Here is a 55406-nt window from a genome sequence, read left to right on the forward strand (position 1 = left end):
ACCGGAGAAATGTTCGAAGATGCACCGGAGGTAGCCGAATCCGAGCGGCTGACGCTCGATCTGGATGGCTGGGAAGGACCGCTCGACCTGTTGTTGAGCCTCGCCCGCACGCAGAAGGTCGATCTGCGGGAAATCTCGATCCTCGAACTGGTCGAGCAATATCTGGCCTTCATCACCGATGCCAAGGCGCTGAAGCTCGAAATCGCGGCCGATTATCTCGTGATGGCGGCCTGGCTCGCCTATCTCAAATCCTGTCTGCTGCTCCCCAAGGAAGAACAGGAGGATCCGAGTCCCGAGGAATTGGCGCTTCGCCTCCAGCTTCGCCTGCAGCGCCTTAACGCGATGCGCGAGGCCGGCGCGCGCGTGATGGCGCGGAACAGGATCGGTCGCGACGTGTTCCTGCGCGGCGCGCCCGAAGGTATCCGGGTCGTCCGCAAGAGCCTGTGGCAGGCCGAACTCTACGATATCATCTCGGCCTATGGCCAGATCCGCGCGCGGACCGAGCCTGCCGTCCATGTCGTCGCCCTTCGCCCGGTGATGACGCTGGAGGCGGCGCTGGAGCGGCTCGAAAGGATGCTCGGCCATTCGGTGGAATGGGCGGCGCTGCAGAGCTTCCTCCCCGAAAGCGATGATCGCGGCTATCGCAAATCGGCGCTGGCATCGAGCTTCGTCGCCGCGCTGGAGCTGGCCCGTCAGGGCAAGGCCCAGCTGAAACAGGCCGACCATTTTGCCGACCTTATGGTGAGAAAACCCGAATGACCGAGATCACCGACGATATCCGCTCCGTTGAGGCGACGCTGTTCGCGGCCGAAGAGCCGCTCACCCAGAACGATATCCAGCAGGCGGTCGGCGAGGATGTCGATGTGAAATCCGCGATCGATGCGCTGACGGATCACTATGCGGCGCGCGGCATCCATCTCGTCGAGCGCGGTCGGCGCTGGCATTTCGAAACCTCTCCGGACATGGCCCATGTGCTGCGGCGGGAGCGCGAGGAACCCCGTAAGCTGAGCCGCGCGGCGACCGAAACCCTGGCCATTATCGCCTATCACGAGCCCGTCAGCCGCGCGGAAATCGAGGCGATTCGCGGCGTCCAGATATCCAAGGGTACGCTCGATGTGCTCATGGAAGCCGGATGGGTGCGCCCGGCGGGCCGCCGCGAAGTTCCGGGCCGGCCGCTCATCTATGCGACAACCCCTGTATTTCTCTCGCATTTCGGTCTAGAAAGCCGTCGCGACCTACCCGGTCTTGACGATCTCAAAGCTGCCGGGCTGCTCGATCCTGTGGATGCCGCGCTGGAGGCCATGGAAATGGACACCTCCGACGAACTGGAATCCGCCGAACAGGATGACTAACTAGGCCGCGGATAAGGAGAAAATTCATGGCTTTAGGTCCGTGGCAAATTGTTATCGTTGTTCTGCTCATCGTCCTGTTTTTCGGGCGGGGGCGTATTTCCGACATGATGGGTGATCTCGCCAAGGGAATCACCAGCTTCAAGAAAGGCCTGCGCGACGACGAAGATGGAGCCGGTTCCGGTTCCACCGCCGAAGCGCCGCGTATCGCTTCGCAACCGGCTCCGGCGCCCGCAGAGCCTGTCGCCGAACCGGCGCGCGAAGACGGCAGCACCAGCTGATCTTGGATAGCGCGGCTCACCGGGCCGCTGGCATGCACGCGCTGCCGGAGCGACGGCTTCGGCTTCGCGGGCTTTAGGACGTCGGGACACCATGTTCGATATCGGGGCCACCGAATTGTTGCTTGTCGCGATGGTGGCGCTTGTCGTCATCGGGCCGAAGGATCTGCCGCTGGCGATGCGCACGGCTGGCCGGTGGATCGGGCAATTGCGCAAGATGACCGGCCATTTCCGGGTCGGCATCGACGCGATGATCCGCGAGGCCGAGGTCGACGAGCAGGAAAAGATCTGGGCGGAGAAAAACGCCAAGATCATGCGCGAGCATCCGTCGGTGGACGATGGCGAACGCGGCAATAGCGAACAGGGCGACGACCGGCACGTGGAAGGAATGGCCGTTTCCGAAACGCCGCGCACGGAAAATTCCGCGGAACCGCCCCCGGCTCCCGACGATGAACCGGAAAACAAGTCGTGAGCGATCGAGACAACGAGATCGACGAAAGCTCGGCGCCGCTGCTCGATCACCTGATCGAACTGAGGAACCGGCTCCTGTGGTGCATGATCGGCTTCGCCGCTGCCTTTGGCCTATGCTTCTATTTTGCGACCGAAATCTTCGAATTTCTCGTGCGTCCGCTGCAGGAAGCCTTTGCCGATGGCGAAGGGCGGCTGATCTACACGCAACTCTACGAGGCCTTTTTCGTTGAGATCAAAGTCGCGATGTTCGGAGCCTTTGTGATCGCCTTTCCGCTCATAGCTATGCAGATCTGGGCCTTTGTCGCGCCGGGGCTCTATAAGAACGAGAAGCGCGCCTTCCTGCCGTTCCTGATCGCGACCCCGATCCTGTTCACCGCCGGCGCGGCGCTTGCTTATTATGTGGTGATGCCGACCGCGTTTCGCTTCTTCCTCGCCTATCAGGGCGATGTCGCCGGGCTCGACCAGGAAGCGCTGCCGGCGATCGGCGACTATCTGTCGCTCGTCATGCGCTTCATCCTGATTTTCGGAATTGCGTTCCTGCTACCGGTGTTGCTCCTGCTGCTGAACCGCGCCGGGCTCGTCGATCGCCAGCAGCTGGTAAAGGCGCGCCGCTATATCATCGTGCTGGTATTCATTATCGCGGCGGTGTTCACGCCGCCCGATCCGATCACCCAGTTGATGCTCGCTGTTCCGCTATGCCTGTTGTTCGAGATAACGCTGCTCATCATCTGGTTCACCGACCGGAAGCGGCGGAAATCGCAATCGGCGTGAGCGGCGAAGAGCCGTTCCTGCAGGGGGCGACCGGCGGCGAGCCTCCTTTTCCGCCCCGGTCCGGCTGCTCCGTCACCCCGTTGATCGAAGCGGCCGAAATGTACCCACGGCTCGAAGAGGCGATGCTTGAGGCGAAGGAAAGCGTCTGGCTCGGCTTTCGGGTTTTCAATCCCGATACGCGTTTGCGCGCGGATGCGGCCCGCAGCCAGGGGCTCAAGCGCTGGTCGGACCTGATCGCGGCGACCGTCGAGCGCGGGGTCGAGGTCAGGCTTCTGCTTTCCGATTTCGAACCGGTGATGGCCGATCGTCTCCATGCCGGCTCGTGGAACAGCTTTCGCAAGATTCGCGAGGTTCGTGATGCCCTGCCGGAGGCGGCCCAGTCTCGGCTCCAGATCCTCGTCATCCAGCATGAAGGCGAAATCGGTTGGGGGTGGCGGCAGATGTTGCGCCTCGCCCTGCGTTGGCGCTTGCGGCGGCTGATCGAAAAACTGCTCGGGCGGCTGGGGGAGGAAGAGCATGTCTTCGACGTCCGCCCCGGCCTGTGGCGCTGGTTGAAATGGAAGGGCAAGCGCCCGCATGGCTGGCGGCCGGGGCCGCCGCCGCGGCTCTGGCCGGCGACTTATCATCAGAAATGTGCGGTCGTCGACGGGCGCACGGCCTTTGTCGGTGGACTGGATCTCGACGAACGGCGGTGGGACGATTCAGACCATGACCGCCAGGCCGACGACACATGGCACGATCTGTCGGCCCGGATCGAAGGGCGAGCGGCGCACGACGTCGCTCGCCATTTTGCCGACCTGTGGAATAGGGAGCTACCGCGCTTCGCCGCGATCGTCGCCGAATGGACGGGAGGCGCCGAGCGGACCCTCAATCCCGATCCGCTGACCGAGATTGCCTCTGCGGACTTCGGGGACACACGCGAAGGGCAGGGGGCGGCGACCGTCCAGCTTGTGCGCACGCGCTCGCGCAAATCGCGCGCGCTGTTCGCGACGGGCCCCGTGGCGCATATCCGCGAAATTCGCGAAGCGCACCGCGCGCTCATCGGTTCGGCCCGGCGATGCCTCTATATCGAGGCGCAGTTTTTTCGTTCCAAGGCGGCGGCGGACTGGGTGATAGAGGCGCTCGCGGCGCATCCCGATCTCGAAGTGATCGTGCTGATTGCCAATGTGCCCGAGGAGATCGCCTTTCTCGGGGAAGGCAGAAATCCCGCCCATCGCCACGGCGAATATCTTCAGGCGCGCGCATTAGGGCGCATCGCGCGCGCCGGCGGACCGGACCGGGTCGGGCTGTTCACCTTGGTGCGCGACCGCCGGGCGAATGGCGAGGAACGCGATTTCGAGGATAGCCGCGGCACCGCCTTCGGCTCCGGCATCATCTATATTCACGCCAAACTGGTGGTCGCGGACACCGACGCCTGCCTGCTCTCCTCGGCGAATATCAACGGCCGAAGTTTCGATTGGGATACCGAGCTTGGCTTTCTATGGACGGAACGGGCCGGATCGATCGGCCATTTTCGCGGCGATCTGTGGAATCGGGTCTCCGACGGCGCGCTGGGAGCGGATGCCCGGCTCGCCGACTGGCAACAGCTGGCCTTTGCCAACAGCAACGGGGCACCCGGCGAGCGCAAGGGGTTTGTAGTCCCCTATCAGCTCGGCCGAGCGCGGCGTTTCGGCAGTCCCTATTTCTGGATTCCCGACAGCCTCGTTTGAGAATCGGCGAAGCGGACTATTCGGCGACGTCTTCGACGGTCTCGCCGACGCTTTGCACATCGCGGCCGACACCGGCGACGGTATTGCACGCCGAAACCGCCAGGGCGGCGGTTACGATGGCGATGGAAATCAGATGACGCATGATACCACTCCTCTGCTGGCCGTGGGCGATCCGCAGCCAGTGTTTCAATGCCGTAGAACGTCTTCGGTTCCGAAGGTAGCCGGCCTGCCGTCTGAAAAGGATAAAATTAAACCCGGAGACGCTGTCCGGGGGGGATGGAAGCGTCTCCGGGTTAATCTGTTTGGATAGCGAGAGCGGGGGGGCAAAAAGGTCGCTATCCGAGTAAGAAAACGACGCTCGCGGGCTTTGGTTCCGAAAAAAAATGCGAAAATTCAAAAAATATCGAAAAGTCTTATTTATCAGATATTTAATTGGACAAAAATATGCAGGTTTTTCCGTTTTGCGCTACAGATAGGGAATTTCGATGCAGAATCTGGTGCCTTTTTCGGTTTCGTGCAGCGCGGATCGCAACTGCCGTGCCAGCCCTTCGGTAACCCGCTGATACCGGACGGATTCGGGCCGTATGGAAGCGGTTTCCAGCGCCGGAGCGATCAGGCAGAGCTGCGCACAATCCTCTGACAGCGTCGTAACCGCTATCGCGATGTCGACATTTTTTTCGCACAGCATCGCCAGTTCCACGAGCTCCGTGACAAGAAAGGCAACCGGCGCGGCAATGTCCTGGCCGACACGAATGGCCGCGACGTCCAGAGTGATGGCGATCCGGGTATCGGGCGGCGCGCTTTGCTGCAGGCCCGATGCCAGCTCGGCCAATACCGGACGGATCGGCAGGCCTTCGGCCTTGTCGAGTTCGGCGAACAGGTTGCGCTGGACGATCGCCAGCGCGTCGACCCGGCGCTGGATCGACGCATAGGCCGCGGCACTGTCTTCCGACTTGGCCGAGCGCGCGTGCAGGCTCAGCAAGCTCGCTACGATCTGGAGGTTGTTCTTGACCCGGTGGTGGACCTCGCGGGTCAGTCGCGTCTGTTCGGTCAGGCCGGCGGCGAGCTTCACCTCATTGTCTCGCAGCTGGACCACGGCCTCGTCGAAGGCCCGGCCGAGGTCGCGAATCTCGATGGCCGATATGGGATCGTCCGAAAGCTCGAAATCGCCGCCATATGCTCCATGTTCGATCACCGCCCGGCGCAGGTGGGAGAGCGGCGTGAGCAACAGCCGCCCAACGGCTATCCAGCCGAGCACCGCTGCGGCAAGCCACATCAGGATCGGCAGCGCGACCGAGAGCCTCTCTGCGGGCCGGAGTGGCACCGCATTATAGGCCATGACGAGGGTAAGCTGGCCGTCGGCGACAGCTTCGTGAAGCTGGTCGACATTGCGTTCATCCACCTCCGATCGCCAGGGATGCACGACATGCTCGGCATCGTCCTGGATCAGCGAGATACTGAACTGGTCGATCAGTTCAGCGGGTTCGCTCAAGGCCCTGACTGTTTCAGGAGGAAGCACGGCCATGCCTATCGGATGTTGCATGGGACCGGACACCACCAGCATTACCGAGCCATCCTCGGCGTTCAGCGACACCGCGGCCGCCTGTTCGGCCGGGAGGACCGGGATCGGCGGGGGCATAAAGCCTTCGCTGACGCAGTTGGCATCGTGGATATCGTCGATGATGGCGTACTGGACTTCATAATCCTCGATTGCGGCCAGCGCGTCGAGCGTCAGCATACAGCCTGCATCGCTGGCGGGATGGACGCTCGGAAACGCGGTTGTCGCCGCTCTCAGGCTGATTTCGGTACGGTCGATGGCGTCGGTCAGTTGCCGGGCGCTGGCTTCGGCGAGCAGCCGCGCCCCGGAATTACGGCTCTCGCGGGCCCCGTCGGCCGCCTGGATCGATGACACGATTGCGACAAGTCCGAGGGGCAGTAGCGCCAAGCTCAGCAGAATCAGCATCTTGAGACCGGTCGGCAGCGCGGCCAGCCGCGTTCTCAGATGAGTGTGGGAACCGTTCCCGGATGTCATGCCAGTACCGCCTGCCGGTTGGAAAGGCGGGGCTCAGTTGAGCTTGCCGAGCAGTTCCAGCATTTCCGAAGGGATGTCTTCCTTGACAGCGTCGTCATAGACGGAGCGGAGGGCGTCGCCGATATCGTCGGCGTCCCCCGGTTTCTCTTCGCCAGCGCGGCGCCCCTTGTCGGGGTGCCGGGGCGTCCCCGCTCTGTCGCCTTCCGAAGCCAAACCGGTCAATCTCCACTAGCCCTACTATTCCGAGCCTTTCCTAGCCATATCGCGTTTCGCAGCGCAACCGGGAATTTATACCGCACCAATCCTTTGCAAGACTCTAAATTCTGAAAATGGAAACAAATCAGGCTCTCATTGGTTCCGTACCAAGACCTTTGCTCTTGAGTTGTGTCGGCGCGAGCGCCTACGCAATGATCTTATTACCCGTGGGAGGGAGAGACTATCGATGGCGTCACTGGGTGAGCAACTGGCACCGCATCTGCCGCTTCTGAGGCGCTTTTCGCGCGCATTGACCGGAAATCAGCAACAAGGGGACGCGTTCGTCCGCCTGACGCTGGAAACGATCGTTGCCGCGCCGGACATGTTTCCCACCGACGTCGATCCGCGGCTGGGCCTGTATCGGCAATTTCTCGACGTCTGGGCCTCGACCCGCAATGCCGATGTCGCGACGGAAAATATTGCCGATGAGCGTGAACGCGAAGGAATCGCGAGCGCGCGCCTGGCAATGATCGACATGGTTTCGCGCCAGGCGCTTTTGCTGGCCGAGGTCGAAGGCTTCGGCATCGCCGACATCGGCTATCTGCTCGATCGGCCGGTGCTGGAGGTCGAAGCCCTGATCGCCGATGCGCGCGCCGAGATCGAGGGGCAGCTCAAGACCGATGTGCTGATCATCGAAGACGAACCGATCATCGCGATGGACCTGGAAAGCATCGTCCGCGATGTCGGCCATGAGGTGACGGGTATCGCCGTGACACGCGACGAAGCGGTCGCGGAGGCCCATGCCAAGGCCCCTGGCCTCGTCCTCGCCGATATTCAACTGGCCGACGACAGTTCGGGCATCGATGCGGTGCAGGACATTCTGACGGAGATCGACGTACCGGTGATCTTCATTACCGCCTTTCCGGAACGGCTGCTGACCGGCGAGCGCCCCGAACCGGCCTTTCTGATTACCAAGCCGTTCCTGCATTCGACGGTAAAGGCCGCGATCGCGCAGGCACTGTTCTTCAACCGCGCTACCCTGCCGCTGGCGGACGCGTAACGCGGGTCCGTCAACCTCGCCCGCACAGACGGGCGAAGACACGGGCCCGAGACCATGATATAAGGACGATATGACCGACGAAGAAACCCATCTTACCAAGAACGAAGCCCGGGCGGGCGCCACGCCGCACATGACTCGCGTGGTCCTTGTTGTTTCGCTTTTGTTGATTGTCGCAATTTTTGGCCTGCTATTCATGTTTTGGTCTGGTTGATCGGGAAACGATTGGGTCGCACTGGTTATTCCTTTAGCTCGAACGTAAGTTGTTGGCATTGTTACCCGAGTCGTGTCGGGTGGAGTGCTGGCGGGGGGCGTGTGCATGGCTGACCGACCGAAACAGTCGGATGAGGCCGATGAGCGGACGGACAAGCCGGAACCGCTCAGCGACGCCGATTTCAAGGATCAGCTGGCCGAGATCATTCCGCATCTGCGCGCCTTCGGGCGCTCGCTGTCGGGCAATCGCGACACCGCCGACGATCTCGTCCAGGAAACACTGCTCAAGGCATGGGCCGCGCGTGAACGCTTCCAGGCGGGCACGAACATGCGGGCCTGGACCTTCATCATCCTGCGCAACATCTTCCTCTCGCAGATGCGCCGCGCGCGCTTCAAGGGGGAGTGGGACGAGCTCACCGCCGACAAGCTGCTCGCGGCGCCGGCCAGTCAGGACCGGCATGTCGAGCTGGGCGATATGCAGCGCGCATTGATGGAATTGCCCGAGCCGCAGCGCGAGGCGCTGATCCTCGTTGGCGCGGGCGGTTTCGCCTATGAAGAGGCTGCCGAGATCTGCGGTTGCGCGGTCGGCACGATCAAGAGCCGCGTTGCCCGTGCGCGGGCCGCGCTCGAAACCGTGATGGAAGATGGCAGCATGAAATCGCGCCGCTCGGTAAAAGGCGGGGATGAACGCACCGTGCTTCAGGAAATCATGAATGAGGTCGATGAACTCAGCAATCGCTGAGGCCGCTACCTAGTGAAGCATTTCCAGCAGCGAGAAAAATTCCTCGGGCACGGGTTCGGATTCCGCGCGATCGTCGTCGAACGCCGAACGCAGGGGAGCGCCGACGGCACTAGCATTGTTCCTGGCGCTATCGATCCGAAAGCGCGGCGGAAATTGCTCCGCGCTGCCACGGTCGCCAATGTCGAATTTCTGGGACATGCAGGTTAAACGGATATGTCGCGCATAAGTTGCATGCCGCCACCGAAAAAAGGCAAGAATCTCTGAACCCGCGATGACCCGACCCGACCCCCAAACCGCGCTCGCTGGCGCAATCGCCCGGATCAGGCAGCATTCGCCTTTCCTCCGGCGGATTGCGGAAGGCCAGGCGGAAACGCTGGACAGCATGGTGAAAGGCGAATTTTCGCCCTCTTTGAGCGCTTTCCGCTCCCGTTTTGGAGAGGAGGAAGGCGCGATACCCGTGCGGTTGCGCCACGAACGGCAGAAGCTTGCCCTCTACGCCGGCCTCGGCGATCTAGCGGGCCTGTTCTCGTTCGAGGATGTCGTGGCGCTGCTGTCGGATTTCGCCGATCATGCGCTCGAACGCGCGATAGAAGATGCCTTCGCGGAATGCCTGCCCGGAGAGGCCGTGGCAGGGTTTACCGCCATTGCGCTGGGCAAACATGGCAGCCGCGAACTCAACTATTCCTCCGATATCGATATCATTTTCCTGTTCGATCCCGATACGCTTCCCCGGCGCGGGGGAACCGAACCGCAGAAAACTGCCGTCCGCATCGGCAGGCATGTCGTCGATACGCTGCAGGAACGCACCGGCGAGGGCTATGTGCTACGGGTCGATCTTCGCCTGCGGCCCTCGCCCGAAGCGACGCCGATCGCGCTGCCGGTCAACGCGGCGATATCGCATTATGAAGCGAACGCCGAAGCGTGGGAGCGAGCCGTGTTCATCCGCGGACGCCCGGTCGGCGGCGACACGGCGCTAGGCGCGATGTTCCTCGAAGCGATCCGGCCCTTTGTCTGGCGGCGCTCGCTCGATTTCGGTGCGGTGCGCGATATCCGGGCGATCTCCCGGCGCATCCGGGGCCATTATGCGCAAGGGCAGGCGTTCGGACCGGGCTATGATTTGAAGCGGGGCCGCGGCGGCATTCGCGAAATCGAATTCTACGCGCAGATACCCCAGTTGATCCATGGTGGCCGGGAGCCGCAATTGCGCGCACCGGCCACGCTCGATGCGCTCCGCGCGCTGGGCGAGGCCGGCTGGATAGCTGCGCGCGACGTCGAGACGCTGGGCAAGCATTACCGGCTGTTCCGGACGATCGAGCATCGGCTCCAGATGGTCGAAGACCAGCAGACCCACAGCCTGCCGTCCGCCGAACCGGCGCTCCACAATGTCGCGCAGTTGCACGGGCTGGGCGATGGCGAGGCGCTGCTGGGCCTGCTTGCCGGCCCGGTAGAATTTGTCGGCGCGCTGTATGACGAGCTGGACGAGGATGACGAGGAGCGGCTTCCCGCCGATGCCGAGAGGCTCGAAAAGGCGTTGGACGATGCCGGGTTTACAGCGGCGGGCGAGGCGCGCCGCCGGATCGAGGGCTGGCGCGAAGGCAAGGTGCGGACGACGCGGACAGCGGTGGCGCGTGAAGCATTGGAGACGGTGCTGCCCGCGCTGGTTGCCGAATTCGGCCGAGCGCCCGATCCGGCCGGCGCGCTCAACCGGTTCGATGTGCTGCTCGATCGATTGCCCAGCGCCGTCAATCTCTTCCGCATGCTTGAGGCACGGCCCGGCCTGGCCCGATTGCTCGTCGATGTGCTGAGCCACTCGCCGGCGCTTGCCGACGAACTCGCGCGCCGGGCCGAACTGTTCGACGGATTGATCGACGCGACCGCGCTCGATCCGCCCGAACCGCTGGGCGAGCTGATCGCGATATTCGAAAGCCGCAGCGCCTCGCCAGACTATCAGCTGCGGCTTGATCGGATGCGCGCGATCGTTGGCGAGGAACGGTTCGCGCTCGGCGTCCAGCTGATCGAGGGGATTGCCGATCCGCTCGATGTGGCTGCAGGCTATGCGCGCGTCGCCGAGGCGGCGCTCACCGTGCTTGCCGACGCAGCGATTGCGGAGTTCGAGGAAACGCATGGCACGATGCCCGGCGGGGAACTGGTTATTCTTGCCCTGGGGCGGTTGGGCGGCGAGGCACTGACCCATGCCTCGGATCTCGATCTCGTCTATCTGTTTACCGGCGAGCATGGCGCGGAATCGGTTGGCAAGCGGTCGTTGGGCGCCACCGTCTATTTCCAGCGGCTCGCGCAGCGGGTAACGGCGGCGCTCAGCGCACCGACCGCCGCCGGGCCGCTTTATGAGGTCGATACGCGGCTGCGACCGTCCGGCGCGCAGGGGCTGCTCGCGGTCTCGTTCGATAGTTTCGAAACCTATCATCGCGACAGCGCCTGGACATGGGAGCATATGGCGCTGGCCCGCGCCCGGCCGGTTTATGGTTCCCCGCAAGCGCGGGAAAAGCTGGTAGCGATGATCGCAACGATCCTGCGCCGCGAGCGCGATCCCGAAAAGCTGGCTGCCGATGTGCGCGCGATGCGGGCCGAGATCACCGAGCATAAGGTTCCGGCCGGTTCGCTTGACGTCAAACTCGTGCCGGGGGGGCTCGTCGATCTCGAATTCTGCGTGCATTTGCTCCAGCTGCGCGAACGGATCGGGCTCGATCCGCACTTGCCCAGGGCCGTCGCAGACCTTGTCGCCGGGAGCGTGCTCGCCCCCGGGGTCGCCGCGGCAAACGAACTGCTGACGCGGATGCTCGTGACGCTGCGCCTCGTCGCGCCGGCGTCGAAGGAGGTTGCGGCGGCCAGCCGGCCGCTGGTCGCGCAGTGCTGCCGGGCCGACAATTGGGAAACGCTGCTTGCGGATTATGAGGCAGCGCGGCAATGCGTGGCCGGCGAATGGCGGCGGCTTGCCCTGACGGACGAGGAATGACCGACAAGCGCCGCGCACCGACAGACCGAAGACTGGGAGACACTCCGTGATCGAAGAAGGCCAGAAGGCGCCCGATATAAGCTTGCAGCTGCCCGACGAAAGCACCGCCAAGCTTTCCAGTTACAAGGGCAAGCCGCTCGTCCTCTATTTCTATCCCAAGGACGATACGCCGGGCTGCACCAAGGAAGCGATCGGCTTTACCGAGCTTGCTGGCAAATTCGCCAAGGCCGGAGCGCGGATCGTGGGCGTATCGAAAGACCCGCCGGCCAAGCACCGGAAGTTCACCGACAAATATGATCTTCAGGTCGAGCTCGCGACCGATGCCGATGGAACGGTCACCGAGGCCTTCGGCGTCTGGGTCGAAAAGAATATGTACGGCCGCAAATATATGGGCATCCAGCGCGCGACCTTCCTGATCGATGCCGAGGGCAAGGTCGCCAAGGTCTGGCCTAAGGTGAAGGTCGCCGGCCATGCGGAAGATGTGCTCGAGGCCGTCAAGGCGCTCGGCTAGTATCGTGGCGCGGCCTGATATTGCCTCGGCCGTCCGCGCCGTGCTCCTTGCGGCCGAACCGCGCGACAAGGTCTTCGCTGCGCGTGCCGCCGCGCGCGACTGGCGGCTGGGGCGGCTCGATCATCGCTTCGATTGCGCGATGCCCGACCGCCCGGCCCGGCCCGCCGAACCGGAACTCCTGCCTGCGCGCCACATGCCGCGGCGCGGGAAGGGCGGATCGGAGCGGGCGCGGATCGCGATGCTCCATGCGCTTGCCCATATCGAATTCACGGCTATCGACCTGGCGTTCGATCTGATCGGCCGTTTTGGCGGCGAGTTCGTGCGGGATTTTGTCGACGATTGGATGCGCGTTGGGGCGGAGGAAGCCATGCACTTCGCGCTGCTGGACAGGCGGCTGCGGGCGCTCGGGTCCCGCTATGGTGCGCTTCCCGCCCATGACGGTTTGTGGGAGGCCGCGGAAAGCACGGCGCATGATGCGCTCGCCCGCCTTGCGGTGGTGCCCATGGTGCTCGAAGCGCGCGGCCTCGACGTCACGCCGATGACCATCGATCGCTTCGAAGCGGCGGGCGATGTGACATCCGCACGGATATTGGCGCGAATCATGGACGACGAGGTCCGCCATGTCGGATTTGGCGTCACATGGTTCGAATCAAGGTGCAAACAGGCTAATATTGCGCCGCAGCAACACTGGAAACAGTTGGTTTCCCGTCATTTCAACGGTCGAGTTAAGCCTCCGTTCAACGACTCGGCGCGTCGGCGAGCCGGTTTAACCCGGGATTTCTATTCTTTGCTTGCCTGATTTGCGTCTCGTTAACACTGTGCCCCCATCACCGGTTGCGGGGAGGCAATAACCGTCTCCGGTATTGTTGGATTTCCGCGGTTTTCGGGCAGGTTTTCGCTCGGCTCCGCGCTAAGGACGGGTCGCAACCGATATGATCGCAACGCTCAACACAGCTTTCGCCCGCAGCTTCAAGACGCTCGGACTGGCCGTTTTCGCCCTTTTCGCCGCCTTGACGATTGCAACGCCTGCAACCGCGCAGGTTCGCGATGCCGGCGCGGCCAATGCCGATGTCCGCGCGCTCTTCGCGAGCTGGCAGCAGGACGAACGGCAGCGTGCCGGCGTGATGGCGATCCCCTCGGGCCGCCCCGTCGAAGGCTATCGCCTGACCAGCAGCTTCGGCACGCGCAACGATCCGTTCGGCGCCGGCCGCCGCCGCCATAACGGCCTCGATATGGCCGGTCCCATCGGCACGCCGATATACGCGACCGCCGACGGAATTGTCGGTCGCGCGCAATGGGTTCGCGGCTACGGTAAATATGTCGAAATCAACCATGGCAGCGAAATCCAGACCCGATACGGCCATATGTCGGAAATTCTCGTGCAGCCCGGATCGCGCGTCGAGCGCGGCGAACTGATCGGTCGCATGGGCTCGACCGGGCGTTCGACGGGTAGCCACCTTCATTACGAGGTTCGCGTCGAAGGCGTTCCGGTAAACCCGACGCCGTTCCTGACTTCCGCCGAATATCTGGCATCTCTCCCCGTTGCGACGACGGCAGCGCTGGATACGTCGGCACCGGTGGGCGCCAGCCACTAGGCGCTCGGTGGGGCGTCCCGCCGGGTTTTCAAACGAAATTCACGCAAAAGGGGCTGCCCGCTTGTCGCGCGCGGCCCCGTTTCCTATTTTAAGGCCATGACGATGACATCCGAGATAGATCTGACATCCTCCGCGGCCAAGCGCGTGGCCGCTATCGCGGAGCGTCAAGGCAAGCCAGCGATCCTGCGGCTGGCAGTGGATGGTGGCGGTTGCGCAGGGTTTCAGTATCGCTTCGAGCTGGCCGAAGGTGCCGACAAGGACGATGTCACCGCCGAACGAGATGGCGTAACGCTCGTCGTCGATACGGTCAGTCTCGATCTCGTGCGCGGCAGTTCGGTCGATTTTGTCGAGAATCTCGGCGGCGCCGCCTTCCAGGTCAACAATCCCAACGCCCAGTCGGGCTGCGGTTGTGGCACCAGCTTTTCGGTCTAGCGGAAACGCAGGATCATCGCGCAGCGCGTGGCCGGATCGAAGCCGCCCTCTATTTCGTCGGCCAGAATGGCCTTCGCCGCCGCGCTCGGCTCGTCCCAGTCGGCAAAACCGAGCGTCGCGTAAAAGGGGCGGTTCCAGGCGAGCTCGCGATCGGTAATCAGGCAGGCGCCCGCGCAATTCGCTTTTGCATGCGCAATGGCAGCGTCCATCAGCGCGCGGCCTAGGCCGAGCCGCTGATAGGCCTGGCCCACCGACAGTTCGGCGATATAGAGCAGATCGTCGATCGCCTGGGCGCAGCAAAAACCTGCGCGGGCCCCGTCGACCTCGGCAATCCAGTGCGACCCTTCGGCGATTCCGGCTTCATGCGTTGCGGCTCCGAGTGGCGGATGGTCGATGGCGAATTCCATATGCGTTCCGCGAAACAGCGCGGCGGACGAGCGCTCGATGTCAGCGAGGGCCGGGATATCGCCGGGGCGGGTGTTGCGGATATGGATCATGATCTTGCGGCTGGCCGTTTGCGTATCGGCACGCCATAAGCTTTTCCCATGAAAATCGCGACCTACAACGTCAACGGGATCAATGCGCGGTTGCCGCGCCTTCTCGAATGGCTGGATGAGCAGAAGCCCGATATCGTCTGTCTGCAGGAGCTCAAGGCCGACGGGGAGCGCATCCCGGAAAAGGCGATGGCGGAGGCCGGTTACGGAGCCGTCTGGCATGGCCAGAAGGGCTTCAACGGCGTTGCGATCCTGGCGCGCGAGGCCGAGCCCAGGGAATTCGGTCGCGGTCTTCCCGGCGATCCCGAAGACGAACAGAGCCGCTATATCGAGGCCGAGATAGGCGATGTGATCGTCGCCTCAATCTATCTGCCCAACGGGAATCCGCAACCGGGGCCGAAATTCGATTACAAGCTGCAATGGATGGAAAGACTGCTGGCGCGCGCCGAAGAGCTGTTCGCGCTCGAAAGGCCGGTCGTGCTGGCGGGGGACTATAATGTCATCCCGACCGATGAGGACACCCACTCCGTCGACGCGATGAAAAACGACGCGCTGACCCAGCCGGAGAGCCGTGCCGCGTTCCGCCGGCTGGCTGCGATGGGCTGGACCGATGCGATCCGCGCGCGATTCCCTTCGGGCAAGATATGGACCTATTGGGACTATCAGGCTGGCGCCTGGCAGCGCGATGCCGGATTCCGCATCGATCACCTGATGCTGAGCCCGGTTGCGGCGGACCGGTTGTGTGCGGCGGGCGTCGACAAGGAGTATCGCGGTCGCGAAAAAGCGTCGGACCATACCCCGGTGTGGATCGAGCTGGCCGAGGCCTAGGGCGCGTTAAAGCGGCTTTTCGTAGATCGTATAGACGCGGTTGATTTCGGCGTTGATCGCATCGGCGATCGCGACCATTCCTTGATTGTCTTCCAGGATCCAGCCGACCTCTGCATCCACCGCGCCATAGTCCCTTACGCCGATCGCCCGGATCTTTTCTATCATCATGAAGGCAAGCTGGCTCGCGAGACGGCTGTTCTGGTGCTTCTTGGAAACGCCCATCAACGGAACGCGATGGCCTTTCCATTGCTTTTTCCAGAGCCGATAAAGAAGCCGCGCCCAGCCGAAAGGCAGCAGCGAACCGCCAAGTGATCTGAGCACCTCGTTGACATCGGGCAGCGCGAGCATGAACGCCGCCGGCTCACCCTCATATTCGGCGATCAGATTGACCTGCGGGATAATCGCTGGTTTCAGCTTTTTCCGGATATAGACGACTTCGTAATCGGGGATTGGGACGAAGCCCCAATTTCCGCTCCATGCCTCGTTGAGCATGCCAAGGATCAACTCGGCTTCCTCTTCGTACCGATTCATGTCGATCGGCCGGATGGTGATTCGTTCGTTGCGCTCGCCCGACTGGACGATCCGCTGGATAAGCGGCGGGAAGCCGTCGGATACGGGCACGCGATAGGTGTAGAGTTGCTTGGCTTCGCTATAGTGCTGGCCTTCGATCCAGCCCTGATATTCGGCTTTGTCATGGCCCATCATCACCATTGCCGGATGATCGTGTCCCTTGGTCAAGAGGCCGGGTTCTTCCCACACCGAAAGGCTCAGCGGGCCGAGCGATCGTGTCATGCCCTGGCCGCGCAGCCATTGCTCGGTCGCGGCGAGAAGGGCGGCCGCGACGGCCTCGTCCTCAGCTTCGAACAGGCCCCAATTGCCGGTGCCCGGCCCCATGCCCTGCGCCACCGGCTGTTCCAGCGCGAGATGGTCGATATGCGCCGAAATCCGGCCAACGGCTTTGCCGCCGCGCCAAGCCAGGAACAGTTGGACGGTAGCGTGCTTGTGGAACGGATTCTTGTCGGGATTCAACAGCTCGAAGACATCCGACCTCAAAGGCGGAACCCAGTTCGGGTCGTCCGCATTCAGCCGATAGGCGATGTCGACAAAAGTCTTGAGGTCCGCCTTGCCCGTGACAGGGCGGACGGCAATGTCCGAATTCATGGAGCTGGCCGACTATCCTTGGGCGCGCTGGCTGGGATGGCCGGTAGCCACACCCCCTGAAAGCTTGGCGACCCATGGATAATGTTTTGCCACCTCGGGCGTATAGCCGAGATTGAACACCGTCTCGCTCTTTTCCTGCCGGTCGGGGCGCTCGTAGAACGTGCCGAAGGCCTTGTCCCAGAAGAAGTTGGTGATGCCGAAATTTCCGCTTTCGTCGTGGAAATGATGGGCCATGTGCCGCGCCTTCATCAGCGCGAGCCATTTGGCGCGCGGCTTGTATTTCAGGTGCTGGATGCAGTGGCAAAATTCGTAGAAGCAAGTCGTCAGCAGGCCCATGGCGAGGGCCATCGCCATGCCGCCGATACCCCCGATGGCGTATCCGATCGGTGCCAGGAAAATGACGATCGTCGGCAAGGTCGTGTAGAGCGCCCCGAACAACACCTCGAGATGGTTCGGGTCCTGGTGATGATCGTAATGGATGCGCTTCCATACCGGCGCGAAGGCCTTGAACTTGTACATCCACTGGCCGTGCAGCACCCAGCGATGGAGCACGTACCAGGCAAGCGGATAGAAGGCGACGGCGACGACGGCGCTTATCAGCGACGGAACGAGAGGTGCCGGCTGCCATGCATAGACGCCAAACATCGCTGCAGAGAGCACCAGATAGGCAATGATCGCCGGATATTGGAAATAGGCGACGACTAGTTCCTTGAAGGTCATCCTGTCGAGATAGTGCGACCGGCTCCAGATTCCCGGGCGCGCTGTTGCTGCGGCTCTCACGTCTAACTTCCTTTATTCATTAATTTTTTCGGCATCTATCTCGCAAGGAGACTGTTTTAGCGAGGCGGATATGAACCTGTAATGAGGCAGATTTGCGACGAAAACCGTGGCGATGTTGCGGCGCAATGGGGCCTTTGCGGGGCTCAGACGAGGCGGGCGCGCCGCGCAATCGGGCCAAGCGCCCGCCGGTCCGCAAGGTCGAGGCCCAGCCGGAGCGTGGCCCAGCATAGCGGCACGAACAATAAGGCTAGGGCGATAGCGCGAACCGGCGCGCCGATGGGTTCCAGCAGTGTGCCGCACAGGGCGAGGAGCGCGAGCCCGAATGCGCCGGCCAGCAGCCCGCGCAGGAAGGGCAGGTCGAAGGGGTGGAGGCCGTCGCTGATCTGGAGTTCCGCAACCGCGGCGACCGCGATGGCGACCGCGCCCACAGCGACGGCCAGCGCCATGCCCTCGGCGCCGTCGGCTGTGAACCACCAGGCGAATGCCGCCCAGGCCGTAACGCCAATCACGCTGTTCACCAGCGGCAGGGTGCGATGGCCGATCATCTCCACAATCGGTGTGGCGGGGCCGAGTATCGCCTCGCCGACGCGTCCGGCAGTGAGGATGATCAGGGCCCCGAGCGCGGCATCGGCGCCGGGACCGAAGAGGCTCAATATGTCGCTGGCGAGCAGGATCAAAAGGCCGCCGAGCGGTAGGACGAGGGCTGCCGAAAGCCGCGAGGAGAAGGAATAGAGTGGTGCGATATGGGTTCGGTCATGCGCGGCCTGGGCCGAACTCAACGGTGCGAGCACGTAAAGAAAGGCCTGACGCACGATCAGCGGTACCGAGGCGACCTTGCGGGCGATACCGAACAGGCCCGCCGCGGTTGCGCCCTGGGCGCCGGGCAGCATTATGTTGAGGATGATCGGCGGCAGATCGTTGAGGATCCGCCGCGCGATATTGCTTGGCGACAGGGCAATACCCGAAACGAGAACATTGGCGCGGAGCGAGGCGGGCACCGGCACATGCCACATTCGCTTGAGATCGTAGTAGCGGCCGAGCAGACGCAGTGAGAGGATTGCGACGAGGGCCAGCGAGAGGAGATGTGCGATCAGCAATCCGGTGCTGGTCCAGCCCGCGAAAAACAGGCCGACCGCGAAGGCGAGCCGGGCGAGCTGCTCCCAGAAGATGCGCAACCGGATTTCCGGCCCGAAAGCGCGGCGTGCGCGCGAGGCTGATGTGGCTACCTCGATAAAGGTCCATAAAGGCAGCGCCCAGGCGAACAGGGCAATGGCGTCGGGCAGGCGCGCCGCGTCTTCCGGAGCGGCGGAGAGCAGGCCGGCAAGCGGTTCGGCGTATATCGTCGCGAGCAGCGCGATCAGCGTGGCGGGGATTGTCGTCACGATCAGCGCAAATTTCACCGCGCCATGCGCCGCATCCTCGCCCTCGACCGGCACGATGCGTTGCAATGCCTGGGTCAGTGAAAGATCGACGATCTTCTCGACCATATTCACCGCCGACCAGAGAACGATGTACAGCCCATAGGTCGCGATGCCGAACAACCAGGTGTAAACCGGCTGGGCAATCACCTCGATCAGGGCGCCAAGCCGCGCGGCAGCGGCCATCGCCGCGCCATGGGCGACATCGCCGCGTTCGACCGCGGTGCGCCCTGTTCCTTCCTCGGCTATGGTTTCATTCCTCGGTCCGGATCAGCACGGCCTCGCCGATCATCAGGAACAGGAAGAAGGGAGCCCAGGCGGCGAGCAGCGGCGGATAGGCACCGATATTGCCCATGGCGAGCGCGAAATTGTCAGCCACGAAATAGGTGAAGCCCAGCGCCATACCGATAATCGCGCGGACGAAGAGCTGGCCCGACCGGGCCAGTCCGAAGCCCGCGACAGCGCCAAGCAGCGGCATCAGGATGGTAGAGAGCGGACCCGATATCTTGTGCCAGAGCCCGGCTTCGAGAGCGGTCGTCGGTCGGCCTGCGGCTTCGAGATCGGCGATGGCGCGCCGCAATTCCAGAAAATTCATCGACCGGGCGGTGACGTCGGAAAGCGTAAACTGATCGGGGGTTACGCCCGGGGCGATGGAAAAGGAGCGGAGCCGCGTTTCGGCTACCGCTTGCACATCGAAGCGCACGGGATTCTCAAGCTCCCAGCCATCGCCGGTGTAGCGCGCGCTGTCGGCGGAGATCACATATTGGATGATGCCGTTCTCGCGGTCGTAAACGGTCACGTCGCGGAGTTCGGTGCTCATGCCCCGGCCGGTGACATGCGCGGCATTGATAAGGTCGTTGCCGTCGCGCACCCAGACGTTGGTGGCCGCGCGGCTGTCCTCGGGCATCGGTCCGTAATCGACCGATTCCCAGGCGGATAATTGGTCATAGGCTGGCGCGACGACGGTTTCGTTGAAGATGAAGAGCAGCAGGCCGACGATGAAGCTGGCAAGTATCAGGGGCGCAAGGATCTGATGCGCGGACGCGCCGGCCGCCTTCATCGAGATGATCTCGCTATTGGCGTTCATCGATCCGAGCGCGATCAGCGCGCCGAGCAGAGCGGAAAAGGGCAGGAAACGCTCGATCAGCTGAGGTACGCGCAGCATGACATAATACCAGAGTTCGCCCTCGCCGTTACCCGGCTGAGCGAGGATTTTGCCGGATTCGCCGAGCAGATCGAGTGTCATAAGGATAACCACGAGCCCGCCGAGCACCGCGAAGGTGCGGCTCAGGAACACGCGCGCCATGTAGAGCGAGATCGTCCGCGACGGGAAGAACTGAAATTGTGAAAGTTCCACGGGTCAGATCCGCAGCCGGCGGCGGCCGAACAGGCGGCGGATAAAGCCCCAGAGCTTGGCGACGCCCTTTTCGAGCGCTCCGATCGGCTGGCCGCCGGGCACATAGGCGAGATGGTAATACATCCAGGCGATCAGCCCCGAAAACAGTAGGAACGGTACCCACATGGCGATCAGCGGATCGACCCGGCCGAGCGCCGCCACGTCTTCGCCATATTGGCAAATCTTGTGAAAGGTCGTGATCATCACCACCGACAGAAAGACTCCGAGTGCCGATGTAGACCGCTTCGGCGGCACGGCGAGCGTTACCGCGAGCAGCGGCAACAGGAACATCATCGCGAGTTCGGCCAGCCGGTAGTGAAAATTCGCACGGCTGGCGAGCCGCAATTCGGTCGGCGTTGATGGATCGTTGCCGACCCGGAGCAGTTCCGGCAGCGTGAGTTCGCGATAGATGCCGCCGCGCCCCCTGAATTGCTCGACCTGCGGCAGGTCGAAAGGCAGATCGTGGCTTTCGAAGGCGAGCACACGCGGGCTCTGGAAATTGGCCTGGTTGTGAATCAGTCGCCCGTTGGTGAGCCGCAGGATTACGGTGTCGGCGTCGTCGGTCGCCAGGAAGGTGCCATGTTCGGCCGAAACCGAAAGCTGGCGGCCTTGCGGCGAAACCGTGCGCACGAAAATGCCCGATAGATCGCGTCCGTCATTCGCGCTTTCCTCCACCCGCAGGGTCATATTGTTTCCGAGATGGTTGAACTCGCCGACATTGATCGAAGCGCCGAGTGCGCCGGATCTGAGCTCGAACTGGAGGTTTTCGTACGAATAGCGCGCCATCGGCTGAAAATAGCCGACGATAAACAGGTTCAGGACCACGAAACCGATGGTGAAGAGATACGGCACGAACAGCAGCCGCCGGTAGCCGATACCGACCGCGCGGAGCACGTCGAGTTCGGACGATAGCGCGAGCTTTCGGAAGGCGAGCAGGATGCCGAGCATCAGCCCGACCGGAATGGCGAGCGAGAGATATTCGGGCACCAGATTGGCGAGCATCTGCCACACGACATTCACCGGCCCGCCCTCGCGCGCGACAAAATCGAACAGGCGCAACATCTTGTCGAGCACCAGCAGCATCGCCGCGATGATCAACGTCGCTATCAACGGGACCACGATCAGCCGGAACATATAGCGATCGGTAGAGGTGAATAATTGCAAAGTTCAGACGCTCCGTGACCATAATTTGGCCGCAAGCATTGGTGATATCCGTCAGAAATAGGGGATTAGTTTGAAATTTGCCATGCCTGACTTGGGCCCCGGGTGTGGCGGAAATACACTGGAGTTTGCGTACATGCTGAAAAGCACCATCATCCCTGTTTCGGCTGCCCTTGCCTTGGCGGCCACTGCAAGCGCGGCCGCTGCCGGCACGCGCGTGCCCAACGATATGTCCCAGTGCCGCGCCGGATCGGGCGGTACCGCGGCGCTTGTCCGCGTTGTCGGCTTCAAGGAAGGCACCGGCCGGGTCCGTGTTCAGTCGTACAGCGGCGCGTCGAACTGGCTGGAGCGCGGTCGCTGGCTGCACCGTGTCGATATTCCCGTGCGCTTGCAGGGCCGCGACATGACCGTGTGCCTGCCGCTCGACGGCCCCGGGTCATATGGAATCGCCGTGCGTCACGATATCAACAATAACGGCAGCTCGGATCGTCGGGACGGCGGTGGATTTTCGGGTAATCCGAACATCTCCTTCCCGTTCAATATGGAACCGAACTACTCGGAGGTCTCCTTTCGCGCCAATGCCGGCGTCAACCGCATCACCATTGTTCTGAATTATCTTCAGGGCACGTCTGTGGAACCGATCGGCTAGGCCCGGATGGTTTGCGTCGCCCTTCTCTCCAATCCCCGCTCGACCGGGAATGTGGCGATGTTGCCGCGGATACGGAAATTCTGCGCCGAACGGTCCGACATCTTCCATTATGAGGTGGAGGATGTCAGCCAGGTCGGCGAGGCGCTGAAAACAATCGCGCGGGTGAAGCCCCATATCCTTGTCCTCAATGGTGGCGACGGCACGGTGCAGGCGGCGATGACCGAGCTGCACCATGGCCGCCATTTCGCGGATTCGCCGCCGCCGGTTGCTGTTTTGCCGAACGGCAAGACCAACCTCATCGCGCTCGACCTGGGCGCCGAGGGCGATCCGATCGAGGCGCTGGAACGGATCATGGAGATCGCTAAGACCAATCTTGCCGATCATATCGTCCGGCGCGAGCTGATCTCGCTGACCGGCGGCGACGCGAAAGGCCGGCCGGTAATCGGCATGTTCCTCGGCGGTGCCGGGCTTGCCGATTCGATCCTCTATTGCCGGCACAAAATCTACCCGCTCGGCCTGCCCAACGGTTTCAGTCATTTCATCACCGCGATCGCGGTCGTCTTGTCGGCGCTGTTTAATATCCGTGCACGCTTCCTGCCGCCGCAGGCCCGCCCCATCAGCGTCCAGGTGGTTCATCAAGGCGAACTGATCCAGGGGCGGTTTGCGTTGCTGATGGTGACAACGCTCGAACGGCTGCTGCTGCGTAGCCAGACGAATCTGACGCAAACGACAACGGGGCCGCTCAAGCTGATGATGGTCGAACAGAAGCCCCTAATATTGCTACGCGCCTTCTGGGCGGGTGTGATGGGCCGTCTGGATCGCGCGGAATTCGAAGGTGTGCATCTGAGCCAGGGCAGCGAGATCCGCATTGAAGGCGACCATTCGAGCGTTATCCTCGATGGCGAATTGTTCGAAGCGCAAAACGAGCGGCCGATCGTGCTCACGCCGACGTCGCCGGTTCCGTTCCTTTCGCTGGCGGCGTGACATCCCTTGCCGAGCTTGTCGCTACCGAACTGGATGTTCGCGCCGATCCCCGCGTGGTTGCTTTCGCGGAACATGTCGCAAGCCTATACGGCGACTCCGCTCGCGCCGTCCTGTTTTACGGATCGTGCCTGAGAACGACCGAGCTAGATGGTCAGATGCTCGATTTCTACGTGATCGTTTCAGACTATCGTCGAGCGTATGACCGGAAATGGCTGGCCTGGGCGAACCGTGCGATCCCGCCTAATGTCTTTCCCGTTCAATATCGGGGCCTACAGGCCAAATATGCCGTGTTGAGCGAGGCGGATTTTGCACGGCTCGCCTCGGCGAAAACGCGAAATGTTTCGGTCTGGGCGCGCTTCGCGCAGCCTTCGCGGCTCGTGTGGACGCGCGACGAGGCGGCGCGGGATCTGGCGATCGCCGCCGTCGCCGAAGCTGCGCCGGCGCTGCTCGGCGCGGCGCTGCCGGTTGTCGACGGCGCGCTCCAACCGCTCGAATTGTGGAACCGGGCCTTCGCACTCACCTATTCCGCGGAGCTGCGCGCCGAGCGCAAGGACCGAGCGGCATCGGTGGTCGATTTCGATCCGGACCGTTATCGCCGGTTTACCGCGCCGGTGCTGGCCGTTCTCGGTTTGCAAGCGCGCGACTATATCGATACCGGCGCAGCGACGCGCCGGGGGCGATGGGCATGGCGGCGACGGCGAATCGAGGGTAAGGCGCTCACCCTGCTGCGCCTGGCCAAGGCCAGCGCGACCTATGCCGGCGGCGTCGATTATCTGGCCTGGAAGATCAACCGCCATGCCGGCACTGAAATCCGTGTCAAACCATGGCAGCGGCGCTGGCCGCTTCTCGGCGCGCTCGTCTTGCTGCCGCGCTTAATCCTGCGCGGGGCGGTACGCTAGCCCCGGCAACCTCTATTCCGCGGCTTCGCTGCGCGTGTTGCCGTACACGGCGTCGATGGTTTCCGACAACGCGGTGATCGTGAACGGCTTGCGCAGCACTACATGCCCGGCGAACTGGGCCGTGTCGGCCGCTTCGCGCGCATAACCGGTGACGAATATGATCGGCAGCCCGGGATGGCGCTCGGAAACCTGGGCGGCCAGTTCGGGGCCTGTCATTTCGGGCATCACGACATCCGTCAGCAGCAGGTCGATATCGGCGCGCTCGCTCAGGATATCGAGGGCGGTCTGGCCGTTCGCGCAGGACACAACCCTGTGCCCCAGTTCCTCCAGCCCGGCCACCGTGGCGCGGCGGACCCGTTGATCGTCCTCGACGACCAGAATTGTTGCCGATTTCATGCTCTGCCCATGGGTCTGGCCGGACTGGGCCATCCCCCGGGGCTTGGTGTCGATGTCGCCTTCGAAGCGGGGCAGGTACAGCGATACGGTGGTGCCCCGGCCGACGGTAGAATCGATCCCTACGCCGCCGCCCGATTGCTGCGCGAAGCCGAATATCTGACTAAGGCCAAGGCCCGTTCCCCTGCCGACCGGCTTTGTGGTGAAGAAAGGTTCGAAGACATGCTCGATAATATCTTCTGACATGCCGCAGCCGTTATCGGTAACCGCGATCTGGAGATATTCGCCCGGCGCAACCTCGCCGACATCGCCGGCTTCGAGCGTCGCGTTGCGAATGGCGAAGGTCAGTTCGCCGCGGCCTTCCATCGCATCCCGCGCGTTGACTGCAAGGTTGAGCACAGAATTCTCGAGCTGATGGGGGTCGATCCAGACCGGCCAGGTTCCGGGCTCGGCGTCGATCGAGACGGTGATCTGCTCGCCGATGGAGCGGCGAATGAGATCGACCATGGAATCGATCCGCGCGGCGGCATCCGTGCCTTCGGGCAGAAAGGGCTCTGCGCGGGCGAACGCCAACAGCCGCCGGGTGAGCGCCGCAGCGCGATTGGCACCTTCGAGCGCATTGTCGATATGGCTGTCTGCCTCGGCCGGATTGCGACCGATCTTGCGCTTGGCGAGATCGAGCCCGCCAATGACCACGGCAAGCATATTGTTGAAATCATGCGCGATGCCGCCGGTCAACTGTCCCACGGCTTCAAGCTTTTGCACCTGGCGCAGTTGCTGTTCGGCAGCCTCGCGCTCGATCGCTTCGGCCCGAAGCTGTGTGTTGACGGCTTCGAGTTCGGCCGTGCGCGCGGCCACCGCGTCTTCGAGATCGTCGACGCGCTGATCGGCCTGGTGGCGCTCCCGGAATGCGCGAATCGTCGCATAGGCGAGGATGATCGCCGCGAGACCCAGAATGATACCGGCGATCGTCATCAGTGTCCCGAGCAGCGCCGCCCGCTCGCCGGCAGCCACGCGCGCCGCCGAACGGCGGCCGAGCAGCGTCCGTTCCGCATTGGCGATCGTTTCGAGGCGGCGGATCAACGCGGCTCCGGTTGCGCTGCCCGATGCGCTGTTGTGGAGCGACAATGCTTCGAGGTTACGCCCGCTGGTCGCGTAGCGTGCGGCGGGCGATATCTCCGCGCCATATGTCTCATAAAGCGTTTGGAGACCATCGACGAGCTCGCTTTGCGCCGCATCGTAGCGGACCATACGATCCAGCTGGTCGATCTGGCGCCCGGCGGCGCGCCATTCATTGCGGTAGATCGTGCCCAGATTGCCGTCGCTGTTGATGACGAACCGGCCGAGTGCGGCTTCGGAGCGTGCGATCGACCCTTCGATGCCGCGGGCGAGCGTAATGATCTCGAAGCTCTGTCGTTCGCGTTGCGCGGCGGAATCGCGATCTTCGTTCGATTCGGCTGTCAGATAGACGAGCGCACCAAAGAGCAGCGCAAGCAGCAATGCGCCCGCGCTGGCCAATCCCCGCCGCCACACCTCTATCCCAGAAGCCTGGGCGGACGTTGCGCCCGAATAGCCGTCCGTCATGATTTGCGGGTTATAGATGCGGGGGGAAGCCGCCGCCAGCCGTCGACGTCGGCTAATGGCTCGAAAAACCTCGCTTCGCCGCTGTCCGGGGTCAGTCTATAGCGCCGGTCGCCCGCCCCGCCGCAGCGAACATCCCGAGAATCTGCTCAACCTGTTCGGTCGTGTGCTCGGCGCAGAGCGAGCAGCGTAGCAGATAGACGCCGGCCGGTGTCGCCGGCGGCCGCGCCATATTCACGTAGAGGCCGTGTTCAAGCAGCGATTGCCACATGCGCACGGCGGTATCCTGATCGGGTAGGAGGACGGCTAGAATCGCGCTTTCCGGCTCGTCGGTCGCCAGCTTGAAACCGAGATCGCGCAGGCCGCGATGCAGCCGCTTCGAATTTTCCCACAGATGCGCGCGCTTGTTGCCGGCATGCATAAGCTTGCGGATCGACGTCGATGCGGTCGCCACCACCGAGGGCGGCAGCGAGGCGGTAAACGTGTAAGGCCGGCAAACTAGGCGCAGAAATTCGGTCTTGGCGTGGTTCGACACGCAGAAGCCGCCCACCGTTCCCACGCTCTTCGAAAAGGTGCCGATGATGAAGTCGACATCGTCGATTACTCCCTGCGCCTCGGCAACGCCGCGCCCTTGCTCACCGAAAAAGCCCATCGAATGCGCTTCGTCGACGAGGACCATCGCGCCGTATTGCTTGGCGAGAGGCACCATCACGTCGAGCGGTGCGATATCGCCGAGCATCGAGTAAACGCCCTCGAGCACGACGAGCTTTCCGGCTTCCGGGGGCAGGCGTTGGAGACGCTTTTCGAGATTTTCGACATTGTTGTGACGGAAGCGAACGATCTCGGCATTGCCGAGGAAGCAGCCATCATAGATCGAGGCATGGCTGTCCGCGTCGAGGATAACATAATCGCCCTTGCCGGCGAGCGTCGAGACGATGCCGAGATTGGCCTGATAGCCGGTCGAGAAGACCATCGCATGGTCCATGCCGTAAAATTCTTTCAGCGCCTCCTCGCAAGCCATGTGGCCGACATAGGTGCCGTTGAGGACGCGGCTGCCGGTCGTGCCGGCGCCGAATTTCTCGAGCGCGTCCTTGCCCGCCTGAATGACATCGGGATCGAAGGTCATGCCCATATAGTTGTAGGTGCCGAGCAGGATCGTGTCCTTGCCGTCGATCACCGCCTCGGTGGGCGACTTCACCTCGTCCATGACGATCGCGAAGGGATCGCGCACGCCGGAGTCCAGGAGCCTGTCGCGTTCGGCCATCAACGGTCCGAACTTGGCGAAAAGGTCGCGGGCCTGTGGCGTTTCGGCTTCCATCTCCGCGGCATCCTTGGTGTCTAATATTGTCATTGTTTGAGCTCCTCGACCGCATCGACGAGCTGGCCGACGGTTTCGATTTCCGCTTGCTGATTCATCGTGATCACGATGTCGAATTCGTCCTCGATCGAGGCGACGAAATCCATCACCGTCAGGCTGTCCCATTCGAGATCGCCAACGAAGGTCGTTTCTTCCGTCAGTTCCGCGCCCTTGGCGTTGAACGGTTCGATCAGGGTCTTCACCGATGCGAAGACGGTCGTACGATCTGTCATAAAAGATCCCTAAATATACTGGTTTTGCCTTGGCAAGCGAATGCGGCGGCAAAACGGCAAAGGCTTGTCGATTTGGGCGCGCTGTGGCAGTGGCTTGCCATGTCACAAGAGCCTGAAACCCCCGGAAAAGACTGGCCGGACAGCGTAAACTACCTGTTGCGAACGACGCAGCAGCATCATGTCCAACTCAGCCTCATGGCCGATCAAAAGGCGAGCATTCTCGTCGGCGCGAGCTTCGTCGTCTTTACGCTCGCGCTGCGCGACGGTGTCGGCACGACGCCCAGCCCGGCCTCGGTCATTCTTGCCGCCTCGTCTTTCCTTTCGGCCGTACTTGCAGTGCTGGCCATCATACCATCGACCGGCAAGCGACCGAAGGGCGCGCCCAATCTGCTCTTTTTTGGCGGTTTCACGGCGTTGACCGAGAATGCCTATATCGACGAGATGCTGGAACGAACGCAGGCGCCGGAGGAAGTATACCGGCTCATGCTGCGGGATATCCACCAGAACGGCACGGTCCTCTACCGCAAGAAATACCGGTTCTTGAGCTATGCCTTCAAGGCGTTCCTGATTGGCCTGATATTGTCCTTTGCCGCCTTTGTCGGGCAGCTTCTCTCGGTTCCCGGCCTAGGGTAGCCAGCCCGCTTCGCGGTACCAGAGTGCAGTATCGGCGAGGCCCTGCTCAAAGGGAATTTCCGGGGTCCACAGGCTTTCCGGCGGTCGGTAATTGTCGTTCGCGACCCAGTCGGGATGGCAGAAATAACGCGCGCGGTCAGGCGTCAGCTTTGCCCGGGAGCCCCGAACCAGCCTCTCGAGCCGTGCTGCGAGGCGGACAATGCGGAGCGGCATGGAATAGGTGCGGACGGATTTCTTTCCGAGCGCCCGGCCCAGCGCTTGCGCAAAGGCCCTGTGGCTGAGGCCGTTATGCGTTCCATCGTCGGGTTCATAGATGCTGTGGACACTCTCCTGCGCGCCAAGGCTCGCGAGCAGGAGCCGGCAGAGGTCTTCTACATGGATAAGCGATATCCGGCCGGGCGGGGGCAGGGCGACGTGCCCGCGCTGGGCCATCTTGAACAGCGCGAATGTCTCCGTGTCGTCGGGGCCGTAAACGGCGGGAGGGCGAATAATGGTCCAGTCGAGCGACGTGGCGCGGATCACCTGCTCGGCTTCGGCCTTGGACCAGCCGTAATTGGATATTTCGGGTTCGCGCGCGGCGAGCGAGGACACATGAACGAACCTGCTCGCGCCGGCTTTCTGCGCCGCGTCGGCCACGGCCCGCGTGCCCTGGATATTGGCGGCGGCGAAGCCGTCGCGGTCCGGCGCGTTGATCGCCCCGGCGATATGAATCACCGCCTCGGCCCCTTCGACAAGGTGCGCGAGGCTTGTGTGCTCGCCGAGCGATCCCGCAATCCATTGGACGTGCTGCATTTCGGGCTGGTCGCGCCGGGTGAGGGCGCGGATCGTGTGTCCGGTTTCTGTGGCGAGGCGTAGCAGATGGCCGCCGACGAAACCCGTGCCGCCGGTAACCGCGATCACGCTCACAGCAGGACCATATGATCGCGATGAACGAGCGAGGATCGCGGCGCATAGCCGAGAATATCCTCCAATTCCCCACTCTTCTTACCGATAATCCGGGCAGCGGAGTCGGTGTCATATTCGGAAAGGCCGCGCGCGATCACGGCGCCATTTTCATCCTCTATATCGATAACGTCACCGCGGTCGAAAGCACCGCGAAGCCCGGTGGCACCTGCCGGGAGAAGGCTGTTGCCTTGCCGCAAGGCTTGCGCCGCACCGGCATCGACCAGGATCGTCCCTGCTGCCGTCAACCGTCCGGCGAGCCACGCCTCGCGAGCCGTTACCGTGCCTTCAGCAACGAATACGGTGCCTTTGCCGCCCTCGGCGAAGGTGGTGAGAGGCCGGTCGCAATGTCCCGAGACGATGGCAAGCGGAATGCCCGCAGACGTGGCAATCTTAGCCGCCTCGATCTTCGATACCATTCCGCCTGTGCCCATCGTCGAGGCCCCGCCGGCCATGCGTACGATCCGCTCGTCGATCGTCGCCACGGTGTCGACGAACTCGGCCTCGGGATCGTCGTTCGGGTTGGCCGTATAGAGACCATCGACATCGGACAGCAGGATCACGCCGCCTACCGCGCCCGCCTGGCCGATGCGCGCTGCCAGCCGGTCATTGTCGCCGAAGCGGATTCCTTCCGTTGCCACCGAATCATTTTCGTTGATCACGGGTACGGCGCCGAGCTGCAATAGCCGGTCGAGAGTCGCCGACGCGTTGAGATAACGGCGGCGGTCCTCGAGATCGCCGAGGGTGAGGAGCATCTGCGCCGCAGTCAGACCGCGCTTACCGAGAAGCTCGACCCAGGACTGGGAGAGCGCGATTTGGCCAGCCGCCGCGGCTGCCTGGGCATAATCGAGACTGTTGCGGCTGCTTCTTTCGAAACCCAGCAGCTTCGCGCCGAGCGCCACCGCGCCCGACGCGACAATGACGATCTTCTGGCCCGCTTCGTGTCGTCCGGCAATTTCGGCGATGAGCCCGGCAAGCCAGTCTCGCCGTACCGACCCGTCCTCGGCGACCAGCAGCGACGAGCCGATCTTAACGACGAGACGCGGGCATTGGGCGGGCGCGAACCGGTGCGAGGCTAGGGCAGGGGTGTCCATGCTTTGCTTTCCTCTTGCTCATGTTCTGGTTCTGCCGGCTGTGCCAGAGTGGCGACGATCCGGTCGAGCACCGCATCCAGACCCTGGCCGGTAGCGCCCGACAGCGGCAATATGTCAGAGCCGGTCGCCTCCGCGAGTTCCGTGCTCAACGCCTCTACCAGCTCCTCGTCGAGCAAGTCGATCTTATTAAGGGCAAGGATTTCGTGCTTTTCGGCAATCCCCGCGCCATATTCGGCGATCTCGTCGCGTACCGTCTTCCATGCTGCTACCGGATCGTCGCCTGTCGCATCGACGAGGTGGAGCAGCACCCGGCAGCGTTCGATATGGCCGAGGAAGCGATCGCCGATCCCCGCGCCTTCGGCCGCACCTTCGATCAATCCCGGTATGTCGGCCATCACGAAATCCCGGCCCTTGTGCTGAACGACGCCCAGCTTGGGGTGTATCGTGGTGAAGGGATAGGCGCCGACCTTGGCCTTGGCGTTGGAAACGCCGTTGATGAAAGTCGATTTACCCGCATTGGGCATGCCGAGCAGCCCGACATCGGCGATCAGTTTCAGCCGCAGCCATACCCACATTTCCTCGCCCGGAATGCCCATTTGGTGTTGCCGGGGCGCGCGGTTGGTCGAGCTTTTATAGCTGAGATTGCCGCGCCCGCCCTGGCCCCCGTGCAACAATGTTTTTTTTTGGCCGACCTCGGTGAAATCGACGAGCACGACTTCCTTGTCTTCCGAGAGGATCTGCGTGCCGACCGGCACTTTGATCACAAGGGCCTTTCCGCCCGCGCCGGTCTGTTGCTTGCCCGCGCCGCCCTTGCCGCGCGACGCCTTGAAATGCTGGGTGTAGCGAAAGTCGATCAGCGTATTGAGGCCTTCGACGGCCTCGAACACGATGTCGCCGCCCTTGCCGCCATCGCCGCCGTCCGGGCCGCCGAACTGGATATATTTCTCGCGCCGGAAGCTGACGGCCCCCGGGCCGCCCGCGCCCGAGCGAATGTTGATCTTGGCCTGGTCCAGAAAATGCATGGGGCGTGTGTAGGGATTGGAGCGAGGTGCCGCTAGGCCGAAATGGCGTTACAGGTCGGACTTCAAATAGGTGGCGCGGTCCGATCAGCCTCCTTCGGCGGCTTCACCGGCTTCGCCGATCATGTACCGGCAGGCGGCGTTCGCGCAACCAACCGCTTCTTCGACGGCTCGCGTTACATCCTCGATCTCGGCGCAATTTTCCGCCCCCGTCAGTTCGAGAATCGTCGGCGGGACCGGCTGCATGATCGCAACGACATCCAGATATTGGCCTAGAGCGTCGCGCGTGACCGTTTCGCCGTTCCAGAGAATAGAGCCGTTCTCGCCGAACGAAATGCGATTGCTGATGGGATCGATCGGTCCGTTTTCGGGCTTCCCAGCATCAATCCAGCCGTCGAAGATCTGGCAGCTCGGACTGGAAATCGCCAGTGTCGCGTAGTTTGGCGCGGCATCGAGAGCGGCCTCTTCCGCAACGACATCCTCCGCCGTCACCTCGCCATTCTCGCCGCAGGCGACCAGCATCGCGATGGCGAGGCCGCTAACTGCCAGGGAAATTTGTCTGCGCATGGCCTTCGATCTCCCGTTTTACCTGTCGTTGGCGAAGCCGTAATTCTCCCGTGTGGCGTCGAGCTGCCCGGTCGCCATTTCGCGCGCGGTTTCGCGCGGCAGTCCGAGCGATTTTGCCAGTGGCCCGCCGAGCAGTGCGTCGCCGAGCGCCATCAGCACCAGCTGGAGCGTTTCCTGATGGAGCGGGACAGATTCCTCATTATGCCCTTCGCCCAATTGGTCGACGAGATTATGGATCGCTTCGACAATTGGATTGAGCGCATCCTCGTTGCCGGTCAGGATCATCCAGCTCGCCAGCGCCCCCGCGCCACCTTTGTCGAAAGCGTCGAAGGTCATATCGACGATGCGGCGCGGGTCTTCCTCGCCGGCACGCGCTTTCATCACCGTCTCGCCGATCGTGGCGCAGACATTTTCGGCCAGTGTCCGTGCGAGTTCGCGCTGGAGGCCCGACGCCGATCCGAAATGATGGAGGAGATTGGCGTGCGTCCGGCCGATCCGGCCGGCGACAGCCTTTAGGGTCACGGCCTGCGGACCAGCCTCGATCAGGATATCGCGGGCAGCGTCCAGCGCGGCGGTCCGGCTCTCTTCCGGGGTTAGGCGTTTCTTGGTTATTGACATATATGTAAGTAGCGTTCAGATACTGAAATTGGAGCCCTAATGGAGTCGCACCATGGCTAAAGACAAGACCCCTGTCGACCTCGAGATAACGCCGCGCGACCTGCGCTTCGGCCGCGAGTTGAAACAGGAGCGTTGGTGGTTTGGCGGCGATCCCTTTGCAACGGCGTTCAACAATGCGCTTTCGATCACCTTTCCGAAGGGCGAGGCCTTTTTCATCGAATCGGTAAAGGCGTTCCGCGAGGGCGTTTCGCCCAAGCTTGCTGGCGAAATCCGCGCCTTCACGATGCAGGAAGTGATGCACAGCCGCGAACATATAGCCTTCAACCGGAAGGTTGCCGAAACCGGCTATGATATCCAGCCGCTCGAACAGGTGGTGATCGATTCCATGGCGGCGACGCGCGGGCGTCCGGCCATCGTCGATCTCTGCGTTACCATGGCGCTCGAACATTATACCGCATTGATGGCGCGGCTGTTCCTCAAGAACGAACATTGGTGGGACGATGTCGACAAGGAATGGGCCGATATGTGGCGCTGGCATGCGATCGAGGAGATCGAGCACAAGGGCGTCGCCTATGATACCTGGCTCCATGCAACCAGGGACTGGACTCGCTGGCAGCGCTGGAAACTCAAGACGCGCGTGATGCTGCTGATCACCGTTTTCTTCTGGGTGAACCGGATCAAGGGCATGAAATATCTGCTGCAGCAGGACGGCATTACCGGCTGGCGCGCGAACTGGGGCATCTTCCGGCACATGTTCCTGAAGCCCGGCATCTTGCGGAAAGCCATCCCCGGCTGGCTCGCCTATTTCCTGCCCGGCTTCCACCCGTGGAACCATGACGACCGCAAGCTGATCCAGCTCGTCGACAGCGAATTCAGCGATGCGCTGGCGGGCGCGCCACAACCCGGCGCGTCCGAACCGGTTCCCGCCTAGGCGGCGCGACGATCCTCCCCAAGCAGGGGAGGATCGGCATTAGGCCGCCATGGCCGGTTCGATATCGGCGGGTTGCTCGACCTCCTCGGCCTCGAGCGCGAATTCGAAACCCTCGACATCTTCGCCTCGGGCCAGGCTGAATTGCCGCATCGGCCCGGTTTTCCGGAAACCGAGTTTTTGGAGGACGCGGCCCGAATTCGGGTTGTCGGCGAAATGTCCCGAGAGGATCCGGCCATAGCCGAGGCAATGCCGGCCAGCGGCTATCGCCGCTTCCGCGGCCTCGGGCATAAGGCCTTGGCCCCAGCGATCGGGCACCAGCCAAAAGCCGAGCTCCGGCGTGCCCTCGCGATCGTGAAAGCCGACGCTGCCGATGATCCGCCGGGGATCTTCAACCCGGTCGGTGATCAGGAAGTTCGGATATTGGGGATCGCGCGGCAGCGCGAGGAATTGCTCGGCATCGGCCAGGCCATAAGGCCAGGGCGCGGTGACCAGATTGCGCACGATACGCTTGTCGGCAATTGCCTTGGCAAGCTGGGGCGCGTCTTCAGGCCATGCGGGCCGTAACAGCAGTCTCTTCGTAACCGCGAACATGTCTCTCTCCATGCCGCCCCCAGCCGTCCCCTTAGCGACGTCCGATGACGGTTATATGAGGGAGACAAAATAAAAGGGAGACCGGGCCAGCCCGTCTCCCTCAATCGGTCCGTTTTATCGAACCATCGGGCTGCCCGCTTCTGGGACAGCCCTTTATCGACTGTCCCTATTCGGCTGCTTCGGCCATTTCCACGTTCACAAAAGTTCGGTTGTTGCGACCTTTGTTGAAGCGGACATTGCCGTCCACGAGCGCAAAAATCGTGTGATCGCGACCGAGGCCGACATTTTTGCCGGGATACCATTTGGTGCCGCGTTGGCGCACGATGATGTTGCCGGCCACGACCACTTCGCCGCCGAACTTTTTCACACCGAGGAATTTCGGGTTCGAATCGCGACCGTTACGCGAAGAACCGCCTGCTTTCTTATGTGCCATCGTTACGCGTCCTTATCTTCGGCTTTCGGGGCTGCCTTTTTGGCAGGCGCCTTTTTAGCCGGAGCCTTCTTTGCCGGTGCCTTGGCGGCGGTACCGCTCTTGGCTGCGGCCGTCGTCGTGCTCTTCTTGGCCGGAGCCTTTGCCGCCGGTGCGGCCTTGGCTTCGGTTTCGCCTTCGGTTTTGGCTGCCGCCTTTTTCGGCGCGGCCTTCTTGGCGCCGCCGATCGAGGTGATCTTCACCGCCGTCAGATACTGGCGATGGCCGTTCTTGCGGCGATAATTGTGGCGCCGCTTCTTCTTGAAGACGAGAACCTTGTCGCCGCGGCCCTGCTCGAGGATCTCGCCGCCCACCGAAAGACCCTTGGTGTCTTTCAGCGTGCCGCCGTCGCCGGCCATCAGGACATCATCGAACGATACGGCATCGCCCGCCTCGCCGGCGAGCTTCTCGACCGTGATAATGTCACCTTCGGCGACGCGATACTGTTTGCCGCCCGTGCGCACCACTGCGAACATCGTCTTACTTCCCATCAAAACTGCTATCCGCACAGGCAAACGGCCACGGCCGATCCCCCGCGCGGGAAAGCGGGCCAAATATGGGAAGAACCGGCGGTTGTCAACCGAGCCGGTCGGGAAAATCAGGCCGCGGCCGCGTTTCTGCCGCCCGCTTCGCCAGGATCGGGCCGGTCAAGAAATTCGCGGATCGTATCAAGGCATTCTTCCGCGTGGCTGAGGAGGAAAAGATGGCCGCCATCCTCGATCACAGCCATCTCGCTATTGGGGATCAAAGAGGCGAGCAGCTTGCCATTGACGAGCGGCACGATGGCATCGTCGGCGCCCATCATGATCAGCGTCGGTTTCCGCAAGAACGGCAGAAAAGGCGCGCTCGTCCAGCCGAGCATCGCAAAAAGCTGGTAGAAATAGCCGGTTTTGGACGGCGGTTTGATGCGCGTCACATGGCCGTCCGATCCTTCTTGCGAACCGCCATAGAGTGTCTTGAAATGCTTCTGCATGAAGGCGGGATCGATATAGCGGCGCGGATCCGCCATCTTGGCGAGCGCTTCGGGCTTGCCCGGCACCATGATCATCCCCGGCGTCGTCGCGGCGAGGATCAGCCGGTTGACGCGGCCCGAATGCTGGAGCGCGAAATGCTGGGCCATCGCACCGCCCCAGCTTACCCCCATCACATCGACCTGCGGCATATCGAACTGTTTCAGGAGGATCGCGGTGATCCGCGCCATCAGGATCGCATTATAGGGTATCACCGGATCGGGGGAACCGCCGACCCCCGGCATGTCGAACGTGATGAAATCGCGGTCGGGCAGCCGTTCGGCGAGAGGCGTGGCGACTTCGAGATTTGCGCCGATGCCGTTGAAGAACAGCAGCGGCAAATGGCCGGCAGAACCGGTTTCGGCCTTCCAATGCGCAACGCGCAGTTCTCGGCCGTCGACCGTTTCCATGGTGATTGCGGGTTCCCGCTGGCGAGTTCTGCTCATGTCATAGTCTTTCCCGATTCCGGCATCCGCTAGTCGAACACATAAGTGCCAGGGGCGGATTCCATCGGCTTATGGGTTTCGCTGCCAAGGCTTTTGGGCGCCTTTACGCGCTCGCCCGATCGCGCGTGCAGCCATTCCATCCAGTACGGCCACCAACTCGCCTGCACTTCTTCGGTGCCTTCGAGCCATTTATCGACCGAGGCGGGCATCTTGCCCTTCTTTTTCGCCTTGAAATATTTGGCCTTCGGGTTGCCGGGCGGGTTGAGGATCGCCTGCATATGCCCCGATTGCGAAAGGATGAACTCTACGTTTTTCGATCCGAACAATTGGGTCGAACGATAGCAGGCACGCCAAGGCGTGATGTGATCGGTCACGCCACCCAGGATAAACAGGTCGCTCGTGACCTTGGTAAGATCGAGATCGTGGTCTGCCACATGGGCCGCGCCCGGCGTCGCGAAGGCATTGGCTTCGTAAAGTCCGAGAAAATCGCCCATCAGCGACGCCGATAGATTGGTAGCGTCGGCATTCCAGAACAGCACGTCGAAGGCCGGCGGGTCGCCGCCCATCAGATAATTGTTGATCACGTAATTCCAGATCAGGTCGTTGGGCCTGAGCCATGCAAAGCCGCGCGTGAGATCGCTGCCGGGGATGATGTCCGCCCGCGATGCCCGGCGCTTGGCGAGTTCCAGGCTGTTCTGCGAGACCAGCGAGCTCGCCTCGGTGTCGTCGGGCTTGGATTCGAGCACGCAGACCATGATCGTTGCTGCGCCCGCGCGTTTGTCATCGTCGGCGGCAAGCTTGGAGAGCAGCACGGAAAGCGTTTGTCCGCCCGAACAGCCGCCTGAGAGGTTGATCGTGTCCGCGCCCGTGATTTCCTGGATCGCGTCCATCGCCTCGATGCAACTCGCGATATAATCGTCCATGCCCCAATGGCCGTGCTCCTTTTGCGGGTTGCGCCAGGAGATGACGAAGGTCTGGATGCCGTTGTCGACCTGATATTTGACGACGCTTTTTTCCGGCGAGAGATCGTTGATATACATCTTGTTGATCTGCGGCGGAATCGTGAGCTGCGGGATCGCGTAAACCTCTTGGGTCTGCGGCGTATACTGGATCAGCTCCATCATCTCGTTGCGGAAGACGACGGCGCCTTGCGAGGTCGCGATATTTTCGCCGAGGGTGAACGGCGTCTTGTCGACCTGGCTGACCATGAAATCGTTGTTGACCATGTCGTCATAGGCGTTTTTCAGCCCCTTGATCAGCGATAGTCCGCCGCTATCGATCAGCCGCTTCTGGGCCATCGGATTGCCAGCCAGCGTGTTGGTGGGGGCGACGGCGTCGATGATGATCTGCGAGATGAAGCTTGCCCGGTCGCGCTCGATCGGGTCGAGATCGAGATCGTCGAGCCAGCTCTTCATGCCTTTCTGCACGGCGAGGAAATACTGCATCCCGGCCTTTATGAAGGGATTGTACTGGAAGGCGGGATCCATGAAGCGCTTGTCGCGCGGCTCCGGAGTTAGCTGCGATTTGCCGGTCATGATCTGGACGACGTCTTCGGAAAAGCCCTGCATATGCTTTACCGCTTTCACCGGATCCGCCGCCGTCTGTTGCAGCATCACCGCAACCGCGCCGACGAAATCCTCTCGGGCGAGACCGGCCAGCGGCCCCAGCGCCATCGTCGATTGCGCGGCCTCTTCGCCGATATCCGGGCCCGATTGCGCCATCATGCGTCCTCTTTTAGCGTTATTTTCTTCGGAAGGTGAGCCGCGCGGTGCCCGCTGTCAAATGGGGAATCGCACCGCTGCGCGACGGAAGTCGCTATTGGCGAACGGCTTAGTGCCGGTGTTCGCGGCGCAGCGTGTAACGGCCTTCGGTGAACTCGTCGAAAATGCCGGAAATCGCCGGATGATCGATCGGTTCTTCGCTTTCGTCCTGCAACAGGTTCTGCTGGCTGACATAGGCGACATAGCTGCTGTCGGTGTTCTCGGCGAGCAAGTGATAAAAAGGCTGATCCTTGCGAGGGCGGACCTCTTCGGGGATGGCCTGGTACCAATCCTCGCTGTTCGCGAAAACGGGATCGATATCGAAGACGACGCCGCGGAAATCGAACATCCTGTGGCGCACGACATCGCCGATCGAAAAGCGCGCATGCGCGATCGGCGGCGCGTCCTTGCCGAGTACGCCGCGCGCGGCGAGGGAGGGAATGCCATTGTCCATCTCCATCCCAATGTAAGTATTGCGATTTGGCGAGGCAAGGACTGGCTTGGCAAGCGCTGTGGGGTAAGCTAAGGCGCGCGGCTCGAACGACCCGCCCAATTCATTTGGGCGCGCCAATCGCTTGCGGAGAGGTGCCGGAGTGGTCGAACGGGGCGGTCTCGAAAACCGTTGTGCCTTCTGGGTACCGTGGGTTCGAATCCCACCCTCTCCGCCAGCCATCGCGATTTCCGAAAATTACCCGAACCCGGAAATCGGACGTTTCTCAAACGATGGCACGCTCCGTCTCGATCGAAACGCTCGACCGTTTGCGAACGGCAGAGGTTGGAACTCATGATTGGCACATCATGCGGCAGCGGATCGACGAACGAAACGACCGACCAGCCAGCCGCCGACGGGCGTTCGTACAGGAATTCCTTCGAATGGCTGCTTTCGTTGCCAGGCACCTCCGGATCGAGTTCCCTAAAGTCTTCCTCCTCCTCGTGCACGAATGCCGAGAAGAACAGTTTTTCATCATCGCGGATATGCCGACGGAGAAAGCGGAAAAGGCTGGCGGATACACAGAGCAGCGCTTGTCTCCCGCCAGGGCGCCGCTTGCCATCGCAACGCTTCCTGCGATGATCGGCGGCCTGCAATGGGAGAGAAACAATGCGCCTGCCGATCATCTTCGCCGCCGTCCTCACGCTCGCCATTCCGCCGGGAGCCCATGCGCAGGATAATCCAGAGCATGTTCACGGCGAAGGGATGGCCCCGCATGACGGCCAAATACAGGCCATGATCGATCGGATCGCGATCGAAGATCTCATCGTGCGCTATTACGCGGGGCTGGGCGGCACGCATGATGAGGGTTTCGACGCCTATTTCATCCCCGATGGCGTGCTGGATATCAACGGCCGGATCTATCGTGGCCGTGAGGGCATCAACCGTGCCTATGAGGAACTGGGCGGCGAGAATGCGCTTCCCGAAGGGACCTTCCACATGCTGTTGAGCAACGCCGTGATCGAGGTTGCCGGAGATGAGGCCACCGCCAGTTTCATCTGGACGGGCATCATCAATGGCGATGTCAAAACCCCGCCGCAGCTGTTGGAACAGGGGCGCGAATATGATCGCCTGGTGCGGGTGAACGGCCAATGGTTGATCGCGCATCGCACGATCATTGCCGATAGCGGCCTGCCGGATATCTATGATGCGACTTACCAACAGCGTCTTGATTACGATATTCGTGCAGCAGAATAGGGCGGCATCCAGCTTGCAGTCGCATTTCGATCCCGGGCGGAATATTGGGTATTTATCGCCAACTCTCATATCGAGGATCGAAATCGGGAACGAAAGGGTTTGTGGAGAGCCAGTCTATGAGCGTGAAAGTGGTGAGAAAAGCGTATGATGTGACGCGTGAATTGGAGGGCATTCCGGCAAATATAGAGCCGAATTCCTTTGCTATAACGCTGTATCTTGTCCGGATGGGCGTGCTGATCGGTCAATTGATGGACAGGATCGCACGGCGTTTCGATATCAGCGGAGCCGATTCGCGGTTGATGAGCGCGATAAGCGCAAGTCGCAGCGCCAGTTCGCTGCGGCCGTCCGAGCTGGGCGTGCGGCTTGGGTTGTCACGCGCAACGATCACCTACCGGATGGACCGCCTTATCACCAAGGGACTCGCCGAAAGGTCCACCGACGAAAGCGACGGTCGTGCGCTGCATATCCATCTGACCTCTCGAGGACAGGAAGTGATTGATGCCATCATGACCGAAATCAACCTGATCTGCATCGAGCGCCTCGGTTCCATCGACCATCTTCCCGGTGGCCGCGAGGCCATGAAGGAGTTTCTCGATACGCTGGTCGATGTTTGGGAGGAAGCGGAATGGCGCCCCTGATATCGCCGACGCCCGCCTATCGGACATCCATCTTCGCTTGACATTTAGTTAGAAATTCGAACTATATCCCTTACGCGACGTCACACGGAGCAAATCCGGGATGCCGCGGGCGGCCTTCACCTGCCGAACGGCATAGCGCCGAACGAAATATTGGGGGTGAAGACCGGTATCCGCGAATGCCACTTCGCAATTCGCGCTGTGGTTCGTGTTGGGAGGCGAGGATGTTGCATGACAATGGTGGGGCGCTGGCGGCGGCCGATCCGCCACCTGCCAGTCCCGGATCGGGCGTCAAGCATATGGGGGCGTTGAAGTTCTGGAAACGCGACAGTCGGGAACTCCGGCCGATGCCGAACGGCATCGCGGAAGGCGATGACGTCGAGGAGGTCAAGCTCGTTCTCCATCTCAGCGGCGAGGCCTTGCTCGAAAGCGGCGGCCGCGCTCAGACGCTGACCCCCAGCAGCTGGGGGCTGTACGCCTTTTCGAAATCCTGCCGGATCAAGGGGCCATATTCGCAACTCGTCGTGTCGATGCCGAAGCGCCTTCTTGCCGCGCGCAACCCCAATCTCGACCGCGTCATGAAAAGGCAATTCTCCGCAGAAAGCCCAGCCATGGCGATGGCGTTTCGCTTTTTTACGTCGCTTTACGACAATGATTCCTCTGGCACAGCGTTCGCGCACGAACTCGGCGATATCGGGATCCGGCTGCTGCAGGTGGCGCTCGACGAACAGCAAGCGCGGCTCGAAGGCCATACGCGGCAGGAAAAATTCCGTTCCCGCATCAAGAGCTTTGTCGATACGCACCTTCACGATCCGGGGCTTTCCGTCGAAGCGATCGCGCGGGCCAATCATTGCAGTACCCGCTATCTGCAGAAGATGTTCGGCGATGCGGAAAGCATCGGCCGTTATCTCTGGCGGATGAGACTGGAACGCTGCAGCGCGGCGCTTGCTGATCCCTGCCACGCGCATCGATCCATTACCGAGATCGCCTTCTCGCTGGGATTCAGCAATCCATCGCATTTCAGCCGGGTTTTCCGGGCGCGGTACGGAACCACCCCGCGCGAATATCGCGCCCTGATGCTGGAAAAGGCGGCCGAAACAAATGCTTTGCAGCGGCCGATGAAAGCGGACTGTGCCGCCTAGGAAGTATCTTTGTTCCCCAGGCGAATCCCAGACCGGAAAGCCCGGTTTGATGGCTATAATAATATATTGAAAACATTGATGTTTATTCGCCTATCTGGGCTGCACCGGATGGGCCGGAACGGTTTGACAGCAGGCCCTGGGCAATCCTAGCTCGCTGCGAAGATATGGACAGGAAGCGGCATGGTGAAATTCTATCTCGGCGGCGGCCCAAATCCCAGAAAGGTTGCGCTATTTCTCGAAGAGGCAGGCGTCCCTTACGAACCGATCTGGGTAAATACCGGCGAGGGGGAGCAGCATAGACCAGAATTTCTGGCTTTGAATCCCAATGCCAAGATTCCGGTCATCGTCGATGGAGACCGCGTGGTTTTCGATAGTAACGCGATCCTGCTCTACCTTGCCGAAAAGCACGAAATGTTCGTACCGGAGCGCTCCTCTCCGGAATGGGCCGAAATGATTTCCTGGCTGATGTTCATCGCGAGTGGGCTCGGGCCTTATAGCGGCCAATCGGTGCATTTCCGGCACGCGGCGCCGGAAGAGCAGCCCTATGCCATCACCCGCTACCTGTTCGAGGCGCGGCGCCACTTCGACATAGTGGAGGACCGGTTGGCCGGACGGGAGTGGCTTGTCGGCGACGATTATTCGATCGTCGACATGGCTCTTTGGGGCTGGGCTGCCTTCCTGTCCCGTATCCTCGAAGAGGAAGACGTCGAACGTTATCCGAATGTTGCTGCGTTGGTCGAACGCATCGGTGCGCGCCCTGCCGCGGAACGGGCGATCGCGATAGGCAGTCGCCCCGGCGCCGGACCGCCCAAGGTTTATGCCAACCCGCATCTTTTCCGGTATCTTGCAACCGACAAGGGCTGAGCGCGTCGCGATGAACACAGAAGACATGATTTCGCAATCCGACCTGCAATGGCTGATCGACCGGATGAAGATCCGCGATTGCCTCGGCCGGTATACGCGCGGACTGGATAGGCACGATGGTGCGCTGATCGCCAGCGCCTTCTGGCCCGAGGCGGAAATATTCTACGGCAAGCGCTTCGAGGGCGATCTCGACGATTTCGTCGAGTGGAGTAACGCCTCGCACGCCGAGCGCTGGACCCAGCATTCGCACAACATCACCAATCAGAATGTCGCGTTCGATGACGATCGTTCGGGCGCCGACGTTGAAAGCTATGTCCAGTTCTTCCACCGCGCGATCGGCGACGGCGTCAGCATCGGGGTCGGCCGCTATATCGACCGTTTCGAACAGCGCGGCGGGGAATGGAAGATCATCTCGCGCCTGCTCGTCGTGGATATGATGCTCGATGCCGAGCATCTGGATTTCGATGCCTCGGGATTTCCCGTCGGCAAATGGGGCGAAGGCGATCCGTCTTATTCCAGGCCTTTCGGCGGCCCGCGAAACTAACGACAGGACGAAAGAAAACGATGGGCGAGGATCAATCAATGGCGATTGCCGCTCTGCGCGAGCGGATCGAGGCGATCGAGGCGAGGCAGGTTTACGCCGAGGACCGGCTGGGTATTCACGAATGCCTCTGGCGGTATTGCCGGGGGTTGGATCGGCACGACGAGGAATTGGAAAGCAGCGCCTTCTGGCCGGACGCGCAGGTCAATTACGGCCATGCCTTTTCGGGCTCGCTCGCGGATTTCATCGCCTGGGGCAATCAGGGACATGACAGTTTCTTCGACATGCATCAGCACCACCTGACCAATGTTACCGTCGATATCGATGGCGATCGGGCGCATGTCGAAAGCTACCTCATCAACCTGATGCGTCGAAAGGACGAAAAACTCGATATCGGGGGCGCACGCTATATCGATCTGTTCGAGAAGCGGGACGGCGAATGGCGTATCCTGATCCGCGAATATCTCCCAGACGTCCGTACCGAGGGGCCGGCGACCGTGACGGGCCTGGGATTGCCGCCTTCCGGCCCCGGCCGCTGGGACCGCGAGGACCTTTCCTACGCCCGGCCATTGCAGCGCCGCCCTGCCAATGATCCGGCGGCGACCGCATGGCGGAAATAGGCGCGGCCGCAGCGAGCGGCCCAGACTCCGCGCGACTGCTCTCGGCGCGCTATACGCGCTGGCTGCTCTTCGTCCTGCTGCTCGTCTCGACGTTCAACTATACTGATCGTTTCATTTTCTCGCTGCTCGCCGAAGCGATCAAGCGCGACCTTGCGCTGTCCGACCTCCAGCTTGGCCTGTTGGGCGGCCTCGCCTTCGCGCTATTTCATGCGGTTATGGGGATTCCGCTGGCCCGGCTTGCAGACCGCAAGAGCCGCATCAACCTGCTGGCGATTTCGGTTTTCTTCTGGTCGCTGGCGACAGCGCTGTGCGGCACGGCGGTCAATTTCTGGCAGATGCTGCTGTGCCGTGTGGGCGTGGGCGTCGGTGAGGCGAGCTTTACCCCGGCGGTCAATTCGCTGATCGGCGACCATTTCAAACCGACGCGCCGTGCCTCGGCGATATCGATCATCCAGTTGGGCTCGCCGATCTCTGCGTTGGTGGGGGCTGCGGTGGTTTCCTCGATCGTCATCTATTGGGATTGGCGCGTCGCCTTCCTTGCGGCCGGCATTCCGGGCATTGTCATTGCGCTGCTCGTGAAGTTCGGCCTCAAGGAGCCGCCGCGCGGCCTTGCCGACGGCATGCCCGAGGCCAAGGGCGCGCATCCTTCGTTCGGCGCCGTGCTGCGGAGCATTCTCGCCAGACCGGCGGCGATCCACGTCATTATCGCGGGATCGCTTGCCCATATTGGGCTCACGGGCATCGGCCAATTTCTCAGTCCCTTCTATATCCGTGTGCACAGTCTTTCGCTGCACGAGGCGGCGCTTATGTTCGGCTTTATGCAGGCCGGCGCTGCGACGATCGGCCTGCTGCTCGCCGGCTTCGGTTCGGATTGGGCCGCGACGCGGGATCGCCGCTGGCACGCCTGGTGGCCCGCTCTCTCTCTGGCGTTGGCCGGCCCGCTCTTTGCCGCGGCCTTTCTCCAGGAAAATCTTTTGCCGGCGGCGCTGCTCATCTTTCCCGGCAGTATCGCCCTGTTCGTCTACCTCGTTCCGACATACGCAATGCTGCAGAACATGATGGAGGCCCGAATGCGCGCGTCGGCCATAGCCGTTTATGCGCTGATCGGCAGCATGGCCGGTGCGCTCGGACCGGCACTATACGGACTGCTCAGCGACATCCTGGCACGCCAGCGCTTTGCATTGGGCGATTTCGACGCCTTGTGCCCCGGCGGCGTCGGCGCTCCGGGCACCATCTATGCGGAGGCGTGCCGGGGCGCCGCGGCGGGCGGGCTTCAGATCGCCTTGGCGTGCGGCATGATCGTTTTTGCCTGGTCGGCCCTGCACTTCCTGCTCGCGGCCAGGACGCTCCGCAAGGACAGCGTCTCCTAGCCCGTTCAACCTGCCGCTTGCGATTCCTGCGGCAGAGACCGGCCAACCAAATAATAGTGCAAGGCCGCCCACAGATAGACGCAGGCGACGAGCATCAATGCGCCCTGCAGGCCATAGGCAGCCGCAGAGGCGCAGGCTTCGCCCAAGGCCGGAACCGCGCCGTCGGGCGCTACGCCGCCCGGACAGGCGCGGATAAAGTCCGCTGTTCCGAAGTCGCTTTGTGCAAAAAGGTCGCTCGCAAGGCCGACCAGCGTCGGGCCGATCCCCATCCCGATCAGATTGACGCCCAGCGAATAGAGCGCGACAGCCGTCGCCCGGGATTCCGCGCCGACCAGGTTTTGCGTGATTGTGATCGTCGGGACGAAGAAGATGAAGAAGCTGATTCCGGCCATCAAGATAAATGCGACCGACATCACGACCGAGTCGGCCGAAAAGGCCAGCAGGTAGAAAGGGCTGGCGAGCGCGAGGAATATCGCAGGCCCCCAGGCACGCCAGCGTATGTCCTTGGCTGCGAGGCGATCGCTGCCAAAACCGCCGGCGAGCAGCCCGGCCACCGCAGCGACGAATTGGACGATCCCGAATGTGGTGCCGGCCTGGGCAAGTTCGAGCCCGTGCACGCGCATGAAGAATGGGGTCATAAACGATCCGATCGAATTGAGCCCGAGCATCGCGAGCGAACCGCCGATCATCAGATGGCGGAAGGACCGTTTGGCCAGTAGCGAGCGGATTACCGACCAGAATGGCTTTGTCGGTGCTTTTTCTGTGATGCCGTCGACAAGGCCGCGCGGCGGCTCGCGCAGAAATGTCAGCGCGAGAATGCCCAAAAGGATGCCTGGGAGGCCGATAGCGACGAACGCGGTCCGCCAACCCCAATGCGCGGCGATCCATGCCGCGAGAATACCGCCGATGATCGTCGATGCTGGCGACCCCAGCTGGACGATTGACATCGCGGCCCCCCTGCGGTTGGCGGGAAAATGGTCGCTCAGGAGCGAGGCGGTTGGCGGGAGGAAACCGGCCTCTCCGACGCCGACACCGGCGCGCAGGACCAGCAGTTGGACGAAATTGCCGGCCATCCCGGTCATCGCTGTCATCGACGACCAGACGATTACCGCGGCCGAGACGATCTTCACCCGGCTGAACCGGTCCGCCAGCCAGGCGACCGGCAGCCCAAGCGCCGTGTAGACGAGACCGAATCCCAGGCCCGTCAGCAGGCCAAGCTGGGTGTCGGAGAGCTCCAGATCCAGCTTGATCGGTTCGGCGAGCACTGGAACGAGCAGCCGGTCGGTGAGGTTGAGGGCGCACACCATCATGAGAATGGTGAGCAGCTTCGCCTTATAGCCTTTGGACAGAAGGTCTGTGGCGGCGGCGCTCATGTAAGCGTCCGCATAACCGACCGATCGAAAGCCAGAAGTTCCGAAGCGCGGCCTTCGCGGATCTTCTCCGCCCAATGCGGATCGCCGAGCAGCGCACGGCCTACGGCTACGAGATCGAAATCGCCACGCTCTAGCCGCCTCACCAACTCATCCACCGGGGCGGGGGCCATCTTCCGGTCCGTGAAGAAGGAGAGAAATTCGGCGTCAAGGCCGACCGAGCCGACGGTAATCGTCGGCAGGCCACTGATTTTCTTCACCCAGCCGGCGAAATTGAGATCCGATCCCTCGAACTCCGGCTCCCAGAACCTTCGCTGCGAGCAATCGAACATGTCGATACCGGCGTCGGCCATCGGTTCGAGCCACGCGTGCATCTCGGTCGGCGTCGTCGCCAGCCGCACGGTGTAATCCTGCTGCTTCCACTGCGATAGCCGGATGATGATCGGCAGATCGGGGCCGACCGCGCTGCGAATGGCGCGGATCACTTCGGCCGCGAAACGCGAACGGCTGCCTATGTCTTCGCCGCCCCAGCGATCATCCCGTCGGTTGGTCAACGCCCAGAAGAATTGGTCGATAAGATAGCCGTGCGCTGCATGGATGTTGATCGCGTCTGCTCCGATTTTCTGGGCGTGGCGCGCCGATGCCGCGAAAGCGTCGATCGTGTCTTGTATCATCTCTTCGGTCATGGGTTGGCCGAATGCGCCTTCCGGCGCGCGAATACCCGAAGGGCTGTCGATGGGTTCGTTAGGGTCGTTGCCGTCCTTCTCCTCGGGATGGACCGAGCCGACATGCCAGAGTTGTGGTGCGATGCGCCCACCGGCGGAATGCACCGCCTCGAAAACCTTTGACCAGCCGGTGAGTCCATGCCCGAAGAAATCGGGATGGGCGTCATTGCTTTTTGCCGCTGGCCGCTCGATCGCCGTCCCTTCGGTGAAGATCAGGCCGACCCCGCCTTCTGCTCGCCTGCGATAATAGGCGGCGACATCGTCGGTCGGTATGCCACCGGGCGAAAAAGACCGGGTCATCGGTGCCATCACGATGCGGTTCGGCAACGATAACGACTTTATCGTGAATGGCGTAAAAAGCGACTCAGCGGACATTGCGGTTCCTTGTTTCCTTGTGCGCATAGGGCTGGTTTCTGATGGGAATCGCCACGCTGCGCAGGCGCGGCGAGAAGGCAATGTGCCGTGGCCGAACAAAGACCGGCTTGCGGTTCAAGAAGGCTTATCGAATGCTGGTCGCAGACGCTCCCTGGCCAGTCGACGTCCTGTTGCACGGCGGTTGCCGATGCGCTGCGGCCGCGACTCGGTCTTGGTCATAAAGAACGTCCCCGGCCCATGAATGAGAGTCGAGATATGCGGCACCGGATAGCCTCGCTTTGCTCCTTCCGCCCAAAAGCTTTTCTGCATCCGAACGGACATCAAAAGGCCGCCTGACGGCATTGACACATCGCGGGTCTCCCTGATTTCTGAGATCAGAAAAGGTATAAATTCAGGGGGAACGATGCCAAAGCAACTGACCGTTGGCGAACGGCTGGACGTCATGGAACTCATCGCTGACTATGCCTCCAAATTGGAGAGCGGTGACCTTGACGGCTATGTAGACAATTTCACGCCGGATGGCGTGTTCGAGGCGAGGAGCGGCTGTTACGAAGGCCGGTCGGCGATCCGCGATATGGTCGCCCATCTCTACGAGATCGGACAGGACGGCCCCGGCGGCAATCGCCACATTCTCGGATTGCCCTATATCACCGGCGCAGACGAAGGCTGCGCGGCGCAAACCTATGTCATGATCGCTTCAGGGGCAGGGGATGCGCCGGTTCATTCCGTTGCTCAATATCATGACCGGATCGCGTTGAGCGGAGGCCGCTGGCGCTTTGCCCATCGCCGGATCGAGCCGGTCTCGGCCCGGGCCGAAGCGCGATGACGGAAACCTTCATCAGAACAAATCAGCATGTACAAAGGACAGGAGCTCCCATGAAACGCACATTTTCTCGCGGTCGCATATTCGGTGCCGCAAGCCTCGCGGCACTCGGCGCCGTGCTCTGGAACTCCCCGGCCTATGCGCAGGACGAAGCTGCCGAAGAGGCGGCCTCGGCCGATCAGGGATTGATCGTCGTCACGGGCTCCCGCGTCGCACGCTCCGGCTTCAACTCCCCCACGCCGCTGACCGTCCTTGGCGCGGAACAGCTTCAGCAGAACGGCGATACCAATGTCGGCGAAGCACTGAACAGACTGCCGGCATTCCGTCCGCAAAATAGCGGCGCGGTTGTGGGCTTCACCCAGGCCAACGCCGGCTCGCTGTTGCTCGATCTGCGTGGCCTCGGTGCGCAGCGGACGCTGGTGTTGATCGACGGCCGGCGTTCGGCGCCGTCGACGACGCAGGGTACCTTCGACGTCAACCTCACGCCCAGCAACATCATCGAGCGCGCGGAAGTCGTGACGGGCGGCGCGTCCGCGGCCTATGGCTCGGACGCCGTTGCGGGTGTCGTAAACCTGATTCTCGACACCGATCTCGAAGGGTTCCGGGCTGAAGGCCAGTTCGGCATTTCGACGTATGGCGACCAGGAAGAATATCAGTTTAGCGCCGCCTATGGCAGCGAGTTCGCCGACGGTCGCGGACATTTCGTGGTTGCCGCAGAATATGTCGACAGCGCCGGCATGAATGACTGCTTCTACTATGATTGGTGCTCTCCAGACGGGACGTCGCTCTATTTTTCGACGAACAATCCGGGCGGGGCGGGCGCGAACGGACAGCCCGCACTGACACTCGGCTATGTCCATATGGCCAACATGACCGAGGCCGGCCTCATCAAGGACGGCCCGCTGCGTGGCGTCCAGTTCAATCCCGACGGCAGCGTTTCGGACGTGCCGTTCGAATTCGGGCTCAACGCATCTCCCTTCGCCTTTTTTATGATCGGCGGTTCGGGCAGGATGCTGATTCACGAAAACCTATTGCTCAAGGCACCGTTCGACCGGCTCTCGACCTTCGCCAATGTCGACTATGAACTCAGCGATTCTATCACCGCCTTCGCGCAAATGACCTATGGCCGCGTCCACGCCGAAGCATATGGAGCCCAGCCTTTCGACAACACCATTCCCATCACGCGCGATAATGTGTTCCTCCCTGCGGAGATCGCGCAGCGGATGGACACGCTCGGCATCACCTCGTTCGGGCTCGGCCGTGTTAGCCGCGAGGGAGGGTTGTCCGAAAAGGATGCGCGTCGCACCCATTTCCGGATTACCGCCGGCCTCGACGGTGAACTCGGCGGCGGCTGGGGTTGGGACGTCTACTACCAATATGGCGAAACCGACAGCAACGAGAGCGCGACCAACAACAGGATCAATGCCAATTTCCGCCGCGCCGTCGATGCAGTGATGGGCACCAACGGCCAGCCGGTCTGCCGTTCGACTCTTTCGGACCCGACAAATGGCTGCGCGCCGTTCAATCCATTCGGCATTGGCAATGCCTCGGATGCGGCGGTCGCCTATTCGTTCGGCACCTCGACTTCGGATTTCCATTATGCGCAGCACGTTATCGCGGCAAATATCCGTGGCGATCTCTTCTCCACCTGGGCAGGCCCGGTTTCGATAGCTGCAGGTGCCGAATATCGCGCCGATACCGCGCGCGGCACGGCCGATCCGATCAGTACGGCAAGCGGCTTTCTCACCAATAACGCCGCGCCGATCGACGGCGAGATCTCGGTCGTCGAAGGCTATGCCGAAACGGTCGTGCCGCTGGCCAACGACTTCGTGCTGGCCCGCCGGCTGGAGCTAAACGGCGCGATCCGCCAGACCCATTACAGCCGCGAAAATTCCCTCAATTCACAGACGACCGTCAATGCCACGACGTGGAAGGTCGGCCTTGTCTGGGAGCCGATCTACGGCGTTCGCTTCCGCGCAGCGCGTTCTCGCGATATCCGGGCACCCAATATGGTCGAACTGTTCTCGCAGTTGGCGAGCACACAGACCTTTATCGTCGATCCCGTCACCAACACCAATATCAACGTGACGACATTTACGGGCGGCAATCCGGCGCTCGAACCGGAAAAGGCCGATACCTGGACTGCGGGTGTCGTGCTTTCGCCCGATCCCTCCTGGCTGGGCGGTGCCAATCTCAGCCTTTCGGTGGATTATTTCGATATCCAGCTGGAAGGCGCAATCGCAACGCTGGGCGGCCAGACGCTGCTCAACCGCTGTCTCGCCGGTTCAACCCAATTCTGCCAGTTCATCACGCGCGATCCGACCACCAACCTCATTACCCGGCTCGACAATGTGAATCAGAATCTCAACGGGCTGATCGCACGCGGTATCGATTTCGAATTCCTGTTCAACACGAACCTCGATGGCCTCTCATTGCCGGGCGAGATCACATTCCGCGCGCTTGCGACCCACAATATCGCGCTGACCACGATCGACAGTTCGGGCACCCGGGTGAACCGGGCGGGCATGAACGGCTTCCCGACGGGCGAGCAATCGGGCGTTCCGGACTGGACGATCGATACCTCGCTGACATATCGGACCGGGCCGGCGCGGATATCGATCCAGACCCACACGCTTACATCCGGTTTGTTCAACGTGGGCAATGTTGGGCCCCAGGATCCCGGCTACAATGTGAACCTGCCGAACAGCATCAATGACAATCGGCTTGGCGGCCGAACCTATGTCCATCTGTCCGCCTCCTATGATGTCACCGACAATTTCGAGCTGTTCGGTTCGATCAACAATATCTTTAACTCGCATCCGTCGCTGGGGCCGACGGCGGTCGCCTCGTACAACCCGGTGCTTTACGATCCGACAGGGCGTTTTTTCCGGATCGGCGCGCGCGTCAATTTCTGAGTTGCCTCGCGGATAGATCGTTGCATGCCATGGCAGAACTCTTTTTTGCATCTCGAGTTCGAACCACCCACCGCGGGATGGCTGGCAACGATTGAGCGCCGTCCGGTCCGAAACGGCCGGGCGGCGTCTTCGCACGGCGCTCCGTAGGCAGGTCCGCGCTGCGTTGACGAGGCAAGGGAAACCGGTATCGTTCGCGGGGAATGGGCCCTGAAGAGAGCCCTTATATGGAGAGGGTGTGGAAAGTCGCGGATCACGATCCGAAGGTTCGGTTGGCTCTCAGAACCTGCATTCGCGAAATGTGGGAGAGCTGACCTTTTGGATGGTCGAGAACTGCAACCGGCTTACGACCGATCTTGCCGATGTCCTGCCACCAGAGGATTCGCAGGACTATCTAATGATGGTCATGCAGCTTTCGGGCGAAGTCAGGATCGAAAATCGCGGCCACACCAACATCCTTCGTCCCGGAACGCTGGGGCTCTATCGGTTCTCCAGAAATTGTGACGCGCTGTACGCTGAGGAGGGCGCCAGGCAACTCGTCGGCATCGTTCCGCGTCAGGAACTCACAGCGCGAACGCCGAGCATGACGAATATCCTGCAGCGCCAGTTCCCTCATGACAGCGCGGTTTGCTCGCTCGCTTTCAACTTTCTGACAGGCCTTTATGAAAGCGCCGAGCATCTGGGCATGACAAGGCCGGAAATGTCCGACGTGGCGATCAATCTTCTCCAGGTTGCGATCGCCGAGCAGGTCGTGGGCAGCGAGGGGGTTTCCTATCGCGATAAGATCCGGGTGCGCGTCAGGGGATATGTCGACCGCCATATCCATGACCCAAATCTGAGCGTGGAGAGTGTCGCCGCCGCCATGCGGTGCAGCAGCCGCCACCTTCAGGCGATCTTCGCCGATCAGGAGCCGCTGGGCCGCTACATCTGGCGGACGCGCCTCGAACGTTGCGCGGCAGTTCTGCGCGAACCTGGCTGCGCGGCCTTGTCGATCACCGAAATCGCTTTCTCGATGGGCTTTTCGAACGCGTCCCATTTCAGCCGTGCGTTTAAAGCGCGCTTTGGAGCCAGTCCCAAATCCTACCGCGGTTGCGCGCTCCACTAGATCCGCCAGCAAAAACATCGGCGCGCGGACGGGCGTTGCCTTGGCGCGGCGATTTGCGTATCAATTCCAAAAGATCAATGAACCGTATCATTAGCTTAATTGAGTCATGTTAAAGAAAGACAGGTGAAGCATATGAGTCAGAATCCGGTGGCTCCACCCTTCCGCGCAGATCATGTAGGCAGTTTCCTGCGGCCAACCGCGCTTCTAGAGGCCCGTGAAAAGCATGCGGCGGGGGAAATGGATGCAGATGGGCTACGCGAGGCCGAAGATGTGGCGATCGCCGAGATCGTCCGCCTGCAGGAAGATGTGGGCCTGCGTTCGATCACGGATGGCGAGTTTCGCCGGAACGCCTTTCACACCGATTTCCTGAGGCATTTGGACGGGGTAGCCATTACGCGCGCACCGAAGCTGCAGATCACCAAGAGCGACGGGGGGCAGAGTTTTGCGCCGCCGGTCATTACCGTAGTCGACAAGGTGTCACACGGTCACGACGTGGAACGTGCCAATTTCGAGTATCTACAGTCGGTTACCGGTCAAACGCCGAAGGTCACGATTCCCTCGCCGACGATGCTGCATTTCCGGGGTGGCCGCGAGGCGATTTCGAGCGAAATCTATCCGGACCTCGAAGAATTCTATGCCGATGTCGCCGCCGCCTATGCGTCCGAACTCCAGAGCCTGGGCGAAGCCGGATGCACTTATGTGCAGATGGACGACACCAACCTCGCCTATCTGTGCGACACGACGCAGCGCGAAAAAGCGCGCGAACGCGGGCTCGATCCCGACCAGCTTCCGCGCGACTATGCCCGCTTCATCAATATGGCGATTGCCGACAGGCCCGAAGGCATGGTGACGGCCGTCCATCTGTGCCGCGGCAATTTCCGATCGAGCTGGGCGGCCGAGGGTGGCTATGAGCCGGTCGCCGAAGTGCTGTTCAACGAGCTGGCGATCGACGCCTATTTCCTCGAATATGACGATGCGCGCTCGGGCGATTTCGCGCCGTTGCGTTTCGTGCCCAAGAATAAGACCGTCGTGCTGGGCCTGGTTACGACCAAGTTCGATACGATGGAGGATCGCGACGCTATCTTGCGGCGGATCGAGGAGGCGGCGAAATATCTGCCGGTCGAACAGATGTGCCTCAGCCCGCAATGCGGTTTTTCCTCCACGGTGAAGGGGAACGACATCGCGGTGGAAAGCCAGGCGGCCAAGCTGCGCCTGGTCGTCGAGGTGGCGCGCGAAGTGTGGGGTACGAACTGATGTCCGACGAGAAAGCCTTGCTGGAAGCGAACAAGGCGGCCGCCGCCGTCTATTACGCAAAACATGCCGAGCCGGTCGAAGTCTCGATGGCGGCGATTTCGAAGGACGTCATCTATCATGGCCGCGCGGATTCGCCGCCGAGCCTCGATATGTGGATCGAGCGCGAGATACGCTTTCGCAAGGCGATGAGCGATATCGAAACGACCGTCCACCGCCAGACCGCCGAGGGCGATATGGTCGCGACCCATTGGACCTTGGAAGCCACGCATAGTGGCCGGCTGATGGATTATGAGGCCAGCGGCAAACGGATCAAGATGGCCTCGATGTGCTTTGATCGCGTCGTCGACGGGCTGGTCGTCGAGCATTGGGGCGTGCGCGATTTGCTCAACGTGCTGCGCACGATCGGCGCCGTGGCCAAATTCACGCCGAAAAAATAGGACTGCCTAGTCCCGGCCGGATCAGGCTTGCCGTTCGGGTGCTGGCTTGGCGCGGCCTGCAACCAGCATGATCGCCAGCATCCCAACAGCGAAGGCACCGACGATGGAGACCATCGCATAGACGGGGAAAAAGTCGGCCCGCTCCCAGCCCCGGTCCATCAGCATGCCCGCGGTATAGGAACCGAGTACGCCCCCGAAGCGCCCGATTCCGATCATGAAGCCCAGGCCCGCGCTGCGCATGGCCGGGGGATAGAAGCGCGTGGCGAGGATCAGCAGGCCGATCCAGGAGCCGACGAGGAAGAAGCTGAGCAGGCACAGCACACCGAGCGGCAGGACAGGATCGGAGGGAAGCTCGCCGATGATGAAAATCAGGATCGCGGCGATGACATAGCCGCCGCACACCCACCACAGTGCGTGGCGGGACGAAGCGAGCTTGCCATAGGCTAACGTGCCCAGTGCCGAACCCAGCGCCATCAGCATGCCGCTGGACATCGCCGTGGTCGATGTGATGCCCGCGTCGATCAGAATTTGCGGGGTCCAGTTGATCTTGAAATGGGTGCAGAAATAATGGGTCAGGGCTGCGATGCCGAATAGCAATGTGGCGAACATGATCGTGCGATTGGTGAGGAGTTCGCGCAGCGAGCGGCTTTCATAGCCGCTTGTTTCCGGGAGCGGGAGGCTTTCCACGGGCGGATGTCCCCAGCGTATGAGCATCTTGTTCAGTTTCTCGAGCGCACCGGGCGGCCGTTTGGCCAAGATAAAATCGAGGGATTCGGGAAGATAATAGAGCCCTACGAGAAAGACGGTCGCGTTGATCGCGGCCCCGAAAAAGAAGATCGCCTGCCAGCCAAAGGCCGCGATCAACGTGGCGGCGACGGCCGAGCACACCGCCAGGCCCAGCGCAAAGCCGATATGCATGGTCGACGCCAGCAGGTTGCCGAGCCGGTTGTTCGAATATTCGATGACCAGCACATTGAGATTGGGAAAGATCACACCCACGCCGACGCCCGTCAGGAAGCGCAAGGCGATCAGCTGGGTAACATTTTCCACGAACGGGACAAGCGCCATCGTCACCGCCAGAAACGCGCTCGCCGACAGGATCATCACCCGCCGGCCATAACGGTCCGCGAGCGGCGCCAGCAGGAACGCTCCCGCCATCGTGCCCAGGGCGAGAACGCCGAACACAACGCCCAGGGTCGACGCCGCCACGCCCCATTCCGAGGAGATGTTGGGAGCGGCAAACGCCATCACCGCGCTGTCGAAACCGTCCCCCAAATTGGCAAGGATGCATAGAGCGACGGCAAGGAATTGCTGCCACCGCATCGGCGATTCCTTGAGCAGTTCCCGGACATCTGTTTGCGGCATGTCTTCCCGCTAGGCCAGCGTGACCAGTGCGTCGAGCACGACCGCCCCTTCGCCCGGGCCCGATGCGGAGAGCGGATTGATCTCGATCTCTTTGATCCGGGGATTTGCGCGAATGAGTACGCCCAATCGCGCGACCGTATCGGCGATCGCGTCCAGATCGGCGGGCGGCTGGCCCCGCGCGCCCTTCAACAGGGCGTAGCCTTTGAGGCCTCTGAGCGCGGCGAGCACGGCCTCGCGATCGCTATCCGCACCAAGCATGGCGACGTCTTTCAGAACTTCAATCCAGATACCGCCCAAGCCGACCATAAGGATCGGTCCCCAATCGTCGTCGCGCCGGGCGGAGACGATCAGTTCATGATCGCGTGGCTGCATTGCTTCGACGAGGATACCGTCGAGCGCGATCTTCGAGGGAAGGGCAGCGACGCGCTGAACCTGCGC

General features: G+C 61.9%; 60 protein-coding genes and 1 tRNA gene (2 of these 61 only partly in view). 33 read left to right on the forward strand and 28 right to left on the reverse strand.

All coding sequences use genetic code 11. The features are described 5' to 3' along the window. From H6P80_RS04995 to H6P80_RS05020, 6 genes are all read left to right on the forward strand, one after another. Window positions 1–759 carry the 3' portion of a segregation and condensation protein A gene (locus H6P80_RS04995; protein ID WP_235973714.1) on the forward strand. Its footprint begins 12 nt before the window's first position, so the window shows 759 of its 771 coding nt (coding positions 13–771); the start codon falls outside the window, past its left edge; it ends in the stop codon at window positions 757–759. After that, entirely contained in the window at window positions 756–1352 is a 597-nt protein-coding gene (scpB, locus tag H6P80_RS05000; protein ID WP_185800222.1) for an SMC-Scp complex subunit ScpB, read from the forward strand. The genes H6P80_RS04995 and scpB overlap by 4 nt, the downstream gene beginning before the upstream one ends. Window positions 1353–1378: 26 nt before the next feature. After that, complete coding sequence (locus H6P80_RS05005; RefSeq protein WP_185800223.1) at window positions 1379–1630, forward strand: twin-arginine translocase TatA/TatE family subunit; 252 nt, start codon at window positions 1379–1381, stop codon at window positions 1628–1630. Between the two features lie 91 nt (window positions 1631–1721). Beyond that, entirely contained in the window at window positions 1722–2099 is a 378-nt protein-coding gene (gene tatB / locus H6P80_RS16680) for a Sec-independent protein translocase protein TatB (RefSeq protein ID WP_185800224.1), read from the forward strand. After that, a complete protein-coding gene (gene tatC / locus H6P80_RS05015) occupies window positions 2096–2869 on the forward strand; it encodes a twin-arginine translocase subunit TatC (RefSeq protein WP_185800225.1) in 774 nt (257 codons plus the stop codon). The genes tatB and tatC overlap by 4 nt, the downstream gene beginning before the upstream one ends. After that, entirely contained in the window at window positions 2866–4578 is a 1713-nt protein-coding gene (locus H6P80_RS05020) for a phospholipase D family protein (protein WP_185800226.1), read from the forward strand. Before tatC ends, H6P80_RS05020 begins: the two co-directional genes overlap by 4 nt. 16 nt (window positions 4579–4594) lie before the next feature. Here the strand turns inward: H6P80_RS05020 and H6P80_RS05025 are convergent, their stop codons facing one another. The 3 genes from H6P80_RS05025 to H6P80_RS05035 form a co-directional block, all read right to left on the reverse strand. Further along, window positions 4595–4720, reverse strand: a complete 126-nt coding sequence (locus H6P80_RS05025; RefSeq protein WP_185800227.1) for an entericidin A/B family lipoprotein — start codon at window positions 4718–4720, stop codon at window positions 4595–4597. Window positions 4721–5044: 324 nt separating this feature from the next. Then, on the reverse strand, window positions 5045–6610 hold the full coding sequence (locus H6P80_RS05030) for a sensor histidine kinase (RefSeq protein ID WP_185800228.1): 1566 nt from the start codon (window positions 6608–6610) through the stop codon (window positions 5045–5047). A gap of 33 nt (window positions 6611–6643) precedes the next feature. Further along, window positions 6644–6832 (reverse strand): NepR family anti-sigma factor, encoded by a 189-nt coding sequence (locus tag H6P80_RS05035; RefSeq protein ID WP_235973715.1) that lies wholly within the window; start codon window positions 6830–6832, stop codon window positions 6644–6646. Between the two features lie 220 nt (window positions 6833–7052). On the opposite strand from H6P80_RS05035, the gene H6P80_RS05040 reads away from it, so the two are divergent. The 3 genes from H6P80_RS05040 to H6P80_RS05050 all read left to right on the forward strand — a co-directional run bounded on the left by H6P80_RS05040 (window position 7053) and on the right by H6P80_RS05050 (window position 8817). After that, window positions 7053–7865, forward strand: coding sequence for a response regulator (locus tag H6P80_RS05040; protein ID WP_185800229.1), 813 nt, complete (start codon window positions 7053–7055; stop codon window positions 7863–7865). Between the two features lie 70 nt (window positions 7866–7935). Continuing rightward, the gene (locus H6P80_RS05045) at window positions 7936–8076 is read left to right on the forward strand and encodes a hypothetical protein (RefSeq protein WP_185800230.1); all 141 of its coding nucleotides are present in this window, start codon (window positions 7936–7938) and stop codon (window positions 8074–8076) included. Between the two features lie 105 nt (window positions 8077–8181). Then, a complete protein-coding gene (locus H6P80_RS05050; protein ID WP_185800231.1) occupies window positions 8182–8817 on the forward strand; it encodes a sigma-70 family RNA polymerase sigma factor in 636 nt (211 codons plus the stop codon). A gap of 9 nt (window positions 8818–8826) precedes the next feature. On the opposite strand, the gene H6P80_RS05055 is transcribed toward H6P80_RS05050, so the two are convergent. Then, window positions 8827–9015: a hypothetical protein gene (locus tag H6P80_RS05055; protein WP_185800232.1), complete on the reverse strand. Its 189-nt coding sequence runs from the start codon at window positions 9013–9015 to the stop codon at window positions 8827–8829. A 73-nt stretch (window positions 9016–9088) separates the two neighbouring features. Here H6P80_RS05055 and H6P80_RS05060 point away from each other — a divergent pair, with 73 nt between their 5' ends. The 5 genes from H6P80_RS05060 to erpA all read left to right on the forward strand — a co-directional run bounded on the left by H6P80_RS05060 (window position 9089) and on the right by erpA (window position 14329). Continuing rightward, a complete protein-coding gene (locus tag H6P80_RS05060; protein ID WP_185800233.1) occupies window positions 9089–11791 on the forward strand; it encodes a bifunctional [glutamine synthetase] adenylyltransferase/[glutamine synthetase]-adenylyl-L-tyrosine phosphorylase in 2703 nt (900 codons plus the stop codon). A gap of 46 nt (window positions 11792–11837) precedes the next feature. Beyond that, the gene (gene bcp, locus H6P80_RS05065; RefSeq protein ID WP_185800234.1) at window positions 11838–12302 is read left to right on the forward strand and encodes a thioredoxin-dependent thiol peroxidase; all 465 of its coding nucleotides are present in this window, start codon (window positions 11838–11840) and stop codon (window positions 12300–12302) included. A gap of 4 nt (window positions 12303–12306) precedes the next feature. Continuing rightward, on the forward strand, window positions 12307–13101 hold the full coding sequence (locus tag H6P80_RS05070) for a ferritin-like domain-containing protein (protein ID WP_328804931.1): 795 nt from the start codon (window positions 12307–12309) through the stop codon (window positions 13099–13101). A 133-nt stretch (window positions 13102–13234) separates the two neighbouring features. Further along, a complete protein-coding gene (locus H6P80_RS05075; RefSeq protein WP_185800235.1) occupies window positions 13235–13897 on the forward strand; it encodes a M23 family metallopeptidase in 663 nt (220 codons plus the stop codon). A 96-nt stretch (window positions 13898–13993) separates the two neighbouring features. Further along, complete coding sequence (gene erpA / locus H6P80_RS05080; protein ID WP_185800236.1) at window positions 13994–14329, forward strand: iron-sulfur cluster insertion protein ErpA; 336 nt, start codon at window positions 13994–13996, stop codon at window positions 14327–14329. On the opposite strand, the gene H6P80_RS05085 is transcribed toward erpA, so the two are convergent. After that, entirely contained in the window at window positions 14326–14826 is a 501-nt protein-coding gene (locus H6P80_RS05085) for a GNAT family N-acetyltransferase (RefSeq protein WP_185800237.1), read from the reverse strand. The two genes, erpA and H6P80_RS05085, sit on opposite strands and share 4 nt — an antisense overlap. A 48-nt stretch (window positions 14827–14874) precedes the next feature. On the opposite strand from H6P80_RS05085, the gene xth reads away from it, so the two are divergent. Beyond that, on the forward strand, window positions 14875–15651 hold the full coding sequence (xth, locus tag H6P80_RS05090) for an exodeoxyribonuclease III (RefSeq protein WP_185800238.1): 777 nt from the start codon (window positions 14875–14877) through the stop codon (window positions 15649–15651). Between the two features lie 6 nt (window positions 15652–15657). Here the strand turns inward: xth and H6P80_RS05095 are convergent, their stop codons facing one another. The 5 genes from H6P80_RS05095 to lptF all read right to left on the reverse strand — a co-directional run bounded on the left by H6P80_RS05095 (window position 15658) and on the right by lptF (window position 21570). Then, window positions 15658–16812, reverse strand: coding sequence for an N-acetyltransferase (locus H6P80_RS05095; RefSeq protein ID WP_185800239.1), 1155 nt, complete (start codon window positions 16810–16812; stop codon window positions 15658–15660). 12 nt (window positions 16813–16824) lie between these two features. Then, window positions 16825–17532, reverse strand: a complete 708-nt coding sequence (locus tag H6P80_RS05100; RefSeq protein WP_185800979.1) for a sterol desaturase family protein — start codon at window positions 17530–17532, stop codon at window positions 16825–16827. A gap of 203 nt (window positions 17533–17735) precedes the next feature. Further along, complete coding sequence (locus H6P80_RS05105; RefSeq protein WP_185800240.1) at window positions 17736–19196, reverse strand: lipopolysaccharide biosynthesis protein; 1461 nt, start codon at window positions 19194–19196, stop codon at window positions 17736–17738. A gap of 67 nt (window positions 19197–19263) precedes the next feature. Beyond that, on the reverse strand, window positions 19264–20367 hold the full coding sequence (gene lptG, locus H6P80_RS05110) for an LPS export ABC transporter permease LptG (protein WP_328804932.1): 1104 nt from the start codon (window positions 20365–20367) through the stop codon (window positions 19264–19266). Between the two features lie 3 nt (window positions 20368–20370). Further along, a complete protein-coding gene (gene lptF / locus H6P80_RS05115; RefSeq protein WP_235973716.1) occupies window positions 20371–21570 on the reverse strand; it encodes an LPS export ABC transporter permease LptF in 1200 nt (399 codons plus the stop codon). Window positions 21571–21640: 70 nt separating this feature from the next. Here lptF and H6P80_RS05120 point away from each other — a divergent pair, with 70 nt between their 5' ends. From H6P80_RS05120 to H6P80_RS05130, 3 genes are read left to right on the forward strand one after another with little or no spacing between them, the layout of a single operon-like run. Further along, window positions 21641–22216 carry a DUF2141 domain-containing protein gene (locus tag H6P80_RS05120; protein WP_235973717.1) on the forward strand — a complete coding sequence of 192 codons (576 nt, stop codon included), beginning with the start codon at window positions 21641–21643 and terminating at the stop codon, window positions 22214–22216. Between the two features lie 6 nt (window positions 22217–22222). Further along, complete coding sequence (locus H6P80_RS05125; RefSeq protein ID WP_185800241.1) at window positions 22223–23200, forward strand: diacylglycerol/lipid kinase family protein; 978 nt, start codon at window positions 22223–22225, stop codon at window positions 23198–23200. Then, window positions 23197–24099 carry a hypothetical protein gene (locus tag H6P80_RS05130; RefSeq protein WP_185800242.1) on the forward strand — a complete coding sequence of 301 codons (903 nt, stop codon included), beginning with the start codon at window positions 23197–23199 and terminating at the stop codon, window positions 24097–24099. Before H6P80_RS05125 ends, H6P80_RS05130 begins: the two co-directional genes overlap by 4 nt. Window positions 24100–24111: 12 nt before the next feature. Here H6P80_RS05130 and H6P80_RS05135 read toward each other — a convergent pair whose 3' ends face one another. From H6P80_RS05135 to H6P80_RS05145, 3 genes are all read right to left on the reverse strand, one after another. After that, window positions 24112–26076, reverse strand: a complete 1965-nt coding sequence (locus H6P80_RS05135) for a response regulator (protein ID WP_185800243.1) — start codon at window positions 26074–26076, stop codon at window positions 24112–24114. A 91-nt stretch (window positions 26077–26167) separates the two neighbouring features. Further along, complete coding sequence (gene spt / locus H6P80_RS05140; RefSeq protein WP_235973718.1) at window positions 26168–27424, reverse strand: serine palmitoyltransferase; 1257 nt, start codon at window positions 27422–27424, stop codon at window positions 26168–26170. Further along, window positions 27421–27663: an acyl carrier protein gene (locus H6P80_RS05145; protein WP_185800244.1), complete on the reverse strand. Its 243-nt coding sequence runs from the start codon at window positions 27661–27663 to the stop codon at window positions 27421–27423. The genes spt and H6P80_RS05145 overlap by 4 nt, the downstream gene beginning before the upstream one ends. A gap of 99 nt (window positions 27664–27762) precedes the next feature. On the opposite strand from H6P80_RS05145, the gene H6P80_RS05150 reads away from it, so the two are divergent. Continuing rightward, the gene (locus H6P80_RS05150; RefSeq protein WP_185800245.1) at window positions 27763–28296 is read left to right on the forward strand and encodes a Pycsar system effector family protein; all 534 of its coding nucleotides are present in this window, start codon (window positions 27763–27765) and stop codon (window positions 28294–28296) included. On the opposite strand, the gene H6P80_RS05155 is transcribed toward H6P80_RS05150, so the two are convergent. The 5 genes from H6P80_RS05155 to H6P80_RS05175 all read right to left on the reverse strand — a co-directional run bounded on the left by H6P80_RS05155 (window position 28288) and on the right by H6P80_RS05175 (window position 32536). After that, on the reverse strand, window positions 28288–29202 hold the full coding sequence (locus tag H6P80_RS05155; RefSeq protein WP_185800246.1) for an NAD-dependent epimerase/dehydratase family protein: 915 nt from the start codon (window positions 29200–29202) through the stop codon (window positions 28288–28290). The two genes, H6P80_RS05150 and H6P80_RS05155, sit on opposite strands and share 9 nt — an antisense overlap. Further along, complete coding sequence (proB, locus tag H6P80_RS05160) at window positions 29199–30332, reverse strand: glutamate 5-kinase (protein ID WP_185800247.1); 1134 nt, start codon at window positions 30330–30332, stop codon at window positions 29199–29201. The genes H6P80_RS05155 and proB overlap by 4 nt, the downstream gene beginning before the upstream one ends. Then, complete coding sequence (gene obgE, locus H6P80_RS05165; RefSeq protein WP_185800248.1) at window positions 30314–31354, reverse strand: GTPase ObgE; 1041 nt, start codon at window positions 31352–31354, stop codon at window positions 30314–30316. The genes proB and obgE overlap by 19 nt, the downstream gene beginning before the upstream one ends. Window positions 31355–31438: 84 nt before the next feature. Then, a complete protein-coding gene (locus tag H6P80_RS05170) occupies window positions 31439–31918 on the reverse strand; it encodes a hypothetical protein (protein WP_185800249.1) in 480 nt (159 codons plus the stop codon). Between the two features lie 18 nt (window positions 31919–31936). Next, window positions 31937–32536: a TetR/AcrR family transcriptional regulator gene (locus H6P80_RS05175; protein WP_185800250.1), complete on the reverse strand. Its 600-nt coding sequence runs from the start codon at window positions 32534–32536 to the stop codon at window positions 31937–31939. Between the two features lie 52 nt (window positions 32537–32588). On the opposite strand from H6P80_RS05175, the gene H6P80_RS05180 reads away from it, so the two are divergent. Next, window positions 32589–33467: a metal-dependent hydrolase gene (locus tag H6P80_RS05180; RefSeq protein ID WP_185800251.1), complete on the forward strand. Its 879-nt coding sequence runs from the start codon at window positions 32589–32591 to the stop codon at window positions 33465–33467. 39 nt (window positions 33468–33506) lie between these two features. Here the strand turns inward: H6P80_RS05180 and H6P80_RS05185 are convergent, their stop codons facing one another. The 6 genes from H6P80_RS05185 to hspQ all read right to left on the reverse strand — a co-directional run bounded on the left by H6P80_RS05185 (window position 33507) and on the right by hspQ (window position 38203). Continuing rightward, window positions 33507–34058 carry a GNAT family N-acetyltransferase gene (locus tag H6P80_RS05185; RefSeq protein WP_235973719.1) on the reverse strand — a complete coding sequence of 184 codons (552 nt, stop codon included), beginning with the start codon at window positions 34056–34058 and terminating at the stop codon, window positions 33507–33509. Window positions 34059–34224: 166 nt separating this feature from the next. Further along, window positions 34225–34491 carry a 50S ribosomal protein L27 gene (gene rpmA, locus H6P80_RS05190; RefSeq protein ID WP_185800253.1) on the reverse strand — a complete coding sequence of 89 codons (267 nt, stop codon included), beginning with the start codon at window positions 34489–34491 and terminating at the stop codon, window positions 34225–34227. Window positions 34492–34493: 2 nt separating this feature from the next. Beyond that, window positions 34494–35003, reverse strand: a complete 510-nt coding sequence (rplU, locus tag H6P80_RS05195; RefSeq protein WP_185800984.1) for a 50S ribosomal protein L21 — start codon at window positions 35001–35003, stop codon at window positions 34494–34496. Between the two features lie 122 nt (window positions 35004–35125). Continuing rightward, complete coding sequence (locus H6P80_RS05200) at window positions 35126–35983, reverse strand: alpha/beta fold hydrolase (protein ID WP_235973720.1); 858 nt, start codon at window positions 35981–35983, stop codon at window positions 35126–35128. Window positions 35984–36012: 29 nt separating this feature from the next. Continuing rightward, on the reverse strand, window positions 36013–37707 hold the full coding sequence (locus tag H6P80_RS05205; RefSeq protein ID WP_235973721.1) for a PHA/PHB synthase family protein: 1695 nt from the start codon (window positions 37705–37707) through the stop codon (window positions 36013–36015). 106 nt (window positions 37708–37813) lie between these two features. Beyond that, window positions 37814–38203 carry a heat shock protein HspQ gene (gene hspQ / locus H6P80_RS05210; RefSeq protein WP_185800254.1) on the reverse strand — a complete coding sequence of 130 codons (390 nt, stop codon included), beginning with the start codon at window positions 38201–38203 and terminating at the stop codon, window positions 37814–37816. A 119-nt stretch (window positions 38204–38322) separates the two neighbouring features. Here hspQ and H6P80_RS05215 point away from each other — a divergent pair. From H6P80_RS05215 to H6P80_RS05250, 8 genes are all read left to right on the forward strand, one after another. After that, window positions 38323–38411, forward strand: a tRNA-Ser gene (locus tag H6P80_RS05215). A 431-nt stretch (window positions 38412–38842) separates the two neighbouring features. Further along, window positions 38843–39430 carry a nuclear transport factor 2 family protein gene (locus tag H6P80_RS05220; RefSeq protein WP_185800255.1) on the forward strand — a complete coding sequence of 196 codons (588 nt, stop codon included), beginning with the start codon at window positions 38843–38845 and terminating at the stop codon, window positions 39428–39430. Between the two features lie 116 nt (window positions 39431–39546). After that, window positions 39547–40068: a MarR family winged helix-turn-helix transcriptional regulator gene (locus H6P80_RS05225; RefSeq protein ID WP_185800256.1), complete on the forward strand. Its 522-nt coding sequence runs from the start codon at window positions 39547–39549 to the stop codon at window positions 40066–40068. Window positions 40069–40289: 221 nt separating this feature from the next. Further along, complete coding sequence (locus H6P80_RS05230; protein WP_185800257.1) at window positions 40290–41207, forward strand: helix-turn-helix domain-containing protein; 918 nt, start codon at window positions 40290–40292, stop codon at window positions 41205–41207. Window positions 41208–41387: 180 nt separating this feature from the next. After that, entirely contained in the window at window positions 41388–42071 is a 684-nt protein-coding gene (locus H6P80_RS05235; RefSeq protein WP_185800258.1) for a glutathione S-transferase family protein, read from the forward strand. 10 nt (window positions 42072–42081) lie between these two features. After that, the gene (locus H6P80_RS05240) at window positions 42082–42615 is read left to right on the forward strand and encodes a nuclear transport factor 2 family protein (RefSeq protein ID WP_185800259.1); all 534 of its coding nucleotides are present in this window, start codon (window positions 42082–42084) and stop codon (window positions 42613–42615) included. Between the two features lie 38 nt (window positions 42616–42653). Continuing rightward, a complete protein-coding gene (locus H6P80_RS05245) occupies window positions 42654–43232 on the forward strand; it encodes a nuclear transport factor 2 family protein (RefSeq protein ID WP_185800260.1) in 579 nt (192 codons plus the stop codon). After that, window positions 43220–44602, forward strand: coding sequence for a spinster family MFS transporter (locus tag H6P80_RS05250; RefSeq protein WP_185800261.1), 1383 nt, complete (start codon window positions 43220–43222; stop codon window positions 44600–44602). Before H6P80_RS05245 ends, H6P80_RS05250 begins: the two co-directional genes overlap by 13 nt. A 5-nt stretch (window positions 44603–44607) precedes the next feature. On the opposite strand, the gene H6P80_RS05255 is transcribed toward H6P80_RS05250, so the two are convergent. Both H6P80_RS05255 and H6P80_RS05260 read right to left on the reverse strand, forming a co-directional pair. Next, window positions 44608–45975, reverse strand: coding sequence for a spinster family MFS transporter (locus tag H6P80_RS05255; protein WP_185800262.1), 1368 nt, complete (start codon window positions 45973–45975; stop codon window positions 44608–44610). After that, a complete protein-coding gene (locus H6P80_RS05260; protein WP_328804934.1) occupies window positions 45972–47099 on the reverse strand; it encodes an NADH:flavin oxidoreductase in 1128 nt (375 codons plus the stop codon). The genes H6P80_RS05255 and H6P80_RS05260 overlap by 4 nt, the downstream gene beginning before the upstream one ends. A gap of 376 nt (window positions 47100–47475) precedes the next feature. Here H6P80_RS05260 and H6P80_RS05265 point away from each other — a divergent pair, with 376 nt between their 5' ends. The 5 genes from H6P80_RS05265 to H6P80_RS05285 all read left to right on the forward strand — a co-directional run bounded on the left by H6P80_RS05265 (window position 47476) and on the right by H6P80_RS05285 (window position 53603). After that, window positions 47476–47898: a nuclear transport factor 2 family protein gene (locus tag H6P80_RS05265; protein ID WP_185800264.1), complete on the forward strand. Its 423-nt coding sequence runs from the start codon at window positions 47476–47478 to the stop codon at window positions 47896–47898. 50 nt (window positions 47899–47948) lie between these two features. After that, complete coding sequence (locus H6P80_RS05270) at window positions 47949–50810, forward strand: TonB-dependent receptor plug domain-containing protein (protein WP_185800265.1); 2862 nt, start codon at window positions 47949–47951, stop codon at window positions 50808–50810. Between the two features lie 319 nt (window positions 50811–51129). Continuing rightward, complete coding sequence (locus H6P80_RS05275) at window positions 51130–51912, forward strand: helix-turn-helix domain-containing protein (protein WP_185800266.1); 783 nt, start codon at window positions 51130–51132, stop codon at window positions 51910–51912. Window positions 51913–52044: 132 nt separating this feature from the next. After that, complete coding sequence (locus H6P80_RS05280; protein ID WP_185800987.1) at window positions 52045–53166, forward strand: 5-methyltetrahydropteroyltriglutamate--homocysteine S-methyltransferase; 1122 nt, start codon at window positions 52045–52047, stop codon at window positions 53164–53166. Next, window positions 53166–53603: an ester cyclase gene (locus H6P80_RS05285; protein WP_185800267.1), complete on the forward strand. Its 438-nt coding sequence runs from the start codon at window positions 53166–53168 to the stop codon at window positions 53601–53603. Before H6P80_RS05280 ends, H6P80_RS05285 begins: the two co-directional genes overlap by 1 nt. Before the next feature lie 21 nt (window positions 53604–53624). Here H6P80_RS05285 and H6P80_RS05290 read toward each other — a convergent pair whose 3' ends face one another. Together H6P80_RS05290 and H6P80_RS05295 are read right to left on the reverse strand one after the other, a co-directional pair. Beyond that, window positions 53625–54968: an MFS transporter gene (locus tag H6P80_RS05290; RefSeq protein ID WP_185800268.1), complete on the reverse strand. Its 1344-nt coding sequence runs from the start codon at window positions 54966–54968 to the stop codon at window positions 53625–53627. 9 nt (window positions 54969–54977) lie between these two features. Beyond that, window positions 54978–55406, reverse strand: the 3' portion of a protein-coding gene (locus H6P80_RS05295; protein WP_328804935.1) for an acetate--CoA ligase family protein. Its footprint extends 1698 nt past the window's final position; 429 of the gene's 2127 nt are visible here — the last part of the coding sequence; the start codon falls outside the window, past its right edge; its stop codon occupies window positions 54978–54980.

The sequence above is a fragment of the Parasphingopyxis marina genome (genome assembly GCF_014237875.1).
Taxonomy (GTDB): Bacteria; Pseudomonadota; Alphaproteobacteria; order Sphingomonadales; family Sphingomonadaceae; genus Parasphingopyxis; species Parasphingopyxis marina.

Excerpts from the sequence above, each read along its gene's own strand:
- H6P80_RS05235 (WP_185800258.1), top strand. The coding sequence starts at position 41,388 with ATGGTGAAATTCTATCTCGGCGGCGGCCCAAATCCCAGAAAGGTTGCG.
- H6P80_RS05095 (WP_185800239.1), bottom strand. The coding sequence starts at position 16,812 with ATGAATTCGGACATTGCCGTCCGCCCTGTCACGGGCAAGGCGGACCTC.
- H6P80_RS05030 (WP_185800228.1), bottom strand. The coding sequence starts at position 6,610 with ATGACATCCGGGAACGGTTCCCACACTCATCTGAGAACGCGGCTGGCC.
- H6P80_RS05285 (WP_185800267.1), top strand. The coding sequence starts at position 53,166 with ATGTCCGACGAGAAAGCCTTGCTGGAAGCGAACAAGGCGGCCGCCGCC.
- H6P80_RS05265 (WP_185800264.1), top strand. The coding sequence starts at position 47,476 with ATGCCAAAGCAACTGACCGTTGGCGAACGGCTGGACGTCATGGAACTC.
- erpA (WP_185800236.1), top strand. The coding sequence starts at position 13,994 with ATGACGATGACATCCGAGATAGATCTGACATCCTCCGCGGCCAAGCGC.
- H6P80_RS05125 (WP_185800241.1), top strand. The coding sequence starts at position 22,223 with ATGGTTTGCGTCGCCCTTCTCTCCAATCCCCGCTCGACCGGGAATGTG.
- H6P80_RS05205 (WP_235973721.1), bottom strand. The coding sequence starts at position 37,707 with ATGATGGCGCAATCGGGCCCGGATATCGGCGAAGAGGCCGCGCAATCG.
- xth (WP_185800238.1), top strand. The coding sequence starts at position 14,875 with ATGAAAATCGCGACCTACAACGTCAACGGGATCAATGCGCGGTTGCCG.
- H6P80_RS05225 (WP_185800256.1), top strand. The coding sequence starts at position 39,547 with ATGAGCGTGAAAGTGGTGAGAAAAGCGTATGATGTGACGCGTGAATTG.
- H6P80_RS05290 (WP_185800268.1), bottom strand. The coding sequence starts at position 54,968 with ATGCCGCAAACAGATGTCCGGGAACTGCTCAAGGAATCGCCGATGCGG.
- H6P80_RS05240 (WP_185800259.1), top strand. The coding sequence starts at position 42,082 with ATGAACACAGAAGACATGATTTCGCAATCCGACCTGCAATGGCTGATC.
- H6P80_RS05135 (WP_185800243.1), bottom strand. The coding sequence starts at position 26,076 with ATGACGGACGGCTATTCGGGCGCAACGTCCGCCCAGGCTTCTGGGATA.
- spt (WP_235973718.1), bottom strand. The coding sequence starts at position 27,424 with ATGACAATATTAGACACCAAGGATGCCGCGGAGATGGAAGCCGAAACG.
- H6P80_RS05250 (WP_185800261.1), top strand. The coding sequence starts at position 43,220 with ATGGCGGAAATAGGCGCGGCCGCAGCGAGCGGCCCAGACTCCGCGCGA.
- H6P80_RS05055 (WP_185800232.1), bottom strand. The coding sequence starts at position 9,015 with ATGTCCCAGAAATTCGACATTGGCGACCGTGGCAGCGCGGAGCAATTT.
- rplU (WP_185800984.1), bottom strand. The coding sequence starts at position 35,003 with ATGTTCGCAGTGGTGCGCACGGGCGGCAAACAGTATCGCGTCGCCGAA.
- H6P80_RS05220 (WP_185800255.1), top strand. The coding sequence starts at position 38,843 with ATGCGCCTGCCGATCATCTTCGCCGCCGTCCTCACGCTCGCCATTCCG.
- H6P80_RS05170 (WP_185800249.1), bottom strand. The coding sequence starts at position 31,918 with ATGCGCAGACAAATTTCCCTGGCAGTTAGCGGCCTCGCCATCGCGATG.
- H6P80_RS05040 (WP_185800229.1), top strand. The coding sequence starts at position 7,053 with ATGGCGTCACTGGGTGAGCAACTGGCACCGCATCTGCCGCTTCTGAGG.
- H6P80_RS05050 (WP_185800231.1), top strand. The coding sequence starts at position 8,182 with ATGGCTGACCGACCGAAACAGTCGGATGAGGCCGATGAGCGGACGGAC.
- scpB (WP_185800222.1), top strand. The coding sequence starts at position 756 with ATGACCGAGATCACCGACGATATCCGCTCCGTTGAGGCGACGCTGTTC.
- H6P80_RS05245 (WP_185800260.1), top strand. The coding sequence starts at position 42,654 with ATGGCGATTGCCGCTCTGCGCGAGCGGATCGAGGCGATCGAGGCGAGG.
- H6P80_RS05105 (WP_185800240.1), bottom strand. The coding sequence starts at position 19,196 with ATGGCCGCTGCCGCGCGGCTTGGCGCCCTGATCGAGGTGATTGCCCAG.
- H6P80_RS05270 (WP_185800265.1), top strand. The coding sequence starts at position 47,949 with ATGAAACGCACATTTTCTCGCGGTCGCATATTCGGTGCCGCAAGCCTC.
- H6P80_RS05185 (WP_235973719.1), bottom strand. The coding sequence starts at position 34,058 with ATGTTCGCGGTTACGAAGAGACTGCTGTTACGGCCCGCATGGCCTGAA.
- H6P80_RS05275 (WP_185800266.1), top strand. The coding sequence starts at position 51,130 with ATGGTCGAGAACTGCAACCGGCTTACGACCGATCTTGCCGATGTCCTG.
- H6P80_RS05025 (WP_185800227.1), bottom strand. The coding sequence starts at position 4,720 with ATGCGTCATCTGATTTCCATCGCCATCGTAACCGCCGCCCTGGCGGTT.
- H6P80_RS05200 (WP_235973720.1), bottom strand. The coding sequence starts at position 35,983 with ATGAGCAGAACTCGCCAGCGGGAACCCGCAATCACCATGGAAACGGTC.
- H6P80_RS05150 (WP_185800245.1), top strand. The coding sequence starts at position 27,763 with ATGTCACAAGAGCCTGAAACCCCCGGAAAAGACTGGCCGGACAGCGTA.
- hspQ (WP_185800254.1), bottom strand. The coding sequence starts at position 38,203 with ATGGAGATGGACAATGGCATTCCCTCCCTCGCCGCGCGCGGCGTACTC.
- H6P80_RS05230 (WP_185800257.1), top strand. The coding sequence starts at position 40,290 with ATGTTGCATGACAATGGTGGGGCGCTGGCGGCGGCCGATCCGCCACCT.
- H6P80_RS05255 (WP_185800262.1), bottom strand. The coding sequence starts at position 45,975 with ATGAGCGCCGCCGCCACAGACCTTCTGTCCAAAGGCTATAAGGCGAAG.
- H6P80_RS05260 (WP_328804934.1), bottom strand. The coding sequence starts at position 47,099 with ATGCGCACAAGGAAACAAGGAACCGCAATGTCCGCTGAGTCGCTTTTT.
- H6P80_RS05280 (WP_185800987.1), top strand. The coding sequence starts at position 52,045 with ATGAGTCAGAATCCGGTGGCTCCACCCTTCCGCGCAGATCATGTAGGC.
- H6P80_RS05045 (WP_185800230.1), top strand. The coding sequence starts at position 7,936 with ATGACCGACGAAGAAACCCATCTTACCAAGAACGAAGCCCGGGCGGGC.
- H6P80_RS05180 (WP_185800251.1), top strand. The coding sequence starts at position 32,589 with ATGGCTAAAGACAAGACCCCTGTCGACCTCGAGATAACGCCGCGCGAC.
- obgE (WP_185800248.1), bottom strand. The coding sequence starts at position 31,354 with ATGCATTTTCTGGACCAGGCCAAGATCAACATTCGCTCGGGCGCGGGC.
- H6P80_RS05145 (WP_185800244.1), bottom strand. The coding sequence starts at position 27,663 with ATGACAGATCGTACGACCGTCTTCGCATCGGTGAAGACCCTGATCGAA.
- H6P80_RS05075 (WP_185800235.1), top strand. The coding sequence starts at position 13,235 with ATGATCGCAACGCTCAACACAGCTTTCGCCCGCAGCTTCAAGACGCTC.
- rpmA (WP_185800253.1), bottom strand. The coding sequence starts at position 34,491 with ATGGCACATAAGAAAGCAGGCGGTTCTTCGCGTAACGGTCGCGATTCG.
- H6P80_RS05100 (WP_185800979.1), bottom strand. The coding sequence starts at position 17,532 with ATGACCTTCAAGGAACTAGTCGTCGCCTATTTCCAATATCCGGCGATC.
- H6P80_RS05005 (WP_185800223.1), top strand. The coding sequence starts at position 1,379 with ATGGCTTTAGGTCCGTGGCAAATTGTTATCGTTGTTCTGCTCATCGTC.
- H6P80_RS05085 (WP_185800237.1), bottom strand. The coding sequence starts at position 14,826 with ATGATCCATATCCGCAACACCCGCCCCGGCGATATCCCGGCCCTCGCT.
- H6P80_RS05175 (WP_185800250.1), bottom strand. The coding sequence starts at position 32,536 with ATGTCAATAACCAAGAAACGCCTAACCCCGGAAGAGAGCCGGACCGCC.
- H6P80_RS05060 (WP_185800233.1), top strand. The coding sequence starts at position 9,089 with ATGACCCGACCCGACCCCCAAACCGCGCTCGCTGGCGCAATCGCCCGG.
- tatB (WP_185800224.1), top strand. The coding sequence starts at position 1,722 with ATGTTCGATATCGGGGCCACCGAATTGTTGCTTGTCGCGATGGTGGCG.
- proB (WP_185800247.1), bottom strand. The coding sequence starts at position 30,332 with ATGGACACCCCTGCCCTAGCCTCGCACCGGTTCGCGCCCGCCCAATGC.